Source organism: Micromonospora sp. URMC 105 (assembly GCF_051386295.1).
Lineage (GTDB): Bacteria > Actinomycetota > Actinomycetes > Mycobacteriales > Micromonosporaceae > Micromonospora.
The window spans coordinates 1-54,992 of sequence record NZ_JBPQTL010000031.1 but is presented as its reverse complement, the minus strand read 5'-3'; the positions used below and the strand labels follow the sequence as shown (position 1 = coordinate 54,992).

The window sequence follows — 54,992 nt, the reverse complement described above, 5'->3', positions numbered from 1 at the left end:
CGGATCTGCAGGGTGTGCGCCCCGGGCGTGACCGTGACCGTGGCCGAGCGGGCGGTACCCGCCGTGGTGAGCACCACCTTGCCGTCCACCAGCACCTCGAAGCTCTTGATGAGGTGACTCGCCGTGCCTACCGACCAGGAGGCGGAGAACGTGCCCCGGGTGTGGTAGGTGGTGCCGGGCCTGCGGCCGCTGAGACCGGCGAGCGCCAGCCCGGAGACCTTGGCCGCCCTGGTCCGGATTCCGCTCAGCTGGGCGTAGAGCGAGTCGCCCGGGCACTCCGTCGCCACCGCGTCGCGGTGACCGGAGACGCGGTTCATCACCACGGACTCACCCTGGTCGTACTTGCCGTCGACCGCGGACACCAGGGACACCTTGCCGTACGGGTCGTTTCCGTACTGGCCGAGCTTGTACGCCGCGACGTGCGCGACGGCGTCCTGGACGACGGTGGGCGCGCCGGAGGTGATGTACGTCCCGAGCACGGCGATCGCGGCGGTGTTCGTGTTGAAGCCGTAGGTGTGCGCCCCGATTACCGGCTTGTCGATGCCGCCCTTGCGGCCCTCGAAGACCACGCCGCACTTGTCGACCAGGAAGTTGTAGCCGATGTCGTTCCAGCCGTTGCTCTTGACGTGGTAGACCTCGATGCTGCGGACGATGGCGGCCGAGTCGGCGCAGCTGTAGTTGCTGGTGCCGGCGGTGTGGTGCACGAAGAACGCATTGACCGCGGTGCCGTACGTCGGGGGGCTCAGCACGATCGACTCGTCGGCCTTCCACCCCGCGCGGGTGACCACCTTCGGCGCGTGGATCGGGTTCGGGGGCGTGCTGGGGCTGGGCGACGCGGTGGGTGAGCTGGTGGTGGGCGCCGGTGCGGAGGTGGTGGTCGGCGCGGGCGCGGTGGTGTCGGTCGGCGCGGGGGCGGTGGTTTCGGCCGGCGCCGTCGTGGTGTCGGTGGGGGCGGGCGCGGTCGTCGTGGTGTCGGTCGGCGCCGGCTCGGTCGTCGTGGCGTCGGTCGGTGCCGGGTCGGTGGAGGTGGGCTCCAGCGCCTGCACCTCGGCGACCGGCTGGAGGCGTTCGGGACGGACCTGCGGGGCACCGGCCGCAGTGGCCTTGCGGCGCTTCGGCTGGCCCGGGTCGACAAGCTCCAGGCGCAGTCCGTCGGGCAGCCGGGCGCTGCCCGGGCCGTCAGCGGTGCTGGCGCGCACCTCGACCGCGTCGGAGGGGCCGACCCACAGCGGGTCCGTGCCGCCGCGCGCCTTGCCGGAGGTCGCCTCGGCACCCGGCTCCGGTCCGAAGTGGTTGTCCAGATCCAGCGGCAGCCAGCCCGACCAGCCGCCGCCGATCGCCCGGGTCCGGACGGAGATGGTGCCCTCGAAATCGATCTCCGGGTTCGTCCAGGTCACCCCGACCATGGCGAAGCGGTCGGTCTCTCGCTGCGCGATGGCCACCTCCCGGTCGTCGGCGGCCGGGAAGTCCACGGTGTGCAGTGCGGTGGTGACCGGCCCGTCCGCGACGGCCCACTCGGCCCCGTCCTCGCCGAGGCCGACCGCAACCAGGCCGGCCGTTCCGGCCACGGCGGTGGCCACCAGCGCGGCCCCGATGCCGGCCGTCCGGCGGCTCCAGCGGATCCCCGTCAATCTCACAGCTGAGTCCCTCCGTAAATGATCTTCCGGAGGGCTCAGCGCAACCGATGTCCGGGGCGTTACTCGATCAAGGGCGAGCGACCTCTTCCGCCTTGCCGCGCCAGGGTGCAGGGTGGGGGTCGTCAGGCGAACTCGACCGGCGTCGAGTTCAACCCGTCTGCCGGAAAGAGCGGTGACATGGAGCAGCGGTCCTGGTGGGGATGGGGACGGGCGGACCAGACGCTGTCCGACGCGGAGTGCGCCGCGCTGGCCGCTCAGCTGCCGGGGCTGCCGGCGGAACCGCTGCCCGTTCCGGAGCTGACCCGGCTGACCCTCGCGCTCCCGCGCATCACCCCACCGGCCGCCCTGGCCCACCGCTTCTCCGACGCACCGCTCGACCGTGCCGCGCACACCTACGGCAAGGCCTACCGGGACGTCGTCCGCGCCCTGCACGGCGACCTGACCGGCGCACCCGACCTGGTGGCACATCCGCGCACCGAGGCGGAGATCGTGGACGTGCTCGACTGGGCGGGAAGCTGCGGCGTGGCCGTCGTCCCGTACGGCGCGGGCAGTTCGGTGGTCGGCGGCGTGGAGTACCGCCCCGGCGGTGCCGGTGGCGACCATCGCGGAGTCGTGTCCCTGGACCTGACCGCGATGGACCGCGTCCTGGAGGTGGACCCGGTCAGCCGCGCCGCCCGCATCCAGGCCGGCGCGCGGGGCCCGGTGCTCGAGGACCAACTGCGCCCGCACGGGCTGACGCTGCGGTTCTTCCCGCAGAGCTTCGAGTACTCCACGCTCGGCGGCTGGCTGGCCACCCGGGCCGGCGGGCACTACGCCACGCTGTACACCCACATCGACGACCTGGTGGAGTCGATGCGCGTGGTGACGCCGGTCGGGGTCGGGGAGTCCTGGCGGCTGCCCGGTTCGGGGGCGGGCCCCTCCCCGGACCGCCTCTTCCTCGGCTCCGAGGGCACCCTCGGGGTGATCACCGAGGCGTGGATGCGGCTGCAGGACAAGCCGTGCCACAAGGCGTCGGCCACCGTGGGCTTCGACGACGTCACCGCGGCGATGGAGGCCGTACGGGCGATCGCCCAGTCCGGTCTGCACCCGGCCAACTGCCGGCTCCTCGACCCGGGTGAAGCCTTCCTGTCCGGTGCCGCGCGCACCGGTGAGGCGGTACTCGTGGTGGGCGTGGAGTCCGCGCACCACCCTGTCGACGCGCAGCTCGCCCAGCTGCTCACGCTCGCCCGGGACCACGGCGGCACGCCCCGCGGCTCGGGCGACGCCGGCGACGGGGTGGACCGCGCCGCCGAGGCCTGGCGCTCGTCCTTCCTGCGCATGCCGTACGTCCGCGACGGGCTGGCCCGGATGAGCGCGATCGTCGAGACGTTCGAGACGGCCTGTACCTGGGACCGCGCCGCCGAGCTGTACGAGACCGTGCGGGCGGACGTCGGCGCGGCCGTCGAGAAGGTCACCGGGGCGCCCGGCATCGTCAACTGCCGGTTCTCGCACGTCTACCCGGACGGTCCCGCGCCCTACTTCACGGTCGTGGCCGCCGGCCGGCGCGGGCAGGAGCTGGCCATGTGGGACGACATCAAGGTCGCCGCCATGGAGACCCTCACCCGGCTGCACGCCACGGTCACGCACCATCACGCCGTGGGCCGGGATCACCGGCCCGGTTACGACCGGCAGCGCCCGGAACCGTTCGCGATCGCCTTGCACGCGGCCAAGGCGGCGCTCGATCCGCACCACGTGCTGAACCCCGGCGTCCTCGTCGGCTGAGCACACCGGCAGTGCGTCGCACGGAACCGGGGCGGTCCGTCAGGTGGCGCGCCGGCAGCGGTCCGCGAGGGCGCGGACGGCGGCGACCAGTTCGGGCGGGTCGATCACCGTGAAGTCGACGCCGACCGAGGTGACCATCCAGGCCAGGTCCTCGGGTGAGTCGGCGCCGAGATGCAGCAGGCAGTGGTCGTCGTCGACCGGTTCGACTGCGCCCATCCCCGGCCACACCAGGTCGGCCACCTGCTCGGCGCAGCGGTGCAGGACCACGGTCGCCTGCATCCGCCACGGGCCGGTGGACAGCTGCCGCGCCAGGTACGCGGCCACGTTGCCGTCCGGTGGTTCCCGGGGTGCGAAGCGCGGACCGGTCGGCGTGCGGGTGCGCAGCCGGTCGACGCGGAAGCTGCGCCAGTCGTCCCGGTTGACGTCCCACGCGACGAGGTACCAGTGCCGGCCCCAGTTGACCACGGTGTGCGGCTCGACGTCGCGTACCGTCGCCGTACCGTCGTGGCCGGTGTAGTCGAACCGCAGCCGCTCGTGCCGGCCGATCGCCTCGGAGATCGCGAGCAGGACGTCCGGGGCCACCCGGGGACCGTCGGCGCTGACCCGGACGGTCGCCTGCCCGAGCGCGCGGACCCGGTGCCGCAGCCGCGACGGCAGCACCTGATGGAGCTTGCCCAGCGCGCGCAGCGATGTCTCCTCGATGCCGGCCACCGAGCTGGCCGTGGCGGTGCGCAGCCCGATGGCGACCGCGACGGCCTCGTCGTCGTCGAGCAACAGCGGCGGCAGGACAGCCCCGGCCCCCAGCCGGTAGCCGGGGTTGCCCCGGGTGGCGTGCACCGGGTAGCCCAGCTCACGCAGCCGGTTCACGTCCCGCCGCACGGTGCGTGGGGTCACGCCGAGCCGGTCGGCCAGCTCCGCGCCGGGCCACTGCCGGTGCGTCTGCAGCAGCGACAGCAGCTTCAACAGTCGGGCCGACGTCACCATCGCACCAGACTGCCAGGTCGGTGAGGACAGGTACTGGCCTAACCGGCACCTAGCGTGCCCGGCATGACAGATGTGCAGCCCGAGATCCGCCCCTTCCGCGTCGACGTCCCCCAACCGCAGCTCGATGACCTGGCCACGCGCCTGGCCAACACCCGCTGGCCGGTGCTGCCCGAGCTCGGGTGGGACCGCGGCGTGCCCGTGGCGCGACTGCGCGAGCTGGTCGAGTACTGGCGTACCGGTTTCGACTGGCGAGTCCACGAGGCGGTGCTGAACGCCTTTCCCCAGTACTCGACCGAGATCGACGGGCAGCCGTTCCACTTCCTGCATCTCCGCTCGCCGGAGCCGGACGCGACCCCGCTGATGCTGCTGCACGGGTGGCCGAGTTCCGTGCTGGAGTTCCGCGACGTCATCGCACCGCTGGCCGACCCACGGGCGTACGGTGGCGACCGGGCGGACGCGTTCCACCTGGTCGTGCCCTCCCTGCCGGGGTTCGGGTTCTCCACGCCACTGGTCGGACCGGGCTGGGGCAGCGAGGCGATGGCGGCGGCCCTGGTACGCCTCATGGCCCGGCTCGGCTACCGGCGGTACGGGGTGCACGGCGGGGACACCGGCGCGTACGTCGCCCCGGCGATGGGCCGGCAGCACCCGGACGGCGTGCTCGGTGTCCACGTCAACGCGTTGCTCACCTTTCCTGCCGGCGAGGCCGGCGAGATGGACGGGCTCACCGACGTCGAGCGAGCGCGGCTGGCGGCGATGGACCGCTACAACGACGGCTACCTCCAGATCCAGGCCAAGTCGCCGTACACGCTGGCGTACGGGCTGACCGACTCACCGGCCGCGCAGCTCGCCTGGATCGCGGAGCTGTACCACCGGCTGACCGATCACCCCACCGATGTCGACTTCGGCGTCGACCGGGACACGTTGCTCGCCACCGCGACGCTGTACTGGCTGACCGGCTCCGGTGGATCGTCCGCGCAGGTCTACTACGAGGACATCACCGCTGCGGACTGGAGCACCGCCACCGACGGGTGGCCGTCCGGCGACGGGACTCCGGACGACGCCGGGGCCGGGGACTGGGCGGTGCCCGCGGATCGCACCGTGCCGACCGGTGTCCTCGTCTCGACCACGACCGACGTCACGGTCCGCCGGTTCGCCGAACGCGACCACCAGGTCGTCCACTGGTCGGAGTACGACCGGGGCGGGCACTTCTTCGCCGCCGAACAGCCCACGCTCTTCACCGACGACGTGCGGGACTTCTTCCGGAAGGTCCGCTGAGGTGCCGGCGGGCCGAGCGCTCCCGCCGGAAGCACTCGGCCCGCCGGAGCCGGCCCTTATATCGACACACTTGCATGCGTCGATCGCCTCGTGTATGAAGGTGCAAAGCCACGTCCGGATGCTGGTTCCGGGGGAGGAGCGACGATGAAACTTGCCCTGCGCCGCCTGCGAACGGCGGCGGTCGCGCTCGGCGCCTGCACACTTGGGCTGAGCCTGCTGGCGGTACCCGCCGAGGCGTACTCGGTGCGACCTGTCGCACCACACTCGGAACGGGCACCCGAATCCGATCAGTTCTCGGCCGAGGGCGTCACCACGGTCGGTGAACTCCGCACCGTCGACGGCGCCCTGTCCTACGCCCGGGGCGGCCGCACGCAGGTCATCCGGCACCCCGGCGCGGCGTACGTCAAGGTGCACTTCAGCGCGCTGCGACTGGCCCACGGCGACTACGTCACGGTGTCGAGCCCCGACGGCAAGGAGAGCTACCGGTACGACCGCTACCTGAACAGGGCGACCGGCTCGGACTACACCATCGACGGGCAGCCGGGCTTCTGGGCGATGTCGGTGGAGGGTGACACCGCGGTGGTGACGCTGCACAGCAGCCGCCGCTCCCACGGCAGCGCCGCCACCATCGACCGGTTCTGGCGCGGCTACGACCGGACGGAAATCACCCAGCACAACTTCTCCACGCAGTCCGTCTGCAGCACCGACGCCCGCCGCGACGTGGTCTGCTACCAGAGCAGCCACCCCAGCGAGTACGCCCGCGGCAACGCGGTGGCGCGGCTGCTGATCAGCGGCGGAGGGCTCTGCACCACCTGGCGGGTCGGCAACACCAACCGCATGCTGACCAACAAGCACTGCTTCTCGACGCAGTCCGCCGTCAGCGGCAGCGAGATGCAGTTCAACTACCAGTGCGCCACCTGTGGCGGCGCCAACCCCGGCCCCGGCACCAAGGTCAGCGGCGCCACCCTCTACAAGGTGAGTTCCGGCGGCTCCGGCGAACTGGACTACGCCCTGTACTCGGTGAACAACTTCACCGCCATCCAGGGCTTCGGCACGCTGTACCTGGCGACGACCGCCACCAGCACCGGCACGCGGATGTACATCCCGGGGCACGGCGACGGCAGCCCGAAGCGACTGTCCATCTACGAGAACACCCAGGGTGGCACGACGTGCACCGTGCGGAACGCGAACTACAACACCTGGAACATCAGCTACAGCTGTGACACCTCGGGCGGCAACTCCGGCTCGCCGGTGCTGAACGCCAGCCACCGGGTGATCGCCCTGCACCACCTCGGTGGCTGCCCGTCGAACCAGGGGGCGAAGGCGCACCTGATCTACAACGAGATCGCCGGCCTGATCGCCAACGGTTGACGACTGCTGACACCGACGGGCCGCTGGGGCGTAGCCCCGGCGGCCCGTCGCCGTGCCCGGCACCGCCCGTCGATTGACAGGACATAGACGTACTGGTATCTGTTAATAAGGTTATCTAATTCGTCACGGCGGTAACCGGGACCGTCCGACGCGGCGCAGGCCACCGATCGGAGGGCGGTAGCACCCACCCCCATCCGAGGAGAGCCCATGCTTCGCAAGCGGACAGTCGCCCACCTCTCAGCGGCTCTGCTGGTGTCCACCGCGACGGTGGGCTACGGCCTGTCGTCGGCCAGCGCCGCGTCGGCCGGGCCGATCACCGGCCTCGGGGGGAAGTGCGTCGACGTGGCCGGCGCCAACCCGGCCAACGGCACCCCGGTCCAGCTCTGGGACTGCAACGGCACCGCGGCCCAGGCATGGACGGTCGGCAACGCCGACGGTTCGGTCCGCGCGCTCGGCAAATGCCTGGACGTCACCGCCGCGTCGAGCGCCGACGGCGCCAAGGTGCAGCTGTACGACTGCAACGGCACCGGCGCCCAGAAGTGGGCCGCCGGCAACGGCGCGCTGGTCAACACCGGCTCGGGCAAGTGCCTCGACGCCACCGGGTGGAACACGGCCAACGGCACCCGGCTGCAGATCTGGACCTGCTCCGGCACCGCCAACCAGCGGTGGGTCCTGCCGGGCGGCGGTGCCACGCCCACCCCGTCCGCCCCGGCCGGCGCCCCCCTCGACGACCCGGCGAAGAAGGACGTCGCCATGCAGCTCGTCTCGGCGGCAGAGAACTCCTCGCTCGACTGGCGCGCGCAGTTCTCCTACATCGAGGACATCGGCGACGGGCGGGGCTACACCGCCGGCATCATCGGTTTCTGCTCCGGCACCGGCGACATGCTCGAGTTGGTGGAGGCCTACACGAGGACGAAGCCGGGCAACGTGCTGGCGGGGTACCTGCCGGCCCTGCGCGCCGTCAACGGCACCGACTCGCACGCCGGCCTCGACCCGTACTTCCCCCGCGACTGGCGGACCGCCGCCGCCGACCCGGTGTTCCGGGCCGCGCAGGAGGCCGAGCGGGACCGGGTCTATTTCAACCCGTCGGTACGCGACGGCAAGACCGACGGGGTACGCGCGCTCGGGCAGTTCGCCTACTACGACGCGGCGGTGATGCACGGCTATGAGGGCATGCGGGCGATCCGCAACCGTGCCCTCGCCCGGGCGAAGCCGCCGGCCCAGGGCGGCGACGAGCGGACCTGGCTGCACGCCTTCCTCGACGAGCGGGTCATCGAGATGAAGAAGGAGGCGGCCCACTCGGACACCTCCCGCGTCGACACCGCCCAGCGGGTCTTCCTGAACAACGGCAACTTCAACCTGAACACGCCGCTGGTCTTCGCCGTCTACGGCGACCAGTACCGCATCGGCTGACCCCGGCCCCCGGCCGCGAACCGGAAGCGACGCCGGCTGTGCCGCTCCGACAGGGGGTGGCACAGCCGGTCCGCGTGTGCGTCGGACGACTCAGGGCGCGATACCGAACGGGCCCAGGCTGCCGTACTCCAGCCGGAGGGCTTCGGCCATCGCCCAGGCGTTCGGCAGGGTGAACAGGTCGGCGCCGCCCAGGCGCTCGTTCCACCGCGGCACGAGTTCATCGGCGGCCCGGGCGGCCACCGCGTCGAGGTAGGCCTTGAAGACGGCCCAGACGTTGGTGGCGTCGACCGGGGCCAGGATCTTCGGCACGTCGACCGAGGAGAGCGCTGCCTCGGTGGTGGAGCGCAGGTCCTTCAGGTATTCGATCTGCGTCCTGACGTCGTCCGGAGTTCCGGGTCGGGTGACGTGCCCGCCGACCAGCTTGTCGAAGGGGTATTCGAGGGCCTGTTCGTGAGCGTCCACGAACCCGGGGATGCTCGCGGAGATGGCGAGGTTGGAGAAGGGGACCCAGCCCGGGAAGATCACGTCCACGAGCATCAGCACGCCCTGCGTCGGGGCATGGATGAAGATGTTGCCCTCGGCGTGGTTGGGGCCCTTGTAGTCGAGCCGGAGGCTGTGGTCTCCCGCGTCAATGGTCAGGCTGTCGTCGAACACGTGCGTCGGCAGCGGGCGGTGGGGGTCGCGCAGCCGCGTGAGTCGTTCCGCGGTGATGCGGTGCGCGTAGCGCGGGACGTCCTCGGGGTAGACCGACATCGCTCCGATGTGGTCGGAGTGGTGGTGGCTGTAGACGACCTGGGTGATGGAGCGGCTGGTCACGCTGCGGATCGCGCGGAGGATGTTGTGGCCGAGGGTGGGTGGCGCGTCGACGGCGATGACGCCTTCGTCCGTGACCACGAACATCATCTGGTACATGCCCTCACTGAGCCAGAACACCCCGTCGGCGATCTCGTCCAGGACGTAGCCGGTCTCGGGGATCTCAGGACCCAGGGCAACCTGCGGCACGGGGGCCGTCGGTAGTCCGCGCGCTCGCTCGGCAAGATCCGAAAACGGCGTCCTCGACACGTGTGGCTCCCTGCCTCGCCGGATCGCACTGACCTCGCCGGGCGGCGGACCGCCCGCGTACCGTCGATCGTCCCCGCCGAGGCCCGAGGCGGCAGCCGGATCGCTCGGTGCTCATCCGCAAGGGGACACCGCCGGACGGGCTCGCCCCTGCTTGCCGCAGCCCTGCGGTGGCCAGGCGTCAGGCGGCGTCGGGGGTCGCCGGTGGCCGGGTGAGCAGATCGTCGACGGCCTTGGTCAGGGTCTCGCGGACCTCTGCGGGGTTGCCGAGGGCGCCGCCCGCCAGGGCGCCGTCGCGCAGCAGCGCCAGTGCCCGCGCGGTGTGGTCGGGGTCGGGGTGCCCGGCCTCCGCCGCCTGCTCGCGCAGGGTCTGGAGGAACCAGGCGTGGTGCTCTTCGACGGCCCGGCGTACGGGGTGTGCCGGATCCGGATATTCGGCTGCGGCGTTGAGGAAGGCGCAGCCGCGGAAATCGGCCCGGGACACGTCCTCGCCGATGAAGTTCATGATGCGCAGCAGAGCCTCGCGGCCCCGGATCTCGGTGAGGGTCCGCGCGACGGCGCCGCGGATCTCCGCGCTGCGGCTCCTCAGATAGGCCACGATCAGGTCCTCCTTCGCCGGGAAGTGGCGGTAGAAGGTCGCCCTGGTCACCTTGGCCTCGCTGACCAGCCGATCCACGCCCACCGTGTGCAGGCCGTGGGCATAGAACAGCTCCGAGGCCGTGGCGAGCAGCCGGTCCCTGGGGTGGAGCTCCTGCTTTGGGCGTGACGTCATCCCCCGAGCGTAAGGAGAGACTGTTCGTTCTGCCAGTACTTCACCCCCCGGGGCGCGACATGGTCCACGTCACATTGCCCTCGGGGGTAGAACGACTATTCTCTCCACCAACAGAGAGAACGACCGTTCTCTCGCTCGGAAACGAGGAGTCGTCATGCGTCTTCGCCACCTGCTGGGCCTGTCCGCGCTCGCCGGCGTCGGGATGATCGCCAGTCTCGGCACCGCCTCCCGCCCCTCCACCGCGAAGGCCGACGACGGCCACCGCGCTGCCAAGCCGACCGTGGTCCTCGTGCACGGAGCGTTCGCCGACTCGTCGAGCTGGCACGGCGTGGTGTCGCGGCTGCAGCAGCGCGGCTACCCGGTCGTCGCCCCGGCGAACCCCCTGCGCGGCCTGATCTCCGACTCCGACTACCTGAAGCAGCTGCTCGCCACGGTGTCCGGCCCGGTCGTCCTCGTCGGCCACTCCTACGGCGGAGCGGTGATCACCAACGCCGCGGTGGGCAACCCCGACGTCACGGCGCTGGTGTACGTCGCGGCCTTCGCCCCCGACGCCGGGGAAACCGCGCTCGGCCTGTCCGGCCAGTTCCCCGGCAGCACGCTCGGTGACGCCCTGGCGCCGCCGGTCCCGCTGGGGGACGGCAGCCACGATCTCTACATCCGGCAGGACGCCTTCCACCGCCAGTTCGCCGCCGACCTCGCGCCCGCCGAGGCCGCCCTCGCCGCCGTCACCCAGCGCCCGATCCGCGACGCCGCTCTCGGCGAGGGCTCCGGCGCGCCCGCCTGGAAGTCGATCCCGTCCTGGTTCGCGCTCGCGGGAGCCGACAACAACATCCCCGTCGCCGCCCAGCAGTTCATGGCCGACCGGGCCGGCTCCCGCCACACCGTCCAGGTCGAGAACGCCTCGCACTCCGTCGCCGTCTCGCACCCCGACGTCATCGCCGACCTCGTGATCGAGGCCGCCACGAGCAACTGACGCCGCCGGACCTGCGACGCACCCCCTGCCATACCGTCACCGACGGCGCAGCAGGGGGTGCGTGCGGTCGCGCGTCCCCTCGCCGTGGGCGGTCAGGCCGCCCCCACCACCGACCGGACGGCCTCGACGTAGTCGTAGAAGCGCTGCGTCCGTTGCCCCGACTCCCGGGTCGTCCGAGACAGGTCGCCGCCGGGAAAGAACGACTTGCGGAGGGCTTGGGACAGCTCCAGCTGCACCCCGGCGCCTCGCCTGTTCTTGTTGCAGATGTTGCGGGGGTTGGTGCCGGATATCTCCCTCGAACCCGACGTGACCGTGAACCCGCTGTCGGCCAGCGCGGCCGCAATCGCTCGTTCGAGGTCGCCGTCCAGGCCCCCGACGGCGGTCTCGGCTTCGTCGGCCGGGCCGGTGAAGCCGTGGAAGGAGACGGTGTTGTCCGCTCCTGCGACCACCGCCAGGCACTGCGGATCGTCGAAGTCGATGGAGGTGATGTGCAGATCGGAGTTGTGCCGGGATCTGATGCCGGCGAACACGTAGGTGGCCATCAGCCCGTCGCCCACGGCCAGCGCCAGCTCTCCGCTGCCCTCTTCGATGCCGCCGCCGTGGATCGCGATGGCCGCCCACGACGTCGTCGGCTGGTCGAGCACCGTCCGGGTGTAGTCCACGCCCTCCTCTTCGGCGGCGGCCAGCTCGGCGTAGGAGTCGTACCGGTCGCCCACCATTACCCCCGGTTCAGGATGTCGCCCGAGCCGATGGTGTCGGGCCGGAGCTGCCGACCGTGCCCCCACCAGGGCCCGCTCATTCGCAGCCTAGTCCGAGGCCGGCCCGTCGGGTCTCGAGAACGCACTCGGTCCCGCCCGCGAGACGTCGGGGCGGGCGGCCGCTCAGCGCAGCCGGCGGATGTCGCCGTACGCCCGGTAGAACCCACCTCGGCCGGACTCGCGGACCTCGGTCACCAGGTAGCGGGCGCCCGGCTCGCGGATGCCCTTGGGGAACTGCACCGACCAGTCGCGCCGGTAGCCGTCGGAGACCACCTGGACCCGCAGCCGCCCCCGATCGTCCAGGCACTGCACGACGACGCCCGCCCCGGCGTCGCTGGTCACCTCCAGCACCGTCGGCTCCACGGTCCGCGGTGCCTGGCGGGGCGCCTTGACGTCCCGCACCTGCGGCACGTCGCCGACCTCGGCCGCGCGGATCGCCGGCTCACTGGCGTCGATGCAGGCCAGGTGGCCGCCGGTGGTGACGACGTAGAGCCGGTCGTCGTGGTACTGCATGGAGTACGCCGAGCCGCAGCCGGTGCCGAGCTTCCACAGCCGGGTGCCCGCCGCATCGAAGCAGTAGATCGAGGACTGGCTGTCGCCGGCGAAGACGTACCGGCCGCCCTCGGCCGTCGCGCAGGAGAACACCGGGGCGTCGCAGCGGTAGCTGCGTTCGACCCGGCCGTCCTTGGCCAGCCGCACCACCTCACGGGTGCTCGTCCCGGCGAACACGCTGCCGCGCTCCTGCCACCCGAACAGCACCGAACCGGTCCTGGTGTGCCACAGTTCGCGGCCGGTACGCCAGTCGTAGCCGGTCACCCCCTGGGAATGGCCGTGGTAGAGCGCCTCGGTGTCGCAGCGCACCATCCAGGCGGAGCGGCCCCGACCAGGCCGGCGCCAGAGGAACTCGTCCTCGTGGTCGATCGCCGCGATCCCACCGTCGGCGTCCGAGACGCCCAGGACGCCGTCGTGGATGTCCAGCCAGTAGATGTCGATCTCCGGGGCGATCGCGTACGCCACCCGGGGCACCTTGCCGGAGAGGTCGTAGACGTTGCCGTCGTCGCAGCCGGCGTAGGTCCAGGCGTCGTCGGCGACGATGCACTTCACCCCGTCGGGTAGGCGGACCTGGCTGCGCACCTGGGCGTCGTGGCCGAGGGTGGTGATCACCCCGTGCTCGTTGCCCACCATGCAGTGCTGCCCGTCGACGAAGATGCCGAAGGCGGGGGCGCCGGAGTCGTAGCGCCAGAGCACCGGGGCGGTGCGGGCGGTGGAGCGGGTGCTGACGATCTGCCGCCGGGAGACGCTGCGCTTCTGCCTGACGCCGGGGACCGCCGGGGCGTACCCCTTGCGGATCTTCTCCCCGATCTTCTTCGCCGCGGCCGCCCGGGCCCGCGCGTTGTCCGGATAGGCGTTCGTCTTCACCTGGCCCTGGTCGCCGATCCGGCCGTAGCGCACGGTCAGTGTGGCGTCGGAGACGACGACCTCGTAGAACTTGTGCGCACCGTCCACCTCGGACAGTTCGAGGTAGGTCGTCTCCTGCGACATGGGGGCCTCCGAGGGGTCAGCGACCGGCCCGACGTGGCCGGCGCGGCGACAGTGGGCACACGCTAACCACCGCCCCCGACAAGATCCGGTGCCGCCGGCGGCGCCTGCCGGGGGCGACGGCGGCCTGCCGCCGCCGCGCCACTCGGCCGGGTCGGCCGCCGCAGCGGGGAGCGTGGTAGACATTCGGCGTGGTGGAGGTGAGCCAGCCCGGCGAGCGCGGCGTCGAGGACGCGGTCCTGGACGCTGCCCGGGACTGCGTCCTCGCCTACGGGGTGCGTCGCACGACGCTGACCGACGTGGCGCGCCGTGCCGGGGTCTCGCGGATGACGGTCTACCGGCGCTGGCCGGACGTGCAGTCGCTGATCGGGGACCTGATGAACCGGGAGTGGCATCAGGTGCTGGTGGAGGCCGCGGACGACGGGAGCGCGGGCTCGGCCCGGTCCCGGCTGGTCTCGCGGGTGGTGTCGGCGGCCCGGGTGCTCCGGAGTCACCCGCTGCTCTGCAAGATCCGCGACGTCGATCCCGAGGTGCTGCTGCCGTACCTGCTCGATCGGCGTGGCAACGGCCAGGACGAGATGCTGCGCTTCCTCGTGGCGGCGCTGACCGACGGCCACCAGGACGGCTCGGTCCGCGCCGACGACGCCGAGGTGCTGGCCCGCATGGTCTACCTGGCCACGCAGTCCTTCGTGCTGTCCCTCCGCACGGTCGCCGACGACGTGCCGGTCGCCGAGTTCGACCGGGAACTGGCCCGGCTGGTCGACGGATACCTACGGCCGGACAGCACACCTAGCCGCAGATGATCCGTAGTGCGCGCGGGCGGAGCTCGACGTGCACCCGGTCGCCCCGGCCGACCGGGTCGCCGTCGCCGTACGCGATCACCGGCCGGTCGGCGCGTACCGTGACCGAGCTGCCGCGGTAGGACGTGACCTGCCGGCGTCCGAGGTGCCAGCCGGCGCGCATCTGTCGCAGCACGACCGGGAACAGCAGCTTCGGCGCGTGCCGGACCACGACGACGTCCAGCGCCCCGTCGTCGGGCCGCGCCGTCGGGGCGATGTGCAGCCCGCGGCCGTAGTATCCGCAGTTGGCCACCACCACCGTGTAGGCGTGCAGTTCCTCCGTCCGGCCGTCCACGGTGATCGTGTACCGGGTCCGCTTCCAGCGCAGCAGCGCCCGCAGTCCGGTGGTGGGATACACCAGCGACGCGGGCAGGCGGGACCGGTTGGCCAGTTCGTTGGCGGCCGCGTCGACGCCCGTGTAGACGCTGCCGACGACCGTCTGACCGGCGACGCGGAGCACGTCGAGGTGCCGGGGCTCGCCGTGCAGCAGCAGGTCGGCGACGGCGTCGGGGGAGTGCGGCAAACGCAGCTGGCGGGCGAAGTCGTTGCCGCGCCCGGCCGGGATGACGCCGAGCAGGCCGCCGAGGTCGGCGACCACCCCGGCGAGCAGCCGGATGGTGCCGTCACCGCCGGCGGCGACGACCACCTCGTCGTCCTGCACCGCGGCGGCGGCGCGCTGGCGGGCCTGCTCGGCGGTCTGCGTGTACTCCACCCGGATGCGCGCGCCGGCGGCGCGGAGCTGGTGGGCCACCGGCATCACGCGGGACAGTCCTCGGCGCGCGGCCGGCCCGAGGATCACGGTGAAGGCGCGCACCTCACGGCACCAGGATGCCGGGGTTGAGGATGCCCGCCGGGTCCAGATGCTGCTTGACCGCCCGGAGCAGGTCCACGGCGACGTCGCCGATCTCGGCGGCGTACCAGCTGCGGTGGTCCGCGCCGACTCCGTGGTGGTGGCTGATCGTGGCGCCGGTGGCGGCGATCGCCTCGCTGGCCGCCGCCTTCGCCGCCCGCCAGCGGCCGATCGGGTCCGATCCGGGCGAGCAGATCACCGTGAAGTACAGCGAGGCGCCGGTCTCGTAGACGTGGGAGACGTGACCCAGCACCAGCGCCCCGTCGGGCAGCGCGTCGACGATCGCCTGGCGGACCCGGCCGTGCACCTCCGGCAGCGCCGACCAGTACGCCGCGGTCTCCAGCGTCTCCGCGAACGCCCCGGCGTCCAGCAGCGCGTCCCGCAGGTAGGGGGCGTCGAAGCGGTGCCGTGCCCACTGCTGCCCGGCCTCCTCACCCAGCGGCACCCCGCCGTGCGCGGTCAGCACGTCGGCGGCGGCCTCGACGGTGGGCAGGACCGCCTCGCCCTCGTACCCGGCGACCAGCAGGCAGCCTCCCTCCGAGCGTCCGGAGCCCGCCGCCCCGATCATGGTCTCCATCTCGTCGGAGAGCCGCAGCAGCGTGGGGCGCGGTCCGTCCTGCGCCAGCCGGCGTACCGCGTGCAGGCCGTCGGCGAACGACTCGAACCGCCAGCCCTCGTAGTGTGACCGCGCGGGCAGCGGACGTACCCGCACGGTGACGTCGGTGATGACGCCGAGCGTCCCCTCGCTGCCCAGGAAGAGCTGCCGCAGGTCTGGACCGGCGGCCGAGGCGGGTGCCCGGCCCACTCGGACCGTGCCCCGGGGCGTGGCGACGGTCAACCCCATCACCATGTCGTCGAAGCGGCCGTAGCCGGCCGACGCCTGGCCGGACGAGCGGGTGGCGGCGAATCCGCCGATGGTGGCGTACTCGTACGACTGGGGGACGTGGCCGAGGGTGAACCCGTGCTCGGCCAGCAGTTCGGTGGCCTGCGGGGCGCGCAGCCCCGCCTGCAGGGTGGCGGTCCGGGACACCGGGTCGACGGCGAGGAGCTGGTTCAGCCGGCCCAGGTCGAGGGCGACGTGCCGAGCCGCGGAGGGGGTCAGCCCACCCACCACCGAGGTGCCGCCACCGAAGGGGACCACGGCCACCCCGAGCCGGGAGCAGACGTCGAGGACGGCGACCACCTGGTCGTGGTCGGCCGGGCGGATCACCGCCTGCGGGGCCCGGCGTACGTCACCGTGCCGTTCCCGCAGCAGGTCCGGCGTCGACATTCCCGAGGCGTGGCGTACCCGCGCCTCCTGGGTGGTGATCACGTGCCCGTCGCCGACCACCTGCCGCAGCGCGTCGAGGACCGCGCCGTCCAGCTCGCAGTCCGGCACCGCAACCGCCGCCAGTGCCACGACCGACGGCGGGGGCGTCAGGTCGAGCACCTGCGCCAGCAGTCGCGACGCGGAGTCCGGCAGCTGCACGTCCTTGGCGGTTCCCCAGCGGGCCCAGCCGGTGCTCGACGCTTCCCCTTGTACATCCATGTGTGACAGAGTTACATCGAATGTCACTTGAGCGCAAGGAGGGCGTGTGAACGCATCGCTGACCGGCGCAGGCCGTGAGCGGGACCTGACCGAGCTGGCCGCCGGCAACGTCGTCGACGTCCTCGTCGTCGGGCTGGGCGTCACCGGCGCCGGGGTGGCGCTCGACGCCGCGAGCCGCGGCCTGTCCGTGGTCGCCGTCGACGCCAACGACCTCGCCCACGGCACCTCCCGGTGGAGCTCCAAGCTCGTCCACGGCGGCCTGCGCTACCTCGCCCACGGCCAGGTCGGAATCGCCTACGAGAGCGCCGTCGAACGCCACGTCCTGCTGACCCGGACCGCCCCGCACCTGACGCGCCCGCTGCCGATGCTGCTCGCCGCCACCGGCTACACCACCGGTTGGCAGGACCGCGCCGCGGCCGCCGGCCTGCGGGCCGGAGACCTCTTGCGCACCTGTGCCGGAACCTCCCGCCGGACCCTGCCGGGCACCCGCCGGCTCGGCCCGGCCGAGGCGAGCGCGATGGCACCGGCGCTGCGCCCGGCCGGCCTCCGCGGAGCCCACCTGTCCTGGGACGGCCAGCTCTGCGACGACGCCCGGCTGGTCGTCGGCCTGGCCCGCGCCGCCGCGGCGCGATCCGCCCGCATCCTGCCCCGCTGCCGGGCCACCGAACTGCACCGCGACGGCGCCACCATCGAGGACACCCGCACCGGGGCCCGGCTGCACGTCACCGCGCGCGTCGTGATCAACGCCGCCGGAGTGTGGGCGAGCGACCTGACGCCGCACGTACGCCTGCGCCCCTCCCGCGGCACCCACATCGTCCTGTCCGCCGCCCGCCTGGGCGGGCTCTGGACCGGCCTGACCATCCCGGTGCCCGGGCAGTTCACCCGCTACGTCTTCGCCCTGCCCCAGACCGACGGCCTGGTCTACGCCGGGCTGACCGACGAAGCGCTGGACGGACCGGTGCCGGACGTGCCGGAGCCCGCCGACGCCGACATCGCATTCCTGCTCGACGTGCTCAACAGCGTCCTCGACCAGCCCCTGCGCCCCAGCGACGTGCTCGGCGCCTTCGCGGGACTCCGTCCGCTGCTCGCCGACGCGGACGCCCGCACCGCCGACCTCTCCCGCCGGCACGCCGTCATCGACGACCCGGACGGGATCATCAGCGTGGTCGGCGGCAAGCTGACCACCTACCGGCGGATGGCGCAGGACGCCGTCGACACCGCCGTCCGCCGGCGCCGCCTCGCCGCCGGCGCCTGCCGTACCCGCCGTCTTCCGCTGCCCGGCGCCGCGAGCCGGGCCCAGTTGGCCCGGGTCCCCGCGCCGCGCCGGCTCGTTGCGCGGTACGGCACCGAAGCGGTCGCCGTGCTGGCCGAGGCGCCGGCCGAACTCCGTCGGCCGATCGGCCCCGACATCCCGGTCACCGGCGCCGAACTGCTCTGGGCCGCCCGCCACGAACTCGCCCTCACCGTCGACGACCTGCTCGACCGCCGCACCCGGATCGGACTCGTCGCGGCGCACCGCGAGGCCGCGCTCCCCGTGGCGCGGGAGGTTCTCGCGCTGGCTGCCGACGCGGACCCTGCGTCGGCGGGCGGATGAAATCCCCCGCACACCTGTTGTTCCACGGGTTTTCAGGCGCTCGACGGCGAGGGGAGGTTGGCTGGGGGTGAGGCACGAGAGGGAAGGCGGCGACCAGGTGATGCCGGACGGCGTGCTGCTCCTGATGACCGTTGCCGCGTTGTCGGCGTGCGGCGGTGCCGTGTACGCCTTCGGGACGCATCGGCTGGCCGCCCGTCCCGTGCGCGCGTCGCGGGTCGCCGTGCTCAGCGCCGCCACGGGCGCCCTGCTGCTGCTGGTGCTGGCCGTCGGGGCGGGCGCCCGCCTGTAGGTGGGCGGCGCTGCCCTGCCCGTTCGGGGCCGCCGCGCGGCTGTGGGCCAGTACGTTGGTGATGCGTTCCCAGGGGGCGGCACCGCGCCGCTGCTGTCATGTCATGCCCAGATCGCCACGATCCTCAGGACCGATCATCGTGACCGAGAACAGACGAATCACCACGCCGTTCGACCGTCAGTCGACCGCCGACGACGTCCTCGCCGGCGTCGACCTGACCGGCAAGCGGGCCGTCGTCACCGGCGCCGCTTCCGGCATCGGCACCGAGACGGCCCGCGCCCTGGCCGCGGCAGGGGCTGAGGTCACCCTGGCGGTCCGCGACGTCGCGGCCGGCGAGCGGGCAGCCGCCGAGATCGCCAGGAACACGGGGAACCGGGGGCTTGCCGTCGCGCCGCTCGACCTGTCCGATCGCTCCTCGGTCGCGGCGTTCGCGGCGGCGTGGCGCGGTCCGCTGCACATCCTGGTCAACAACGCCGGAATCATGGCGCTGCCCGAGCCGCAGCGCACGCCGGAGGGCTGGGAGCTGCAGTTCGCCACGAATCACCTGGGGCATTTCGGGCTGGCCTGCGGTCTGCACGACTGGCTGGCCGCGGCCGGCAACGCCCGGATCGTGGCGGTGAGTTCGAACGGGCACCTGCAGTCGCCGGTGGTCTTCGAGGACATCCACTACACGAGCCGGCAGTACGACCCTTGGACGGCGTACGGGCAGTCCAAGACCGCCAACGTCCTCTTCGCGGTCGAGGCGACCCGACGCTGGGCGGCCTCCGGGATCACCGCCAACGCCGTCATGCCCGGCGGCATCCGTACCAATCTCCAGCGTCACCAGACCGATCCCGACCCCGAGATCCAGGCGATCTTCGATCGCTATCCGTGGAAGACCGTCGAGCAGGGCGCCGCCACGTCGGTCCTGGCCGCGGCCTCGCCCCTGCTCGAAGGGGTCGGTGGGCGCTACTTCGAGAACGTCAACGAGGCCGAGCCGTACGATCCCGAGCTCGTCAAGGATCAGATCGAGTGGACCGGCGTGGCCGACTACGCCCTCGACCCCGGCAACGCCGAACGGCTGTGGGACGTCTCGGTGGCCATGCTGAACGAAGGCCGGCCTGCCTGATGCGCTCACAGTGTCGGTGTGCCGCCCGGTAACCGCTGGCCCCAGTCGGCGGGGATGCCCCGCTCCGGCGCCGGGGACAGCGTCGGCTGCCCGGCGTCCAGGTCGGCGAGTCCCACCGCTGCGTTGATGAGGCCGATGTGCGAGAAGGCCTGCGGGAAGTTGCCGAGCGGTTGCCCGGTGAACGGGTCGAGTTGCTCGGCGAAGAGGCCCAGGTCGTTGACCTGGTCGGCGAGCCGCTCGAAGAGCTGGGTGGCGCGCTCCCGTTCGCCGGCCAGCGCCAGGCAGCCCACCAGCCAGAAGGAACAGATGAGGAAGCCGGCGGGATCGCCCTCCCAGCGGCGCAGCAGGCCGTCGTGGGCCAGCCGTTGCTCGACCACCGCGATCGTGGAGCGTATCCGGGGGTCGTCGCCGGGGAGGAACCCGACCAGGGGCATCAGCAGCGCCGAGGCATCCAGGTCGTCGCTGTCGAAGGTGCCGGTGAAGGCCCCGATCCGGTCGTTCCAGCCCCGGGCCAGCACCTCTCGCCGCACCTCGTCCCGGGCCGCCGCCCAGCGGGCGACGTCCTCGCGGGCAGCGAGCCGGGCGCCGAAGCGGACCGCCCGGTCCAGGGCCGTCCAGCACTGCACCTTCGACGACACGTAGTGGTGCTCCGGGCCACGCGCCTCCCACATCCCGGAGTCCGGAAGCCGCCACTCCCGCGCCGCCCGGTCGGCCAGCGCCCGCAGCAGCCGGCGGATCTCCGGCTCCATCGGGTCGAGGTGCTCCCGCATCAGCCAGGCCGCGCAGAGCACCTCCCCGAGCACATCGGTCTGCCGTTGCTGCCATGCGTCGTTGCCGATCAACACCGGCCTGCTGTCGGCGTAGCCCGCCAGGTGCTCAAGGCTGTGTTCGGTGAGATCACGCTCGCCCTCGACGCCGTACATGATGGGCACCGTCGGGTCCTCGGCCACGCCCATCGACCGGGCCATCCACCCGAACTGTCGGTTGACCTCCTCCGAGCAGCCCGTCCGCCAGAGCGCCTCAAGGGTGAAGCTGAAGTCCCGCACCCACACGTAGCGGTAGTCGTAGTTGCGCTGACCGCCCAGCTCCTCCGGCAGGGAGGTGCTCGCCGCCGCCACCACGGCGCCACTGGGCCGGTACGTCATGCCCTGCACCACCAACGCGCTGAGCTGGACCTGCTCGGCATACCGGCCCCGGTAGGGGTGGAGGTCGGTCCAGGACCGCCAGCCGGCGACCGCGTTCGCCACCACATCTTCGGCCCCCAGCACCGCGGGCGGACCGGCGCCGTACGCCGGCGCGTAGCCGAGGGTGAACTCCCGAACCTCGCCGGCGCGCACGGTGAAGGCGCCGCGCGCCTCGCCCGAGGTGGGCGACAGGGGTGTGCCGGAACGCAGGTCGAGACGATCTGCGCCGGCGCTGGCGACCAGGGCGCCGTCCTGCTGCATCAGACGCGGTGTCACCCGGCCGTACTCGAACCGTGGTTGGTAGTGCACGACCATCCGCACCTCACCCGAGAGCCCGCGCACGACGCGCGCCAGCACCCGGGGCGACCCCCACCCGACGTCGTGGCCCCGCGCCCCGGGCGCCAGCGCCAGGGCGTCGGTCACCGCGACGGATCCGGTCGCGGTGGTGAAGACGGTACGGAGCACGAGTGAATTGGCCAGGTAGGCACGATCGACGCTGAAGTCGCCCTCGGGCCGGATCGTCCAGTGCCCTGCGCCCTCGTCGAGCAGTCGTCCGAACACCGACGGGCCGTCGAACCGCGTGGGACACCACCAGTTGACGGAGCCACCACGGTCCACCAGGACGGCGCTGAGGCCATCGGCCAGGAAACCATGGTCACCAATGGATGCGTACGGCACCCGCCCGACTACCCGGACCGGCCAGGAGCATGCCTAGTCGGCGACGTGGATGACGATCTTGCCGCGGCGTTTGCCCGTCTCGAGCGCCTGGTAACCCGAGCGTGTCTCGGCGAGGGGCAGGACGCGGTCCACCACCGGCCGCAACCGGCCGTCGTCGACGAGTTCGGCGATGGAGCGCAACGCGTCCCGGTCGGGCTCGACGATGAAGTACACCCCCCGGACACCGTGCCGAGCCGCCTCCTCCTGGTCCGGAGGCGTGGAGAGGGTGACCAGGATGCCGCCGGGCTTCAGGACCGACCACGATCGCGACTGGGTGGATCCCCCGACCATGTCGACGACGACGTCCACGTCCCGGACGTGATCCTCGAAGCGGTCCTGCGCGTAGTCGATGGCCTGCTCGGCGCCGAGATCCTTCACGAACTCCAGGTCGGCCGCCGCCGCCGTGGCGCTCACGTGCGCACCGAGGCCGGCCGCGAGCTGCACCACGTAGCTCCCCACGCCGCCGGCGCCGCCCTGCACCAGCACGTGCTGGCCGGCCCGCAGGCCGGCGTGGTCGACCAGGGCCTGCCAGGCGCTCAGCGCGGCCAGTGGCAGCGCCGCGGTGTGGTCGTGGTCGATCGTGGCGGGTTTGGCCGCCACGATGTCTGCGGGCAGCACGACGTACTCGGCGGCCGCCCCGTTGCGAGTGAAGGGGATCAAGCCGTAGACGGCCTCTCCCTCCGCGGGGCTCTGCACCCCGGGGCCCGACGCCGCGACGATCCCGGAGAACTCGTGCGACGGGATGATCGGGGTGCGCTCGGGCCCCGTCCCGTCCGAGCGGTACGTCCAGGTTTCCGGCCAGGTGAGTTCGTGGGGTGTCATGGAGGCGGCCTTCACGGCCACCAGCACCTCACCGGGCCCCGGCTCGGGACGTGGCGCCTCCTCGTACACGAGCTGCTCGGGACCGCCCCTGGCGTGAGCTCTCACGGCGTGCATCGTGCTCATCCGACGGCTGCTCCTTCCGGACCGGCGCACAGCCTCACTCCCGCATTATCCGAGGGTTCAGTGGCAGCCTGCGGGACTTCCGCGATCCCCTGCCGGTCACGCGTCGGGCACCCGCCGGACCAGGCGCCGGCGCGGTCGTCCGGCCGGTACCCGTAAGGATGACGCTGCCGTCCGGCGCCCGGTGGGGGCGGTGCCGGCCGTGATACTCGAACCGGCTGAGCAGGCACACCCGCAGAGCGGTGCCGACGTCGGACACCCCCAGGCTGACCAGGAGGAACGGCATGGTGCCCGTGCACCACCGCACCACGCAGATCGACGGCTTGGACGTCTTCTTCCGGGAGGCCGGCCCGCCGCAGGCGCCCGCGCTCGTGCTGCTGCACGGCTTCCCGAGCAGCTCGTTCATGTTCCGTGACCTGATCCCCCTGCTGGGGGACCGCTACCACGTCGTCGCCCCCGACATGATCGGTTACGGCTCTTCCGCGGCACCGCCGCCGGAGTCCTTCCCCTACACCTTCGACGCGCTGGCCGACGTCACGGCGAAGCTCCTCGCCCACCTCAAGATCAAGAAGTTCGCGTTCTACATGCACGACTACGGCGCACCGGTCGGCCTGCGGCTGGCGCTGCGCGATCCGCAGAGCATCAGCGCGATCATCACCCAGAGCGGCAACGCCTACATGGACGGCTTCGGCGAGAAGTTCTGGGCGCCGCTGTTCGCCTACGCGAAGGATCCGGGACCCGAGACGACGCCCGGTCTCGAGAAGGTGCTCACCCCCGAGACCACCCGCTGGCAGTTCTACCACGGGGTGCCCGACCCGACCCTGGTGAGCCCCGACGGCTGGCAGCACGCCCAGAGCATCATCGATCGGCCCGGCAACATCGACATCCAGAAGCAACTGGTAGTCGACTACAAGACGAACCTCGACCTCTACCCCAAGGCACAGCAGTACTTCCGGGACAGCAAGGTTCCGCTGCTCGCGGTCTGGGGCCGCAACGACGAGATCTTCATCGCGCCGGGCGCCACCGCGTACCAGCGGGACCTCCCGGACGCCGAGATCCATCTCATCGACGCCGGGCACTTCGCGCTGGACAGCCACCTGGACGTGATCGCCGGGTACATCCGGGGATTCCTCGGCCGCACCCTGGCCTGAACCCTCGCCGCGATGTCGGTGCCGGCGCGTAACCTCCACCCCTGTGAGGATCCGATCCGGGAGGGACGCCGATGGCTGACGCCGATGACGTCCGTCGCATAGCCCTGGCCCTGCCGCACGTCGTGGAGGTCGACAGCGATGGCTTCGACTTCCGGGTCGCCGACAAGGGATTCGTCTGGTCCTACCCGGAGCGCAGGCCGGGCAGGCCACGGGTGATCCGGACCGACATAGCGGTGCTCTTCGTCGGTGACGAGGCCGAGAAGCAGGCCCTCCTCCTCGGCGAGCCCGACCTCTTCTTCACCACGCCCGGCTACGACGGGTGGCCGCTGGTGATGCTGCGGCTGGCGAAGGTCGATGTCGAGCGCCTGGGGGAGCTGGTCACCGACGCCTGGCGGATGCGGGCCCCGGACGCGCTCGTCAGCGACCGGTGACGGCGGGCTGACCGGCGCTGTCGGGCAGTGGCCTGCCCGGTGACCTCTCGGCGGGCTCGACGGCGACGCGGGCCGGCGCCCGGCGCAGCGCGGTGGCGGCCCAGGCGGGCCGCCGGCCGTCGATCGTGAGGGTGGCCAGGAGTCCCGGGTGGTCGGTCGCCCCGCGCATGCCGATCGACCTGCTGCAGCAGATCGTGACGTCGGTTGTCGCCATGAGCTGTTGCACCGCGCCGTCGTCGATCCGCAGATAGCCCGGCGGCACGCACGACCGGACGTCGGGGGAGCCGCCGTACCGGAGGTTGAGGTCTCCGCCCAGCACGGTGGGCGCGTATCCGGCGCTCCTGCGGATCTCCGGTACGACGGTGCCGAGCAGGTGGGCGCACTGGGCGAGGGCGACCGGGGCGCTGGTGGCCGCCAGGTGTGTGGTGCAGGCGTGCAACGCCCCGGGAACATGGACGCAGAGCCAGGCCCGTTCCTCCGGGTCCGTGACGTCCTGCGTCGGGTGGATCCCGCTGTGCACCGTGTGCCGCGGGTACGGCGACTGAAGACGGGCCAGCAGGCCGATGCCGTACGGCTGGCCGTTACGGCAGCGGGTGACGGCGCCGCTGGGGCGGTCACCAGCCGCCTTGAAGGCGGACACGACTGTGCCGCCGGGATGGACGCCCGCGAACGGGCGCTCCAGCGTGTCCACGTCGTCCTGACAGATCTCGTTGAGGGTGACCAGGTCGGGCACCTCGGCGCTGATCACCTCGGCGGCCTCGGTCACCGATCGGCCGGTGTAGCAGCCGGCGCGGCCGCTGTTGCAGAGGTTCAGCTGGAGCACCCGCAGGGTCGTGGAAGCGGTGGTGTCGGCCACCGACGATCCGGCCGGCACCCCGGCCGCGGCGATCAGGCACACGACGGCCAGGGCTCGGCGCAGGCCTCGGTAAGAACCATCGGCCCGGCGCCGACGAAGGAATCCGACCGGGCCGGGACCGTGCGGCAGGCGATGCCCGCGGGAGCGGGTGACGTCGGCGGCTGGCTGCGCGGACATGCGGACTCCGGGTGGGGGAGGCGACAGTCTTCGCCGGGGTGGCAGCGATCTTACCGCTGCCGATCGATCCCGGGACCGGTGCGAACCGGCGGGTCGGGGACACCGGCCGTCCGCAGCGGTAGCCCGACCGGGTGAACGCCGCTCGGGCCGGAACCCGCGGCGACGGGGGCACGGCATGCTGCGTTCGACGATGCCGGTGCCGGCACGGCAGGCGGGGCGGAGAGGATTCCAGATGGCGGACGGCGACGTGCCGGAGCGGATGCAGGCCGCGGGCTTCGACGAGTTCGGCGGTCCGGAGGTGATCACTCTGCGCTTACTGCCGGTGCCGAAGATCGGCGACGACGAGGTACTGGTCAAGGTGTGGAGCGCCGGCGTGGGGGTGTGGGACGCCTTGCACCGGGAGGGCGCGCTGGTGCCCGAGGGCGCCTCGTTTCCGATGGTGCCGGGCGCCGAGGCCGCCGGCACCGTCGCCGCCGTCGGCGGGCAGGTGAGCAACGTCGCCGTAGGCGACATGATCTACGTGTACGGCTACACCCGGCCGAAGGGCGGCTTCTACGCCGAGTACGCGGCGACCAAGGCGCAGTACGTCGCGAAGCTGCCGGCGGGCCTGTCGGTGGAGCACGCCGGGGCCATGCCGACCGACGCGCTGACCGCCCTGACGGGACTGGACGTGCTCGGACTTCCCGCCGGCGCCTGGCTGCTGATCTTCGGTGCGAGCGGCGGGCAGGGCCACCTGGCCGTGCAGCTGGCCAAGCGGCAGGGGCTCAACGTGGTCGCCGTGGCGTCCGGGGCGGAGGGCGTGGCGCTGGTGACCCGCCTCGGCGCCGATGTGGCCCTCGACGGTCACGGTGACCTCGATGCGGTGCTCGGGCGGATCCGGGAGGTGGCGCCGGACGGCGTCGACGGCCTGCTCGCCATGGTCGGCGGCAGGACGCTGGACAAGCTCGCCGAGGCGCTGCGCGACGGCGGGGTGCTCGGGTACCCCCACGGGGTGCAACCCGAGCCGGGCGAGCGGCCCGGCGTGACGGTCCGGGCGTACGACGGCGAGACCGGCCCCCGCCAGTTGCAGCGCCTCAACGAGCTCATCGAGGCGGCACCGTTCCAGGTGCACGTCGCCGAGAAGTTCCCGCTGGGACAGGCGGCCGAGGCGCACCGTCGGCTGCAGACCTCCTTCGTGGGCCGGCTGCTGCTCACGGTGTCCTGACCCCGGCCGGCGTACCTGCGATCGGCCCGGCGTGGCTGGTCAGGGGGCGAGCAGCTGCTCCAGCGGCCGGGGAATGCGCTGCGGGTCGAGGGCGCGGACGAGGGCGCGGGCGTACCGCGCCTTGCGGCCGCTGGTCGTACCCATGAAGCGGCGCAGTTGCCGCTCGATCGTTCGCCCGCGCTGCGCGGGCTGGTTCTGGAAGACCCGGAACCTCGCCAGGTCCCCTTCGACGGCGAGGACGTGCTCGACACCCGTCGTGCCGAGCGCGCGGATCAGTTCGTCCTCGAGGTCGGCGACGCACACGTAGAAGCCGAGCGCCTCCATTGCGGACCGGGTCAGGCCGGCACCGGCGCCCGCCTGCTCCAGCCCGCGCCGGAACCAGCCCTCCTCGGCCTCGTCGCAGAGCCCCCGCACGTTCACGGTGAGCCCCTGCGCGCCGAAGAGCCGCAGGAACCGGCCGACGCCCATCGCGCCCCCGATCGGCAGGACGCACACGCCCTCGCCGGCCAGGTCCCGGCCGTGCCGAGCAGCCAGCGCCTCCACCGCGCTCTGGTCGCTGACCCCTTCGACGAGGACGACCGTGGTCAGGCCGTCCCCGGCCAGCTCGCGGGCCACGGTGGCGGCCGCCGCGGAGCCGGCGCCGCCGGCCGCCCACCTGCTGACGGCGGCTCGGAAACGGTCCGGCTCTCGCACAGCGGAGAGTCTCGCAACGGCCGCTTTGCAGCGCCACCGGAAATCGTGCCGGCCCGAGCGCTCGACGGCGGCGAGGCCGTCCAGCCGGCGACCGTGACGGGGCCGGCCGCCCACCGAGGGGTGGGCGGCCGGCCGGCGGATCGGGTGGCGTCAGGCCAGCGGCTTGCCGCCGGTGACGCCGAGCACCTCGCCGGTGATGTAGCTGGACTCCTGCGAGGCGAAGAAGACGTACGCCGGGGCGAGTTCGGCCGGCTGGCCGGCGCGGCCCAGCGGGACGTCCTTGCCGAACGACTCGACCTTCTCCTCCGGCATGGTGGCCGGGATCAGCGGGGTCCAGATCGGTCCGGGGGCGACGGCGTTGACCCGGATGCCCTGGGCGGCCAGGTTCTCGCCGAGGCCCTTGGTGAAGGCGATGATGGCGGCCTTCGTGGTGGCGTAGTCGAGCAGGTCGGGGGAGGGCTGGTAGCCCTGGATCGACGCGGTGTTGATGATGGTGGAGCCGGGCCGCAGGTGGGGCACGGCCGCCTTGGAGAGCCAGAACATGGCGTACAGGTTGGTCTTCATGACCCGGTCGAACTGCTCGGTGCTGATGTCGGTGATGCCGCCCGGCTGCGACATCTGGTAGGCCGCGTTGTTGACCAGGATGTCCAGACCGCCGAGTTCGCTGACCGCCCGCGAGATGATCTCCTCGCAGTGCGCCTCGTCGCGGATGTCCCCGGCGACGGTCACCGCCTTGCGGCCGGCCTTCTCGACCAGCTGCGCGGTCTGCCGCGCGTCGTCCTCCTCCTCGGGCAGGTAGGCGATCAGCACGTCGGCGCCCTCGCGGGCGAAGGCGATGGCGACCGCCCGGCCGATGCCGGAATCACCACCGGTGATCACCGCGCGCTTGCCGGTCAGCCGGCCGGTGCCCTGGTAGCTCTCCTCGCCGTGGTCGGGCTCGTCCGGCATCTCCCGGGTGGTACCGGGGGCCGACTGCTGGCCACCGGTCTGCTCGTCGGGCCCGCGGTACTGCTCCTGGGGGTCCTGCTCCTGATACTGGTTGCCGCTCAACGCTCTGTCCTTTCTGGTGAGTTCCGCGGGCCGGCCGGGGTCAGCTGTCGGACGGCTTGCGGACCGCGTCACGGACGCGGTCGATGACCGCCAGCGCGGGGCCGGCGGCCAGGTTGCCCTTGGCGGACTGGGCACTCGGGTGCGGCCGGGTCGGCGCGGTGGCCTCCGCGGCGCGTACGGCGGCGGCCAGGGAGCGCAGCCGGCCGGCGGGCACGTGCTGGCGCAGCTGCGGGAACTCGTAGCGCTCCTCGTAGCGGGCGTGGGTGAGCACGGCGTCGCGCAGCAGGATGATCCCGGTGTCGAAGCCGTCCGCGTCCACGCCGCCGGCGATCAGCGTCTTCAACGTCTCCTTGGCCTGCCGCTCCTCGTCCAGCCGGTCGTCGACCATCGCGTCGCCGCCACCGCCGGGCAGGTTCCGGGCGAGGGGGTGCACGACCTCCTCCTCGGCGGTCTCGTGCGCGGCGAGCAGCTTGACCAGGTCGTCGAAGGCGTCGCGCCGGGTCTCGCCGGTGCTGCCGATGACGAGCAGGAAGAGCTGCTCGATCTGCGCGTGCTGGGCGAGCAGCAGGTCGACCACGTCCTCCTCGGGGCCGGGGGTGGCCGGGGCGTCGGTGTCAGGCACTGCGGCTCCCCTCCCGGGCGCGCAGCCCCTCGACCGGATGCGGTCCCTCGGTCTCGATGCGGTACTCGTCGCCGAACCGCTCCCGGTGCATGTCGACGACCTGCTCGCTGGGCGGCTGCTGGCCGTCGTGCAGCTGCTGCTGCATCCACTCGAACCGCTCGTGCGCCTCCCGGACGTACCCTTCACCGAGCTTGGTCAGGTCGACCTGGGTGGCCAGCAGGTGGCGCAGGTACTCCTTGTTGGGTTCGAAGGTCAGCGGCTCGGGCAGACCGGCGCTGCCGACGATCTCCTCCGGCTCGCGGCCGTCGTGCCGGCGCAGCAGGTCGGCCGCCTGCTGGAGGTGGGCCAGCTCCATCTGCAGGTGCAGCTCCCAGACCGCCTTGATCCGCGGGTCGCTCTCCTGCTGCAGGAAGGAGTAGTAGAGCCAGCACTCGTTGTACTCGTGCGTCAGCAGCCGCTCCCACCAGCTCTCGCCCGGGTCCACCAGCGACTCGTAGTGGGTGACGTGCTCCTGCTCGATGAGGCTGATCTCCTGGTAGAGCTGCCGGGCGATCGGCTCCATGTACTGCGGGCCGACGTTCATGTAGTAGAACATCACCTGCTGCTCGGCCGAGAGGATCGTCAGCGCGTGCAGCTTGGAGCGCGGGTCCACGGAGTTGCGGTCGTACGGGGTGCGGACCTCGTCGAACGGGTGCCGGTGCTCCTGCACGGTCGGCCGCCCCGGCATGACCTCGGTCAGCCCGTTCACAATCTTCTCGGCCTTGCGCCGCTCGACCATCTCGTAGAGGTTGGCGTACCGGTACAGGTGGTCGAAGTCCTCCAGCACGCCGAACTCGTACGCCTGCTTCAGGTACGGATCGGGCTCGTGCCGCGCCACCCACGCCGTGAGGTCGACCGCCACCTGCTCGTAGCCGAGCGTCGTCTCCAGCACGCTCGCCACGCCGGGCAGCAGCCAGTTCACCACCCGCTGCTGCTGGCTCTCCACGTACCGGACGTAGGCCAGCTGCCGGCGCACCTCCTGGTCCGGGCAGTTGCGGGCGAACTGGTGCTGGAAGTTGATCGCCTCCACCTCGATGCCGTTCATCGTGATGATCCGGCATCGGGTGTACGGGTCGACCGCCTCCGGGTCGATCGGCTCGACGTTCAGTTCACGCCAGTTGCGGATCTGGCTCTCCAGCGGGATCCCTTTGTGATCCAACGGATTGAACATGCCTTCTCCATTCATTCGGGGGTGAGTAGGGCCTACCCGGGTGTTTGGGTGGGAAACACCGCCCCGCGATTTCTGTCCGTGTCGAGGAGGTCACGCCGGGGAAAGGCCCGCTACACAGTGGTGCGACGCTCGGGTCGAGCCGAACCTGAGCGGGTGATGCCGAAGGGTCACGTCGGGGCGCGGCGTCCGCGCCGGCTCCGTCGAGAGAGGGGGGAGTGCTGTTGTCGGCATGACGCCTCCGCTGTCGATCGGCACCCGCCTCGACCGAATCGTAGGGGCGTGGACCACGGGAGGGCGCATGTCTTGACCCGACGGACTCCCTACCCTCGGCAACCGGTCCTACACCTCCGCCGCCCCGCCCCCTCGGGTGCGCAGCGGCGGTAATGACCGCGGCGGAGAAGCTCGAGCAGCGGCTGACCGGGCGGCCCGACTCCCATGTGCCGGCTCGCGTACTGGCGCGGCTCACCGGCATGCCGGAGGCCCCGGCGCGGCAGCCGCGGTGGCGGAACCTCACGATGCACTACGGCCAGGGCGCGCTCGTCGGTGTGGTGCGCAGCATGATGGCGCAGGCCGGTCTGCGGGGCGCGTGGGCGTCGGGGATGTTCACCGTGGTGCGGTTGACCAACGACCAGATCCTGGAGAACGCCACCGGGGTGGGGGCGCCGCCGCAGACCTGGCCACGCGCCGAACTCGCCGTCGACGTACTGCACAAGTCCGTCTACGGCTTCGTCACCGGAGCGGTCGCGGACATCCTCGCCGCCCGCGACGGCGCCGGTCCCGGCCAGCGGCACGCGGCGCTGCGCCCGGGCCGCCACGCCGACGTCGGCCCGCTGCCGCGCGGCGCCGCCTACGGCGTGCGGGCGCGGCGGGCCTAGCCGCTCACCGGGCGCTGTCTCGCGGCATGGCGCGCACCATCGTCAGGGGCAGCACCACGGTCAACGGCCATCGCAGGTGGTGGCATCCTCGGGAGCGCCCGTGGTGAGCGCGAAGCTCTGCAGGGCGCCGCTGGTGGCGAGGATGCCGGTGACGCACGGTGCGGGATCGCGCAGGAGCAGCGCGGCTTCGGCCGTGGCGGCGATGTCCAGGGACTGAAGCAGGGCGCTCACGCCGTGTGCGCTGAAGGACCTCACCGCGGAGAGATCCACCACGATCGCCGGCGACGGCGGGCGGCAGACGAACTCCACCAGTTCCGTGAGCAGATGGGCATTGCTCATGTCGACGTCACCCGAGACGGTGATCAGCTTCGTCGCGCCGTCGGTGGTCAAGGCCAACGACATGATCGGCTTACGGAGCCGGGCGCGGTCGCCGGCGGCAGCGGGTCGGCGGATCTGACGGGTGCGAGGTATCCGGTCTATCGACATGGCCCCTCCGGCTTTCCATCGGGATGGCCCGTCGCCACGGTGGGAGCTGCGGCAGGGCGGGCACTGGAGGGCGCATGTCTTGACCCGAGGTGGTCCTACCCGGACCGGCTCGGCCGTACACCTCCGCCGTGTCACGGTCGGCGCAGATTCACTGTCACACCGGTTTCGGGTGCGACGACGAGGGCAACACGGACGCGCATGCCCTTCGATGGAGGTAGACGAGATGGTTAACAGGTCCGGTTCCGGCGCCGCCACCGCCGCCAAGCACCCGGTACGTACGGCCGCCCAGGCCGTCGGCGCGGTCTTCCTGCTGGTCGGGGTGCTCGGCTTCATCCCCGGCATTACCAGCGACTACGACACCATGATGTTCGCCGGGCACGAGTCCGAGGCGAAGCTGCTCGGGCTCTTCCAGGTGTCCATCCTGCACAATCTGGTGCACCTCGCGTTCGGCGTCGCCGGGCTCGCGCTGGCCCGCACCATCTCCGGTGCCCGTGGCTACCTGATCGGCGGCGGCGCGGTCTACCTGGTGCTCTGGCTCTACGGTCTGGTCATCGACCACGAGAGCGGCGCCAACTTCGTGCCGCTCAACGGCGCGGACAACTGGCTGCACCTGTTCCTCGGCCTCGGCATGATCGCCCTCGGCCTGGCCCTGACCCGCCGGCCTGCCGACCGTCGCTGACCCGGGTGCCTCGGCTCACCACCCGGGTCGAGGCACAGCCGGGGTGGCGGCTCTCCCGCCACCCCGGCCCTGCGGGCCGCGAGTCCGTGACCCACGTCCGAGGACGCCCCGGAAGTGGGTCACCCGACAGAAACGGCGGGCAGTACGCACGAGCGCCGGCGTGGCCCGCCATGATGAGCCGGTGAAGATCCTGTCCATCCAGTCCTCGGTCGCCTACGGCCACGTCGGCAACTCGGCGGCCGTCTTCCCCCTTCAGCGGCTCGGGCACGAGGTCTGGCCGGTACTGACCGTGCACTTCTCCAACCACACCGGGTACGGCGCGTGGCGGGGGCCGCTGCTGGCGCCGGCCGACGTGGCCGACGTGATCACCGGCATCGCCGACCGGGGGGTCCTCGGCAGCGCCGACGCCGTGCTCTCCGGCTACCAGGGTGACCCGGCGATGGGCGCGGTGATCCTCGACGCGGTGGAGCAGGTCAAGGCGGCCAACCCGGACGCGGTGTACTGCTGCGACCCGGTGATGGGCGACATCGGCCGTGGCATGTTCGTGCGGCCGGGCATCCCGGAGTACCTGCGCGACACCGTCGTCCCGCGCGCCGACATCATCACCCCGAACCATTTCGAGCTGGACTTCCTCGCCGGCCGTACGACGACCTCCCTGCCCGAGTTGCTGGCGGCGGTCGACGTGGTGCGCGAGACGGGACCGCGGCACGTCCTGGTCACCAGCGTGCTCCACGGCGACGTGCCGACGGGCTCGCTCGAGGTGGTCGCCGTCTCGGACGAGGGCGCCTGGGCGGTGACCACGCCGCTGCTGCCGATCAACCCCAACGGCGGCGGCGACGTCACCGCGGCGCTGTACCTCGCGCACCTGCGGACGACGGGTTCGCCCGCGACGGCGCTGGAACGCACCATCGCCTCCGTCTTCGCCGTCCTGGAGGCGACCCTCGCGGCGGGCACCCGGGAGATCCAGTTGATCGCCGCCCAGGACGCGATCGCCGCGCCGCCGGCCAGGTTCGCCGCCCGGCGGCTGCGCTGACCTGACCTGCTGACCCGCCGGTCCTTGCGTTCTCGATACCGCCCACCTGACGCCGGCCACCCATTGGTGGCCGGCGTTCACATTTGCTTCAATTCGCGGTGTCACGAGCCGGGCCGTGGAGATCACGCGATCGGTCATGTCGAAGCCTTGAACATTTCCCACCGCGGTGACCCGTGACCGGCTGGGGTTTTCCAAAGGCGCGGTTCACCGTGTATCAATCGTCATTGTTCGGTCGGCAGGGCAGAAAGAACTCCCTTTCGTCACCGTGCTTTCGTCCAAGCGGCGGCCGGCGAACTCGCCGCCCGCGTCGCTGTGCGGACCGAGCGGGGGACAGGCCACCCGGGCGGGAACTGGGCTGCCCGAGGAGGCGGTGCGCCCCTCCGGGCAAAGAATATGTGGGCGAAGAGAATTCGCTGCGACAATCGTGAAATGGTGCGGGGCGCTGCCGCAGTGAAGAATGCCACATCCGCCCGTGCTTATTGCCGGGGCCGCCGACGCTGAACAGCGGAATTGTCCCGCCGCGCTCGTCGCGGCGTCTCCCGCGCCCGTCGGCTCCTTGACCGCCTATCGGTGATGCGATCTCATCGTGGCCGGCGCCGACGAATCATCACGCGGCCGGCGCCGTCGGGCTTTCCGTCAATCGTGGTCGTGCCATTCACCCTCGGCGTGTGACCACGGGGAAGCCGCCCATTCACACCCGCCCGATCGGCGGGCCTTTCGAAAGGAGTGCACAATGACGTCACTCGGTATCAGGATGCTCGGTGCGGTCGCCGTCACCGGTGTCGCCCTCGTGGCCGGCGCGTCACCCGCGGCGGCCGCCGGCGACAGCGACTTCGCACTGGAGCGTGCCGGGGTCAGCGCCTACGGCAGCTACGACATGATGATGAGCATCCCGGAGCGGCCGGTGCCGCCGGTGGCGGTCAACGGGACGCTCGCGGTCAACGCCCCCGGTCGGTGCGGTGTGGTCCAGATCGCCACCAACGGTCCGGCCGACGAGCTCGTCTGGCGGACCTTCGCCTCGCTGTGCGCCCCCGGTAAGACGACCGCCCAGACCCGGGCCAATCTGATGTTCGGTGGGTCCAAGCCGCAGCTGCGGCTCTGCGTCGGCACCACGGTGGCCCGGGCCGAGCGGGGCCGGGCCTGCGACACGTACGTCCCGCCGGTCGACTGACCCGGATCTCGGGCCGCGCCGCCGGCGCGGCCCGGGCACCGGCGGCCCCCGGGTGACCGCGGCCGGGCCGGTTGTGACCTCGGATACCTCTGCCCCCACGGGGAATCAGATCGACGATTCCGGGTTTGCAGCCAGGTGTGACTGCTGAACTGCTCCCGGCCCGGCTGCGCGACGGCCGGACGGAGACGATCCGATGACCGCCACCGTCGACGCCCCGGACGCTGCGTCCGTCCCGCCGACGGCGGGTGACCTGCTCAGCCCGCGGCAACGGCTGCAGCTCGTCCTCGTCCTCGGGTCGCTGATCGCGGTGGGCCCGCTGACCATCGACATGTACCTGCCCGCGCTGCCCGCGATCGCCGCCGATTTCCACACCACGGCGGCGGCGGTCCAACTGACCCTCACCGGCACGCTGGCGGGCCTCGCGGTCGGTCAGTTGCTGATCGGCCCGCTCTCCGACGCCGTCGGTCGGCGCGCGCCGCTGATCGCCGGCATCGCGCTGCACGTCGTGGCGTCGGTGCTCTGCGTCGTCGCACCGAACATCGCGGTTCTCGGTGCCCTGCGGGTGGTGCAGGGACTCGGCGTGGCGGCGGCCTCCGTGGTCGCGATGGCCGTGGTCCGCGACCTCTTCGACGGCGCGGCCTTCGCCAAGCTGCTCTCCCGGCTGCTGCTCGTCATGGGGGCGGCGCCGATCCTCGCGCCGACCCTCGGTGGCGCGCTGCTGCGCTGGACGGACTGGCGCGGGGTGTTCGTGGCCCTCGCCGCCATGGGTGTGCTGCTCGTCGTGGTCGCGATGGTCGGCCTCCGCGAGACGCTGCCGGCCGAGCGGCGCCGCCGCGGCGGGGTGGTGGCGACGCTGACCGTGTACGGCTCGCTGCTGCGGGACCGTACCTTCGTGGGCCTGGTGCTGGTCGCCGGCCTGGCCATGGCGGCGCTCTTCGCCTACGTCGCCGGGTCGTCGTTCGTCCTGCAGGAGCAGTACGGGCTGGACGAGCAGCAGTTCGGGCTGGCCTTCGGCGCGGGCGCGGTCGGGCTGATCGCGGCGACCCAGTTCAACGTACGGCTGCTGCGACGCTACTCGCCGCAGGGGATCCTCGTCGCCGCCCTCAGCGTGGGGACGCTGGCCGGGCTGGCGCTGCTCGCCTTCGCCGCCACCGGCCTCGGCGGGCTGCCCAGCCTGCTGGTGTCGCTGTGGGTGGTGCTCGCGGCGGCCGGCCTCGCGATCCCGAACGCGCCCGCCCTGGCGCTGTCCCGGCACGGCGAGGCGGCCGGTACGGCGTCCGCCCTGCTCGGTGCGGTGCAGTTCGGTGTCGGCGCGCTGGCCGCACCCCTGGTGGGCGTGCTCGGCACCGGCGCGGTGGCCATGTCCCTCGTCGTCGCCGGTGGCATGGTGGCAGCGATGGTGGTCCTGCTCGTCGTGGTGCGGCCGGCCCGGCTCGTCGCCCTCCAGCCGGAAGCGGTGGTCGTGGCGGCGCACTGACGGCTGCGGCAGGGTCCGCCCCGGGCACCGGGTCCGGGAGCGGACGCCTCGGCGTTGCGGGCATCACACGCAGCGCCGACGGCCGTCGTGCTTCGATGGTCGGGTGGAGTTCACGGTTACTGACGCGCCCGCGCGGGAGCGATTCGAGGCGCGGGACGAGTCGGGCGCGGTGGCCGGGGTGGTGACCTACCAGCTGACCGGCAACATCATCGCCTACACGCACACCAAGGTCGATCCGGAGTTCGAAGGCAGGGGCGTCGGATCGCTGCTCGCCCGTGCGGTGATGGACGACGCGCGGGACCGGGGCCGGACGGTGGTGCCGATCTGCCCGTTCCTCAGCAAATGGCTGGGCACGCACCCCGAGTACGAGAGCATCGTGGTGCGGTCGACCCGCAAGGTCAAGTAGGCGCCGAGGTCAGCGACGCAGGGTCGTCGAGGGCGACTCCCCGAAACGGGTCCGGTACTCGGTGGCGAAGCGGCCGAGGTGGGCGAACCCGTGCTGCAGCGCAATGGTCGTCACCGACGCCCCGGGGCCGGCCGCGCGCAGCGCCTGGTGCACCGCGTCGAGCCGGCACGCGCGCAGGTACGCCGTCGGCGTGGTCTGCAACTCCCGGCGGAAGCAGTCCTGCAGCGTCCGTACGCTCACTCCGAGCGCCTCCGCGACGTCGCCGACCGTCAGTGCCTCGCCGTGGTGGTCCTTGATCAGGGCGCAGGCGCGCCGGACCAGCCGCCCGGGGGCCGGGTGGTGGGCCGGCTCGGCCAGCAGGTCGGTGTAGGTGTGCCGGTGGGCCAGCAACAGCTTGCCGATGAGTGCCTGCTCGAAGCGGCCGGCGACCTGAGGGTGGTCGAGGAGGGACGCGTCCGCCGGCTGCGACAGTTCCTCGGCGAGGAAGTCCACCCCGCGGGTCCACGCCTGCGCGGTGGCGGTGCTCATGGTCATGCCGACGTCGAAGCGGACCGGGCCGTCCACCGGGCGGCCCAGCAGCCGGGCGAGTTCCCGGTGCACGGCCTGCCGGTCGGCGTAGAAGATCCGGTGCGGTGACGCCTCGGACCAGTGCATGTCCGAGGCGTCGTAGGGCGAGAGGACGGAGGCGACGTCGGGCGTCGAGGTCACGGTGTGGCCGGCGTGACGGACCAGCGTGCTGCCCTCGCGGGGGATCTGCACCAGGTAGAAGTTCTCCAGCGGCGCGGGCTGGATCCGCACGGCCCGCCCGTAGTCCAGGTCGACGATGCCCACGCCGCCCACCCGGCGAGCCTCCATCCGCAGCCGGACGTCGCGAACACCGGACTGCGGGATCAGCCGGTGCGGACAGAAGACGCGCCCCACCTCCGCGCGGGCGTGCTCGACGTCGTCGGTCCGGACCGTCGCGGCATCCATCTGGCACCTCCCGCCCGGTTTGTCGCCAACCCTAGAACGTGGCCGTGGCGCGCCGCGCGGGAGAGCCGCAGATCCGACAGGAAGCACTCCGGTGGGCGGGAACCGGGCGTCGTCGCCGGCCGGTTGCGCCGCCCGGACAAGCCTCGCGTCCATCGGATAGCGGCCGCTGTGCCGGGCTCGTTAGCGTCCGATCGCCGCCGCATTCCTGTCGCCGCGGCCCCGTCACCGGGTCACGTCTCTTGGGGAGGCTGTCATGAGGATCGCCATCGTCGGCGCGGGTTTTGCCGGACTGAGCGCCGCCAAGGTGCTGCGCCAGAGCGGCTTCGAGGTCACCGTGTTCGAGAAGGCACCCGACGTCGGCGGAGTGTGGAGCCGTACCCGGCGATACCCCGGGCTGCGCACGCAGAACAACAAGGGCACCTACCACCTCTCCGACCTGCCCATGCCCGCGCACTATCCGGAGTGGCCGACCGGCGAGCAGGTCCAGCAGTACCTGGAGAGCTACGCGGAGACGTTCGGGCTCCACGCCGTCCTGCGGCTGTCCACGGAGGTCGTTTCCGCCGAGCTCGTGGACGACGAGACCGCGTGGCTGATCGCGTCCCGACCGACGGGCCCGCAGGACGCCGTGACCGTGGAGCGGTACGACCACCTCGTCGTCGCCAACGGCATCTTCTCCGACCCCCTCGTCCCGTCCTTCGCCGGCCTGGCGGACTTCACCGCCGCCGGGGGACGGGTCCTGGCGTCGGGGGAGTTCCACGACCTCGAGGCCGCCCGGGGACGGAACGTCCTCGTCGTCGGGTACGGGAAGTCGTCGTGTGACGTGGCGATCCCGCTGAGCGACGTCGCCGCCCGGACCCATCTCGTGGCGCGCGAGCTGCTCTGGAAGATGCCCAAGAAGCTCGGCGGCGCGCTCAACTACAAGTACCTGCTGCTCACCCGGATGGGTGAGGCGCTGTTCCGGTACATCAGCCCGAAGGGCTTCGAGCGGTTCCTGCACGGTCCCGGCAACGGCCTGCGCCGCAGGATGCTCGACAGTGTCGGGTCGGTGGCCACCCGGCAGCTCAAGCTGCGCGAGCTGGGCCTCGTACCGGACGGGACCTTCGAGGACATCGCCCGCAGCACCGTCAGCCTGGCGACGGACGGCTTCTTCGAGCGCGTCGCCGACGGCAGGATCGTCGTGCACCGCGACCGGGTGATCAGGGAGCTCCTGGTCGACGATGGACGACCGGCCGCCCGCCTCGTCGACGGCACGGTGCTCCCCGCGGACCTGGTGATCTGTGGCACCGGCTTCCGGCAGCACGTCCCCTTCTTCGGCGAGGCGCTGCACGCCCGGCTCCAGGACGACGCCGGCAACTTCATGCTGTACCGCCAGATCCTGCCGACGGACGTGCCCCGCCTGACCTTCGCCGGCTACAACTCCTCGTTCTTCAGCCCGCTCAGCGCGGAGATGGCCGCGGTCTGGACGGCCGCCTACCTCCGGGGCGGGATCACGCTGCCGTCACCGGACCGGATGCGCGAGGAGGTGCGCACGCGGCTGGCCTGGATGACGGCGCGGACCAGCGGCAAGCACGCCCGCGGCACGAACGTCATCCCGTTCTCGATGCACAACATCGACGAGGTGCTCGACGAGCTCGGGCTCAACCTCGGCCGTGCCGCCCGGGCCCGGCAGTGGCTGCTCCCGGTGAATCCGCGCTCCTACCGCACGGTGACGGCGCGGATGATCCGGCGTACCGCCGCGACGGCGGACCGGTCGGCCGCCGGACGGTCGCAGGAGAGGGCCGTATCGATTGACAATCGATAGGATACGACTGATACTCGATGGGTGCTCACAGAACATCGGGTCGTAACCCCGCTCAGAGTCTTCCTCGTGGTGTTGTTCGGGATCCTGGTCATGTTGCAGACCTTCTCCCTGCCCGGACAGTTCGCGCACATGGCCGAGGAGTCCCCGGACCACGCCTACCTCAGGTGGCCGCTGACTGCCGTCGCGGTCTTCTGGGTGCTGTGCGTCCAGGTGGTGATCGTGTCCACCTGGAAGCTGCTCACCCTGGTCAAGAAGGACCGCATCTTCAGTGACGCCTCGCTGGCGTGGGTGGACGTGATCGTGTGGGCGATCGCCGCAGCCTGGGTGGTGCTGCTGGGCGTGTTCCTCTATGTCGGTTTCAACGCGTCCGACCCCGGCCTGCCGCTCCTGCTGTTCCTGATGCTGGTGGGCGTCGCCGTGCTGGGGCTGCTGATGGTGGTCATGCGCGCGCTGCTGCGGCAGGCCACCACGCTGCGGACCGACATGGAAGCGGTGATCTGATGCCCATCGTCGTGCGCATCGACGTCGAGCTGGCCAAACGCAAGATGAGCGTGGGGGAGTTCGCCGAGCGGGTCGGGCTCACCCCGGCGAACGTCGCGGTGCTGAAGAACGGCCGCGCGAAGGCGGTTCGCTTCAGCACCCTGGAGGCCATGTGCCGGGTGCTCGGCTGCCAGCCCGGTGACCTGCTCGAGTGGGTCGAGGAATGAACCGCCCCGGCGCCTGGCGCGCCACGCCCTGACCACGTCGACCCCGCCCACCGCCGGCCTCGGCGGTGGGTCCGCCCTCCGACAGGAGACCCCATGAAGTACCTACTCGCCCTGGTCGCCGTCCTCGTCGTCGCGCTCGGCGTCGCCGGCGTCGTCCTGGGGGAGGCCGACGACTCGCCGGGCCTCCAGCTGCTGGGCGTCGTGCTGGTCGTCGGCGCGGTGGTGTTCGGCGTGCGGCTCGTCCGACGCAGCAGGTAGCGTCCTCGCCCGCCGGGTGTCAGCTTCCGGGCCGGCCCGCCTCGTCGGGCGTCGCCGCTCGGGCGAGGGCGACGGTCCGCCCACGCTCGGACTCGGGGAAGCGGTCGAGCATGGCGCGTACCTCGTCGGCGCTCACGTTGGCGCCGAACAACTCGCTGCCCGGCTCCAGCCGTACGCCCTCGGCGAGGGGGCCGGCGACGACCGGATCGAAGCCCAGCCGGTCGACGAGGTCGGCGACGGCGGCGAGGTCAGCGGGGTCGTCGCCGGCGATGGCGATGGCCTTGCGGTCGGCGGCGCCGCGCGGCCGCGCCCCGTCCTCGAGATCGTGGTACCCCATGTGGTTGAACGCCTTGATCACCCGGGAGTCGGACAGGAACGCCTGGACGGTCTCGCTCGACGAGGTACGCGGGTTGGTGAGGTCGTCGCGGATGCCGTCGATCTCCCACCAGTAGTTCATGGCGTCGACGACGAGCTTGCCGCGCAACCCCTCGGCGGGGATGGTCCGGTACTTCCCCAGCGGAAGGGCGAGGACGACGATGTCGGCGCCGGCCACGGCGTCGGCCGCGGTGGTGGCGACCGCACCCGGCGCGAGCACCTCGACGGTGAGGGCGATCTTCGCCGGGTCGCCGGAGCCGGCGACGAGCACCCGGTAGCCGGCGGCGATAGCCAGCCGGGCGAGCACGGTGCCCACCTTGCCGGCACCGAGGATGCCGAGGGTCTGCGGCCCGCTCGGGGCGCTGTCGTTCATGTCGTCCTTCCGGTTGCCGATCGGGCGTCCGTGGGCCTGCTCAGTCGGCCAGGATGTCACGGACCAGGGGAATCACCTTGGTGCCGTACAGTTCGACGGCGCGCATCCGGGCGCTCACCGGCTGCGCCCCGGCGGTGTAGATGAGGTCGAACCGGCCGACGCCCAGGCTGCGGACCGCCCGCGCCACGCGCCGGGCCACGGTCTCCGGCGAGCCGATGTAGAGCGAACCGTGCTCCACCTCGGCGTCGAACTCCGCTCGGCGGACCGGCGGCCAGCCTCGCAGCGCGCCGATCCGGTCTCGCATGACCCGGTAGTACGGCCAGTAGATCTCCTTTGCCTCCTCGTCGGTGTCGGCGATGAAACCGGGCGAGTGCATCCCGACCGGGTGGGCGGTGGTGCCGAGCTGGTCGGCCGCCCGCCGGTAGAGGTCGATGTAGGGGGCGAAGCGCTCGGGGGCGCCGCCGATGATGGCGAGCATCAGCGGCAGGCCGTACTGGGCGGTACGCACCACCGACTGCGGCGAGCCGCCGACGCCCACCCAGGTGGTGAGGCGTCCCGACTCCGTCTTCGGGAAGACGTCGGCCTGCTCGAGCGGGGCACGCACGGTGCCGCTCCAGGTGACCGGCTTCTCGTCCAGCAGCTTCACGAAGAGTTCGATCTTCTCCTCGAACAGCACGTCGTAGTCGCGCAGGTCGTAGCCGAACAGCGGGAAGGACTCGGTGAACGAGCCGCGCCCGAGGATGACCTCGGCCCGGCCGTTCGACAACGCATCCACCGTGGCGAAGCGCTGGAACACCCGGACCGGGTCGTCGGAACTCAGCACGGTCACCCCGGAGGCGAGCCGGATCCGCGAGGTGCGGCCGGCGATGCCCGCCAGCACGGTCTCCGGCGTGGACACCGAGTACTCCGGCCGGTGGTGCTCGCCGAGGGCGATGACGTCGACGCCCAGCTCGTCGGCGAGCACCGCCTCGTCGACGACCTGGCGGATCGCCGCGGCGTAGGAGACGAGCTTGCCCGAGTCGTCCTCCGGCACGTCGCCGAAGGTGTCGAGGCCGAACTCGAGATCAGACATGGAGGGGCTCCTTCGCCAGCAGCTCCCGGACCCGCGGCGCGACCTCACTGCCCAGCAGTTCGATGGTGCGCGCGCGTGCCTCGCGAGGCAGGTGCATGATGTCGTACTTCAGGTCGAAGCGGCTCAGCCGCAGGTCGCGGGCCATCGTGGCGATCTTCTGCGCGACCGTCTCCGGCGAACCGACGAAGAGCGCGCCCTGGTTGAGCTCGGCCTCGTAGCGCTTGCGGTCCGGCTTGTAGAAGCCGCGTTCCTCGGCGAGCGCCGCCACGACCGGCTGCCAATACCGCCACCAGGTCTCCACGGCCTCCTCGTCGGTGTCCGCGACGAGGCCGAGCGAGTGCTGCCCGATCGGCTGCACGGGATGCCCGAACTGTTCCAGCGCCCGGTGGTAGAGGTCGACGTGGCCGGCGAACCGCTGCGGACGCCCGCCGATGATCGCCATCATGAGGGGGAGTCCGTAACGGGCGGCGCGGATCACCGAGTTCGGGCTCCCGCCGACGCCGATCCACGTCGGGATGCCGCCCGGCCGCATTCGCGGGTGCAGCCGCTGTGCGACCAGCGGGCTGCGTACCGTACCCGACCAGGTGACGGTTTCCTCCCGCTGCAGCCGGACGAAGAGGTCGAGCTTCTCCTCGAACAGGCGCTCGTAGTCCGCGAGGTCGTAGCCGAACAGCGGAAACGACTCGGTCGCCGACGCGCGCCCCAGAACGAGTTGGGCCCGGCCGTTCGACACGGCGTCGAGGGTGGAGAACTCGTGGTAGAGCCGGACCGGGTCGTTCGTGCTGAGCACGGTGACCGAGGTGCCGAGGCGGATCCGGTCGGTCGCCGTCGCCATCGCCGCGAGCAGCACCGGGGTGGCCGAGTCGGTGTGGCCCTCCCGGTAGTGCTCACCCACGCTGAACACGTCGAGCCCGACCGACTCCGCGAGCCGCGCCTCGTCGACGAGCAGCCGTACGGTCTCGGCGTCGCTCAGGACCCGGCCGTGATCGGTGGCCACCTCCCCGAACGAGTTGAGCCCCAGTTCGAAGCCTTTTGCTGTCATCGTCTCCTCCTCACCCTCGCTCCCGGCCGACGACCGCCGTCGGGAGCCCGGACGATTGACGCGTCAACCATGCTAGCCTTCGGATTGACATGTCAACCAGGAGCGGTAGATGACGAAAGCCACACCCGACCGGCGAAAGGGTCGCCAACTTCCGACCGCGGAGGAGCTGCGGGCCTGGCGCGAGTACATCGAGACGGCGGAGGCGCTCAGGTCCCGCCTCGCGTCCCGCCTCCAGGTCGAGTCTTCCCTCTCGCCGGGGGACTACTCCGTACTGCTCGCCCTCACCGAGGCGCCGGAGCGGCAGTTGCGGTCCTCCGCGCTCGCGGCGCACATCGGCTGGGAGCGCAGCCGGCTCTCCCACCACCTCGGGCGGATGGAGCGGCGCGGACTCATCCGCCGCCAGGAGTGCGCCACCGAACGCGGCGGGGCGGAGGTCCTGCTCACGCCGGCCGGAGCCGAGGCGTTCCGGCGGTCCACGGTTCCGCATCTGCGCGCCGTTCGCGAACTCTTCGTCGACGCGCTGACCCCGGAGCAACTTCGCGCGGCGGGCGAGATCGCCGCAGCGCTGCGGGTGCACCTCGACCCGCGCCACGCCGGTCAGACGCCGCCGGACGTCCCGTGACCGGAGACCGACCGGGCGGGCGCGCCTCAGCGGCGGGCGTGCCGGCGTCGCTCCCGGCGGACGCTCACCACGCTCCACCCGATCGCGACCGACAGGGTGAGCACCACCACCAGCAGGGTGAGCCAGATCGGCAGCTTGCCCACCGGCGTGTCGGCCAGGATCAGCTTGACCCCGGCGAACCCCAGCAGCACCGCCAGCCCGTACCGCAGGTGGCCGAAGTGGCGCAGCAGCCCGGCCAGGCAGAAGTACAGGCTGCGCAGCCCCAGCACCGCGAACGCCGTCGCCGTCCAGACGAGGAACGTGTTGGTGGTGATGGCCAGGATCGCCGCCACGGAGTCGATCGCGAAGATCACGTCCGTCGCCTCGATCGCCACCAGCGCCACCAGTAGCAGCGTCGCCCGGCGCCGGCCGTCGACCCGGACGGTGAACCGGCCGCCGTGGTAGTCCGGATCGGTCGGGACCAGCCTGCGGAAGAGCCGGACCACGACGTTGCGGTCGGGGTCCACGTCCGGCTCGCCGCGCACCGCCAGGCGCCACCCGGTCCAGATCAGGAAGGCCCCGAGCACGAATCCGGCGAAGGCCAGCCGGTCCAGCAGCTCCGCCCCGGCGAAGATGAACAGCAGCCGGAACGCGAGCGCGCCGACGACGCCCCAGAACAGCACCTTGTGCTGGTATTCGGAGGGCACCCGGAAGTAGCCGAAGAGCAGCGCGAAGACGAAGACGTTGTCGATGGAGAGCGCCTTCTCCAGCAGGTAGCCCGAGTAGTACGCGACCGCCGGTTCGCCGCCCCACCCCACCCAGACGACCAGGCCGAAGGCCAGTCCGGCGGCGATCCAGACGCCGGTCCAGATCAGCGCCTCGCGCAGCTCGATCACGTGGTTGTCGCGATGGGAGAGCACGTCCACCGCGAGCATCACCGCGATGACCGCCCCGACCGCGGCCCAGGCCCAGAGCGGAGCGTTGAACGTCCCCTGGTCCAACTGGCGCCCTCCGCATCCACCCGAGGCCTGGCCGATGGCTGTCGTGCCGCGGCGGGCTGTTCGGGCAGCGGCTACCGGCCGACGCCCACGCCGGCGGCGAGTTCCCGGTGGGGCAGTGCGGCGTCACCGACGGCCGAACCTGCCCGGCGCCGAATGGGGACAGTGACCCGGCGGCGCCTCGGCCGGTCACTGCTCGTCGTCGACGACCTCGGTCCGGTCGTCGTGCGTGACGGTCACCGGCGGGTGCTCGTCGGGTTGGGGCGCCTGCGCCATGGTGTGGTGAGGATCCCCGTCGGGGGAGTACAGCACCCGGTCGGTCTTGCCGGTCTTCTCCCGGTTTTCCTCCGGCTCCGTCACGTCACCCTCCTGCTGCCGCTCGTGTCGCCCACGCTACGCGGCCGGCCGGCCGGTCGGTCCCGTTTCCGCCCGGTACGTGCCGGTCGAGGGAGCCGGGTGGCAGCACGACCAGCCGGTACGGGCGGCGCGACCGCGGCGACGGTGCGCGGTCAGCCGGGCAGTCGAGCGGTACGGCGCCGCTCGCTGCCCAGCAGGGCGTACGAGGCCAGCGCGCCGGCGAGGACCGCGTCCACGGAGATGACGAAGCCCCGGTCCATCCCGCTCGGGGCGAGCGCCGCGCCGGTCAGCACGGCGGCGACGGCCACCAGCACCATCGCCCCCCGGACGAGCCGGTGGGGGCGGCGTCCGGGGTGCCGGGACGCGCCGCCCGTCACCGTCAGCAGGGCGCCGGCAGCACCGGCGGCCCCGATCATCAGCGAGGGCACGGCGAGCCCGTCCACCCCCTGGCGGAGCATGCCGGCCCCGGACCAGGCGAGCAGTCCGAAGATCACCATCGCCAGCAGGTGCGGGACCGCGGTGCGGTCCACCCGGTGCCGCGGCCGGTTCGTCGTCGGGTCGTCTCGGTCTGCCACGACAGTCCTCCGTCCGGCCAGGGTGCCGTTGCTGTCATCGTCGCACCCCGGCGCAGGTACGGCAGCAGTCGACGACGGGCGATCCGGCTGCGTGCCGGCCCGGTCGGCGGTGGGCCGGGGCGACGGCGCGCCCCGGCCCGGTGCCGGTGGGTCAGGGCAGGGTCCAGTGCTGCGCGCCGGTGCCGTTGCAGTCGTGGATCTGCAACTGGGTGCCGTCGGTGGTGTTGGAGGCCGGGATGTCGAGGCAGCGGCCCGACTGCGGGTTCTTCAGGCTGCCGTCGGGTTGCGCCGCCCACTGCTGGGCGCCGGTGCCGTTGCACGTCCAGAGCTGGACCGGGGTGCCGTTAGTGGTGCCGCTGCTCTTGACGTCCAGGCACTTGTCCAGGCCGCGGACGGTGCCGTCGCCGGGCAGCGTCCACCGCTGGGCGGCGGTGCCGTTGCACGTCCACACCTGCACCCTGGTGCCGTCGGCGGTCTGGCTGGAGCTGATGTCGACGCACTTGCCCAGCCCCTTGATCTCGCCGGTGCGGGCCCCGCCGGTGCCCACGCCGGGGCCGGTGAAGGTGTAGCTGTCGACGTCGAGCAGCGCGCCGGCGCCGCCGGTGAACACCAGGTACAGGTCGTGGGTGCCGTCGTCCGGCCTGGTCACCGTGGTGCTCAGTTCGGTGTAGTTGTCCCAGCCGCCGGTGTTGGGCACCGCGAGCCGGGCGACCTCGGTGCCGGTGGGGGAGTCGTACCGGAAGGAGACCGTGCCCCCGGCGCCGCCGGAGGAGACCCGGGCCTTGACCCCGGTGATGCCCTTCAGGCTGACCGCGTGGTGCCGGACGTTCTCCCCGTTCTGGATGTCACCGAGTCGCTTGCCGCCCTGGGCCGCGCTCTGGTCGATCACCTTCGGCCCGTTGAGCGTGACGTAGTGCTCGGCCTGCCACTGCTTGGGGTAGAGGCTGATCTCCCGCTCGCCGGTCAGTGGCGCGGAACCCGTCGCGCCCTTGTCGGTGTAGCTGCCGCGCAGCACGAAGAAGAGCACCGAGTCCGGGCCCGCGTGCACCGGGCCGGTGTTGAAGGTCGCCCCGCAACCGGTGCCCTCACCCTCCTCGTGGGCGTGTTCCTGGTGCCCGAGCGCGGCCCGGACCACCACCGCCGAGCAGGCCGGGGTGCCGTCCTGCGGGTCACTGGCCGAGGCGGAGACGGTCAGGTCCTGACCCCAGTCGAAGAGGCCACCCGCGGGCAGGCCGTTCAGGGTCACCGTCGGCCGGTTGTTGCCGACCACGATCGGCACCGTGGTGGTGCCGCTGCGTCCGGTGCCGTCGCTCACCGTCAGCCGGGCGTTGAAGCTCCCGTTCGAGGGGTACGTGAACGACGGGTTGGCCGCCGTCGAGTCGACGCTGCCGTTGTCGGTGAAGTCCCAGGCGTACGTCAGCGGGTCGCCGTCGGGGTCGGAGCTGCCGGCGCTGGAGAAGGTCACCGCCAGCGGCGCGAGACCGTTGTCCTTGTTCACCGCCGCCTTGGCCACCGGCGACCGGCCACCCTGGACGTAGTTGATTTTGTAGAGCCCGGCGTCGGTGGCGCCGGAGAACCAGCCGCTGCCGTACTCCAGCAGGTAGAGCGAGCCGTCCGGGCCGAACTCCGCGTCGATCGGGTGCACGAACGTCATGCCGGCGAGCACCGGCTCGATCACCGTCGGCGCGCCGGTGGCCGGGTTGCCGTTGTCGAACTGGACCTCCTTGATCCAGTTGCGGCAGTACTCGGAGATCAGCCACTTGTTGTCGTAGTACGCCGGCCACTTGACGTCGGAGTTCAGGTTCGGGTCGTAGTGGTAGACCTCGGTGTGGGCCGGCGAGCCGCAGCCGCCCGGGTTGTCCAGCGCCGGCCAGTCCTCGCTGCCGCCGTGCTGCTCCCAGACCAGCGCCGGCTTGGTCGGCGGAAGCTGGTTCAGGCCGGTGTTGCGGGGCGAGTCGTTGACCGGACCGGTCGAGCCACCACAGGGGAACCAGCCACGCGGCGCGTTCGCGGCGAAGTCCCAGTCGTTGTAGGCCACGTTCGGGCCCCCGCAGTAGGGCCAGCCGTAGTTGCCGGGCCCGGTGGCCCGGTTGAATTCGTCGTAGGCGGCCGGTCCCCGGTTCGCCAGGTCGGCGCCGGCGTCCGGACCGACCTCGCCCCAGTAGAGGGTGTTGTCCGCCTCGCGGTCGACCCAGATCCGGTACGGGTTGCGTACCCCCATCACGTAGATCTCGGGGCGGGTCTTGGCGGTGCCGACGGGGAAGAGGTTGCCCGACGGGATGGTGTAGCTGCCGTCGTTCTCCGGGTGGATGCGGTTGATCTTGCCCCGCAGGTCGTTGGTGTTGCCGGAGGTGCGCTGGGCGTCGTACTGCGGGTTGCGGCTGGTCCGTTCGTCGATCGGGGCCATCCCGGCGGAGTCGCCGCCGGAATTGGTGTTGTCGCCGACGGCGAAGTAGAGGTTGCCGCCGCTGTCCCAGCTCATCGAGCCGGCGGAGTGGCAGCAGAGGTCGCGTTCGGTGGGCCATTCGATGAGCATGTCCTCGCTGGCCGGGTCGAGCACCAGGGTGGACGGATTGAACGTGAACCGGGAGATCCGGTTGACCAGCGGGGTGACCTTGGGCGAGTAGAAGAGGTAGACCCAGCGGTTGGTGGCGAAGTTCGGGTGCACGGTGATGCCGATCAGGCCGTCCTCGAACCGGGCGTCGAGGGCGAGGGTGAGCGCGACCGTGGTCGCCTTCGTGGCGGGGTTGAAGAGCCGGACCTGGCCGCCGCCGGCGCTGGTGCCCCGGTTGATGTAGAGCACCTTGCCGTCGGGCAGCACGGCCAGTTCGATCGGCTCACCCATGCTGAGTCCGCTGTCGAGGGTGATCTTCTCGAATCCGCTGGTCGGCGGGACGGCCGCCGCCACGGCCGCCGCCTGCGGCGGGGCCGGCTCGGCGGCGGGGTGCGGGTGGCCGGGATGGGCGAGCGCCCCCGAGGGTACGGCGGCGGCGAGTGCGGTGAGCAGGGCGGTGGCGGCGACGAGCAGGCATCGTTGCGGGACGCGAGACACGGGACCTCCGAGCATGGTGGCGAGCTCGGTGCTACTTCCGCCGCCGCCTCGAGGAGCACCGTGGGGGTGGCCAAGACATTAACGTCTTTCGTTAAAAGTGAACAGAAGTAGGCCGCACGAAATCGAAAGTTTTCGAAATTCTTCGGAATGTCGGACGGCAGCTCGCGAAGGAGTGCGCGCCGACGGGGATGCCGCGGGCGGGGTGGCGGTCAGGCCCCCAGCCCGGTCACCTCGCGGACCGCGGCGGCGAACGCCTCCGGGGCCTCCTGGGGGAGGTTGTGCCCGGCGTCGGGCACCTGGTGGTGGCGGCGGGGGCCGGCGAAGTACCGGGCGGTGGGGCTGCCGTCGGTGGCCGGGAAGTTGCCGTCGGCGGTGCCGTCCAGGGTCACCGCCGGCACCCGGACCGGGGGCAGCCCGGCCAGCCGCGACTCGATGTCGGCGTAGCGGGGGTCGCCGTCGGCCAGGCCGAGGCGGTGCCGGTAGCCGTGCACCACCACGTCGACGTAGTCGGGGTTGTCGAAGGACTCGGCGCTCCGGTCCAGGACGGCGTCGTCGAAGCGCCACCGGGGCGAGTTCCGGGTCCAGATGACCCGGGCGATGTCGCGGCGGTGGGCGGCCAGACCGGCTCGGCCCCGGTCGGTGGTGAAGTAGAAGAAGTACCAGAAGCCGGCCTCCAGCTCGGGGCGCAGCGGCTTCCCGGCGGCGGCGATGTCGAGGATCTGGTAGCTGTTGACGGACACCAGTCCCGCACAGCGCTCGGGCCACAGGGCGGCGACGACGCAGGCGGCCCGGCCGCCCCAGTCGTAGCCGGCCAGGACCGCCCGGGGCAGGTCCAGCGCGTCCAGCAGCGCCACGACGTCCGCGCCGAGCGCCGCCTGCTGACCGGAACGGGGCGTGGCGGGATCAAGGAACCGGGTCGGCCCGTGTCCGCGCAGCCAGGGTACGACCACCCGGTGCCCCTCGGCCGCGAGCCGCGGGGCCACCTCGGCGTAGGCGTGCACGTCGTACGGGAAGCCGTGCAGCAGCAGCACCGGATCACCCTCGGCCGGTCCCAGCTCCAGGTAGCCGACGTCGAGCACGTCGGTGCGTACGTGCCGGACCGGGCCGAGCCCGGGCAGTGCGTCGGACATGTCACCACCTCGGATCTGCGGTGGCGGACCGGTCGACCCCCGGCCGACCGGTCCGCCGCCTCGCGGGCCGTCCGGGCGCGCGCCGGCGGGCTGCCGCCGTCTCCCACGCTAGTGACCGGGGCGGGGCCGGATCGGGCGATCGGCGCAACCGGCCGGGGCCGGGCGGGTCAGCGGGCGGCGGTCGGCGACGCCACCCCCGCCGCCGCGGCGAAACCGGCCAGCGCGATCTCGGCGGACTGCTGGAGGTCGGCGCGGGAGACCCCGGCCGCGGCGTGCACGGCGTGCCCCTCGGTGACCACCGCGACGAACCGGGCCAGCGCCGCCGGGTCCGCGTCCGCGGGCAGGTCGCCCTCGGCCACGGCGCGGGCGAGGCGCTCGGCGAGGGCGCGCTCACCGGTCAGCCGGCTGGCGGCGAGGAACTCGGCGACCGGGGCGCTGTCGGTGCCACCGGCGGTGCCGCCCTGGATCGACAGGCAGCCGGCCGGGCAGTCGGAGCGGGTCAGGGCGAGCACGTTCTCGCGCAGCAGGGTCGCCACCACCTCGTACGCGGTCGGCTGGGCGAGCGCGCCGCGCGCGTACGCCATGTCCCGCTCGGCGTACCGGGTCACGACCTTGCGGAAGAGCTCCTCCTTGCTGCCGTAGGCCGCGTAGAGGCTGGGCTTGTTGATGCCCATCGCGGCGGTCAGGTCGGCCAGGGAGGCGCCCTCGTAACCCTGGCGCCAGAACACGTCCTTCGCGCGGTCCAACGCCTCCTCGGCGTCGAAGCCTCGCGGCCGGCCCCGTTGCGGCATGGCGCCACCCCCTCCCGGGCACCATGGTAGCTCCGGCGCGACCGATCGGTACAGAACCGCACCTGGTCAGGTCGTGGGCCGGGTGGCGCCGAGCGCTCCGCTACGGCGCCACCGACACCCGGGACCGACGGGCCGGCGGCGTGCTCAGCCCTTGACGCCGTCGAGCGCCTGCATGATCACGTCCGTGACGGCCTGAGGCTGGCTGACCATGATCACGTGGGAGCCCTCGACCTCGGTGATGGTCGCCCCGGCCCGCTGCGCCATGGTCCGCAGGACGTCGCTGCCGGCGGCTCTGTCGCTGGCGGGGATCGCGGCCCAGGACGGCAGGTTGCGCCAGGCCGGCGTCCCGGTGGGCTGGCCGAACGCCAGCGCCGAGACGGGCCGCTGGGTGGCCGCCATGACGGCGGCGTCCTTCTTCGACACGTCGGCGGCGAACGCGTGGTGGAACTTCGCCGGGTCGATGAGGAACTCCGTCTCGGTGCCCTGCGCGGTCGGGTACTTCACCTCCAGCAACGCGGAGGTGAGCACGCTGTCCTTCGAGTCGCCCTCGATCGCCAGCAGGGTCTCGCCCTCGTCGGGGGCGAAGGCGGCGACGTAGACCAGGCCGACCACGTTGTCGACCTGGGAGGCGGCGTTGGTGATGACTGCACCGCCGTACGAGTGGCCCACGGCCAGCACCGGGCCCTCGGTCTGCTTCAGCGCGCTCGCGACGTACGCGGCGTCCTCGTTGATCCCGCGCAGCGGGTTCGGCACGGCCTTGACCGTGATGCCCGCGGCCTGGAGACGCTCGACCACGCCGTTCCACCCCGAGCTGTCGGCGAAGGCGCCGTGGACCAGGACGACGGTCGGTGCGCCGCTCGATGCTGTGGCCATCTGGTTCCCCCCATGGCAGTCGTGCGGCGCGGACGAGGATCCACGCCGACACCGGTCAACTACCGAGGGTAGCCAGCGCGGTACGGGAAGACGGGCCTTTCCGCACCGCCGCCGACCAGCTTCCCGCGCTCGCCCGAGTGTGCCCGGGAGGCCTGCCCGGCTCCGTAGAATCCCCGCTGTGCCGCGCATCGTCCAGCTGCTGGCCTCGCCGGTACACCGCTACCAGGGCCGGCCCGCCGACGGCCCGTCACCGGCCCCGCCCGGCGAGCTGGTGACCGAGGTCCAGCTCCGGGCCGAGCTGGGCATCGTCGGCGACCGGTACTTCGGTCGGCCGGCGCACCGCGCGGCGAGCGTGACCGTGATCGCCCAGGAGTCGTTGCCACCGGGCGTCGACCTGGTGCAGGTCCGGCGCAACATCCTGACCACCGGCATCGCGGTGGACGAGCTGATCGGCTCGGTGCTCGTCCTCGACTCGGGGGACGGCCCGGTCCGGCTGCGGGTCAACCGGCCGGCCAACCCGTGCGCCTGGATGGACGTGACGATCGGCCCCGGCGCCTGGCAGGCCCTGCGCCGTCGGGGCGGTGTGCGCTGCACGCCGCTGAACGACGGCACCCTGCGGATCGGCCCGGTGGACGTCCTCGTCGAGAGCTAGGGGACACCGCGGCCGGGGCGAGCCAGATGGCTCGCCCCGGCCGGGTCACCCGACGGGTCCCACGGTCCCGGTGTGGGTCGGGTAGCGGTCGGGCGGCGTCTGGGACCAACGCTCGGAAAGGTCCCGGTAAGCGAGATCAGTCGTCGTCCGGCCGGAGCGGAAACCTACGCGGACGACGTCGGCGGGTAGCATCGTGATCGAGACCCGCCGGTTCAGGAAGCGGACGCCAGGACGTCAACGCGGAACGTCTGATCGCCCTCGCCTGTGCACGGCTCCTGCACGAGTTCGGCACCACTGACCGTCTCGTCGCCACGAATGCCGAGGCAGAGCTCGCTATGCACGGGGCGGAGCCGGTAGCCCTCCAGCGGAGCGGCGACCGGCTCGACCCGGAACACTTGCTTTGGCCCACCTGCGCAGTCATTCCGGGGTTCGAGCATGCCCGCCGCCGAGCCGCTGGTCAGCACAGTCAGGCAACCCACTCCATGCTGCGGGTGGCTCCACTTGATCTGGAAGCGGTCTCCGTCGACCGGCACGAGCAGCGTCCTGGGCGGCTCGGCGTCCTCGCACGATCGTTGCACCGCGACGGCCGCGTCGTAGCGTCCGGTGTGCTCCCGCCCCTCGGTCACGCAGAGCGCCGGTGTCCGCGCGGGGTAAATGCGCACGACACTGCCACCGGGGGGCAGCGCCAGCCGGCTCTTGGGCGCCGGGCCAACTTCCCGGGTGACCAGCGACTCTTCGGTGTCGCGGACCAACAGCCAACCGCCCACTGCGAGCAGCGCCGCCACCGCCGCACCTGCGGCGGCCCTGACCAACGTACGCCAGAGGACCGCGCGGGGCCGCTGGGGAGCACCCTGACCGGTGGCATGATCCGAGTGCCCGGGCGGTGACTCCTTCCCGTCCGCCGCGGTTTCGTTGGCCAACCGATTGAGGGTGGCCAACCAGGCGGCGACCTGGTTGTCGTCCCCCGTGCACGCACGAACGAAGGCCGCCAGCAATTCCGCGCGAGGCAGGCCCGGCCGACTCAGCATGTCCGCTACGGTGCTGCGGGCCAGAACCTCGCCGTGGCTCGCCGCCCGGTGCTCGAGCTGCCGGAACGTGTACCCGGACTGGTCTTTCATCAGCCGCAGGAGCCGCACGAACTCAGCCTTATCGCGAGCTACGTCCGGCCGAACACTTTTCGCATCCATCAGCCTCCATACTGCCGGAGGTGACCACCGAGTTCAAACTGCGTTAGCGGCATCGCCCGGACCGGCAGGCCGGACAAGCTCCTGGCCAGCCCGGACAGTGCTACGCCTGTCCGGGACTGGAGCGACCCATTGCCGGACGTGATCGGCTAGGTAAGCCTCGACCGGACAAACAACCTTCCGGAAAGGGCACTGATGAAAGCGACGCAGCGAAGACTTTGGACGGCCCTGGCGGGGGAGTGGCACGGCTACCACAAGACCGGCGTCTACCTCAAGGTCTGCACCAGCGATGCCAACACCAACCGCACATGCGGCTACTGGCTCTGAACCGGCCACCATCCCCCGTTGGACACTTCACACAGGAGACATCCATGAGAAAAGCAATTCGTGCGGCGCTGGTTGCCGCAGTCGCGGCGGCGTCCGTCACGTTCATCGGCACGGGCACGGCTCACGCCGCCGGTGACACCCAGCTCGGCATCGACGTGGGCAACATCGCCTGGGAGCAGTACACCTCCACCAGCACAACGGTTTCGGTCCGCCGATCGGAGGCCGGCAACGAAGACTGCAACTACTACACCGGGTTCTGGACCGACCCGGACAACGACCGCAGGACCAGCCACTTTTCGGCCGCCTGCAGCCCCGCCAAAACCACCTCGGGCACCATGTACAGCGGTGGCGTCAAGCAATCAAAGCCGGTGAGCTGGCGTTCCCGGGCCTGGTGCGCGGACTTCGCGAAGTACGCCTTCTACTGGGGCACGGCCGAATACTCGGGGCTCACGCCGCACTCATCAAGTTTCATCACCTATGGCAACAACAATGGCACCTGGCACTCCAGGAGCAGCGGCTATACCCCCCGCAAGGGCGACGCTGTGGTTTTCAACTATAACGGCGGCGAGACGGATCACGTTGCCATCGTTACCTCGTATTACGCAGACACAGTGGCAAAAGGCTATTTCTACGTTGTCGGCGGGAACCAATCCGATGGCGTCACCCACGTGAAGTGGTACCCGTCGAACACTTCCATTGTCGGCTACGCCTCGCCGGCGGCGAAGTAGGCAGCAGGTTAGCCGGGGGCGGGCCGTTCGGCTCGCCCCCGGCAGACTCGCACCGCACCACCCCGGCGCGGCCGAAGCCGCCGCGGCGTGGCTCGCCGCCGGGCTGCACGTCTCCTAATTGGCCCCTGGTGTCGCGGTTCTTACCAACGCCCCGTGTGCGGTCGAGGCGGAGCATCCGGCGGGCGGGCAGCGTCTGGCCGGCGTACTCCGGGGCGAGCCGGCGGGGCTCGTGGGCGCGCCGGTAGGTCAGGGGATCGATGGCGTGACTGCACGCGGTGATCCCGATGGCCCAGGCCAGCAGCGGGCGGTGGGTGGTCGGGGTGGCGGTGGCGGTGGCGGTGCGGGCCTCAGCGTCATGTTGCCCAGGGGAGCGAATTCGCCGCCGCCGGCGTTGGCGAAGAGCACGTCCAGGCCGGTGCCGTGGGCGGTGATCGCGTCGATGACGCGGTCGAGGTCGTCGAGGTTGCTCACGTCGCTGCGGATGCCGGTGGCGGCTGCGCCGATGGCCGCGACGGCCTCGTCCAGCTGCTGCTGGCGGCGTCCGGTGATGAAGACGTGTGCGCCTTCGGCGGCGAAGCGGCGGGCTGCCGCCAGCCCGATACCGGTGGTGCCACCGGTGACCAGCGCGGTCTTGCCGTTGAGCTGTCCCACTGTGGTGCTCCTTGTATGAGGTCGTGCGACGGAATGGGGTTGATCAGTTGGTGTGGCAGCCGAGCTGCGGTGGCAGCGCGGCGAGTTCCCGCCCCGGCCAGCGTGGCTCGACTTATGTAACAGCTGGTACACAACAAGCTGGCAGGCGACCGGGCGATTCCAAATTTCTGTACCGATCGGTTGGAGCGAGGACCGGGCGCCGGCACGGTGGGGGTGGACGATGCGAGGAATGGGCGCAGGCGTCACGCCCGCGAGGGTTGTCCCGGCGCAGCACGGCGGAAGCACGGCGGAAGCACGGCGGGGGGGGGGGGGGGGGGGGGGGGGGGGGGGGGGGGGGGGGGGGGGGGGGGGGGGGGGGG

General features: G+C 72.0%; 55 protein-coding genes (1 of these 55 running past the window's edge). 26 read left to right on the top strand and 29 right to left on the bottom strand.

The features are described 5' to 3' along the window. On the bottom strand, window positions 1-1,637 hold the 5' portion of the coding sequence (locus ACSNN7_RS13195; RefSeq protein ID WP_436681033.1) for a peptidoglycan recognition protein family protein. The gene continues 97 nt to the left of window position 1, outside the view; the window shows 1,637 of its 1,734 coding nt (coding positions 1-1,637); the start codon lies at window positions 1,635-1,637; its stop codon lies off the left edge, out of view. Window positions 1,638-1,814: 177 nt separating this feature from the next. On the opposite strand from ACSNN7_RS13195, the gene ACSNN7_RS13190 reads away from it, so the two are divergent. Beyond that, window positions 1,815-3,398 carry an FAD-binding oxidoreductase gene (locus tag ACSNN7_RS13190; RefSeq protein ID WP_436681032.1) on the top strand — a complete coding sequence of 528 codons (1,584 nt, stop codon included), beginning with the start codon at window positions 1,815-1,817 and terminating at the stop codon, window positions 3,396-3,398. Window positions 3,399-3,437: 39 nt separating this feature from the next. Here ACSNN7_RS13190 and ACSNN7_RS13185 read toward each other — a convergent pair whose 3' ends face one another. Beyond that, a complete protein-coding gene (locus ACSNN7_RS13185; protein WP_436681031.1) occupies window positions 3,438-4,382 on the bottom strand; it encodes a helix-turn-helix transcriptional regulator in 945 nt (314 codons plus the stop codon). Window positions 4,383-4,445: 63 nt separating this feature from the next. Here ACSNN7_RS13185 and ACSNN7_RS13180 point away from each other — a divergent pair, with 63 nt between their 5' ends. From ACSNN7_RS13180 to ACSNN7_RS13170, 3 genes are all read left to right on the top strand, one after another. Further along, window positions 4,446-5,657 carry an epoxide hydrolase family protein gene (locus tag ACSNN7_RS13180; protein ID WP_436681030.1) on the top strand — a complete coding sequence of 404 codons (1,212 nt, stop codon included), beginning with the start codon at window positions 4,446-4,448 and terminating at the stop codon, window positions 5,655-5,657. Window positions 5,658-5,801: 144 nt separating this feature from the next. Beyond that, window positions 5,802-7,028, top strand: coding sequence for a trypsin-like serine peptidase (locus tag ACSNN7_RS13175; protein ID WP_436681029.1), 1,227 nt, complete (start codon window positions 5,802-5,804; stop codon window positions 7,026-7,028). A 207-nt stretch (window positions 7,029-7,235) separates the two neighbouring features. After that, window positions 7,236-8,441, top strand: a complete 1,206-nt coding sequence (locus ACSNN7_RS13170; protein WP_436681028.1) for a chitosanase — start codon at window positions 7,236-7,238, stop codon at window positions 8,439-8,441. Between the two features lie 90 nt (window positions 8,442-8,531). Here the strand turns inward: ACSNN7_RS13170 and ACSNN7_RS13165 are convergent, their stop codons facing one another. Together ACSNN7_RS13165 and ACSNN7_RS13160 are read right to left on the bottom strand one after the other, a co-directional pair. Beyond that, window positions 8,532-9,443, bottom strand: coding sequence for an MBL fold metallo-hydrolase (locus ACSNN7_RS13165; RefSeq protein WP_436681027.1), 912 nt, complete (start codon window positions 9,441-9,443; stop codon window positions 8,532-8,534). Window positions 9,444-9,681: 238 nt separating this feature from the next. Next, window positions 9,682-10,272, bottom strand: a complete 591-nt coding sequence (locus ACSNN7_RS13160) for a TetR/AcrR family transcriptional regulator (RefSeq protein ID WP_436681026.1) — start codon at window positions 10,270-10,272, stop codon at window positions 9,682-9,684. Window positions 10,273-10,426: 154 nt separating this feature from the next. Between ACSNN7_RS13160 and ACSNN7_RS13155 the strand changes: the two genes are divergently transcribed. Next, window positions 10,427-11,245, top strand: coding sequence for an alpha/beta fold hydrolase (locus ACSNN7_RS13155; protein ID WP_436681025.1), 819 nt, complete (start codon window positions 10,427-10,429; stop codon window positions 11,243-11,245). A gap of 92 nt (window positions 11,246-11,337) precedes the next feature. On the opposite strand, the gene ACSNN7_RS13150 is transcribed toward ACSNN7_RS13155, so the two are convergent. Continuing rightward, the gene (locus tag ACSNN7_RS13150; protein ID WP_436681024.1) at window positions 11,338-11,964 is read right to left on the bottom strand and encodes a poly-gamma-glutamate hydrolase family protein; all 627 of its coding nucleotides are present in this window, start codon (window positions 11,962-11,964) and stop codon (window positions 11,338-11,340) included. 162 nt (window positions 11,965-12,126) lie between these two features. Beyond that, window positions 12,127-13,545 carry a WGR domain-containing protein gene (locus ACSNN7_RS13145; RefSeq protein WP_436681023.1) on the bottom strand — a complete coding sequence of 473 codons (1,419 nt, stop codon included), beginning with the start codon at window positions 13,543-13,545 and terminating at the stop codon, window positions 12,127-12,129. Between the two features lie 188 nt (window positions 13,546-13,733). On the opposite strand from ACSNN7_RS13145, the gene ACSNN7_RS13140 reads away from it, so the two are divergent. Further along, the gene (locus tag ACSNN7_RS13140; RefSeq protein WP_436681022.1) at window positions 13,734-14,345 is read left to right on the top strand and encodes a TetR/AcrR family transcriptional regulator; all 612 of its coding nucleotides are present in this window, start codon (window positions 13,734-13,736) and stop codon (window positions 14,343-14,345) included. Here the strand turns inward: ACSNN7_RS13140 and ACSNN7_RS13135 are convergent. Together ACSNN7_RS13135 and ACSNN7_RS13130 are read right to left on the bottom strand one after the other, a co-directional pair. Continuing rightward, window positions 14,332-15,195, bottom strand: coding sequence for a diacylglycerol/lipid kinase family protein (locus tag ACSNN7_RS13135; protein WP_436681021.1), 864 nt, complete (start codon window positions 15,193-15,195; stop codon window positions 14,332-14,334). The two genes, ACSNN7_RS13140 and ACSNN7_RS13135, sit on opposite strands and share 14 nt — an antisense overlap. 1 nt (window position 15,196) lies before the next feature. Next, on the bottom strand, window positions 15,197-16,759 hold the full coding sequence (locus ACSNN7_RS13130) for an FAD-binding oxidoreductase (RefSeq protein WP_436681020.1): 1,563 nt from the start codon (window positions 16,757-16,759) through the stop codon (window positions 15,197-15,199). Window positions 16,760-16,805: 46 nt separating this feature from the next. Here ACSNN7_RS13130 and ACSNN7_RS13125 point away from each other — a divergent pair, with 46 nt between their 5' ends. The 3 genes from ACSNN7_RS13125 (at window position 16,806) to ACSNN7_RS13115 (ending at window position 19,750) form a co-directional block, all read left to right on the top strand. Further along, a complete protein-coding gene (locus ACSNN7_RS13125; protein WP_436681019.1) occupies window positions 16,806-18,353 on the top strand; it encodes a glycerol-3-phosphate dehydrogenase/oxidase in 1,548 nt (515 codons plus the stop codon). A 67-nt stretch (window positions 18,354-18,420) separates the two neighbouring features. Further along, on the top strand, window positions 18,421-18,642 hold the full coding sequence (locus ACSNN7_RS13120; protein ID WP_436681018.1) for a hypothetical protein: 222 nt from the start codon (window positions 18,421-18,423) through the stop codon (window positions 18,640-18,642). 139 nt (window positions 18,643-18,781) lie between these two features. Next, the gene (locus ACSNN7_RS13115) at window positions 18,782-19,750 is read left to right on the top strand and encodes an SDR family NAD(P)-dependent oxidoreductase (RefSeq protein WP_436681017.1); all 969 of its coding nucleotides are present in this window, start codon (window positions 18,782-18,784) and stop codon (window positions 19,748-19,750) included. A gap of 5 nt (window positions 19,751-19,755) precedes the next feature. Here the strand turns inward: ACSNN7_RS13115 and ACSNN7_RS13110 are convergent, their stop codons facing one another. Both ACSNN7_RS13110 and ACSNN7_RS13105 read right to left on the bottom strand, forming a co-directional pair. Beyond that, on the bottom strand, window positions 19,756-21,612 hold the full coding sequence (locus ACSNN7_RS13110) for a glycoside hydrolase family 15 protein (protein WP_436681016.1): 1,857 nt from the start codon (window positions 21,610-21,612) through the stop codon (window positions 19,756-19,758). Window positions 21,613-21,645: 33 nt separating this feature from the next. Continuing rightward, a complete protein-coding gene (locus tag ACSNN7_RS13105; protein WP_436681015.1) occupies window positions 21,646-22,596 on the bottom strand; it encodes an NADP-dependent oxidoreductase in 951 nt (316 codons plus the stop codon). A gap of 281 nt (window positions 22,597-22,877) precedes the next feature. Here ACSNN7_RS13105 and ACSNN7_RS13100 point away from each other — a divergent pair, with 281 nt between their 5' ends. Next, window positions 22,878-23,744, top strand: a complete 867-nt coding sequence (locus ACSNN7_RS13100) for an alpha/beta fold hydrolase (protein ID WP_436681014.1) — start codon at window positions 22,878-22,880, stop codon at window positions 23,742-23,744. Window positions 23,745-23,815: 71 nt separating this feature from the next. Further along, window positions 23,816-24,175, top strand: coding sequence for an MmcQ/YjbR family DNA-binding protein (locus ACSNN7_RS13095; RefSeq protein ID WP_436681013.1), 360 nt, complete (start codon window positions 23,816-23,818; stop codon window positions 24,173-24,175). On the opposite strand, the gene ACSNN7_RS13090 is transcribed toward ACSNN7_RS13095, so the two are convergent. After that, complete coding sequence (locus ACSNN7_RS13090) at window positions 24,162-25,073, bottom strand: endonuclease/exonuclease/phosphatase family protein (RefSeq protein WP_436681012.1); 912 nt, start codon at window positions 25,071-25,073, stop codon at window positions 24,162-24,164. The two genes, ACSNN7_RS13095 and ACSNN7_RS13090, sit on opposite strands and share 14 nt — an antisense overlap. Window positions 25,074-25,440: 367 nt before the next feature. On the opposite strand from ACSNN7_RS13090, the gene ACSNN7_RS13085 reads away from it, so the two are divergent. Then, window positions 25,441-26,412: a quinone oxidoreductase family protein gene (locus ACSNN7_RS13085; RefSeq protein ID WP_436681011.1), complete on the top strand. Its 972-nt coding sequence runs from the start codon at window positions 25,441-25,443 to the stop codon at window positions 26,410-26,412. Between the two features lie 39 nt (window positions 26,413-26,451). On the opposite strand, the gene ACSNN7_RS13080 is transcribed toward ACSNN7_RS13085, so the two are convergent. The 4 genes from ACSNN7_RS13080 to ACSNN7_RS13065 all read right to left on the bottom strand — a co-directional run bounded on the left by ACSNN7_RS13080 (window position 26,452) and on the right by ACSNN7_RS13065 (window position 29,987). Next, window positions 26,452-27,105 (bottom strand): ATP-dependent endonuclease, encoded by a 654-nt coding sequence (locus tag ACSNN7_RS13080; RefSeq protein ID WP_436681010.1) that lies wholly within the window; start codon window positions 27,103-27,105, stop codon window positions 26,452-26,454. Window positions 27,106-27,255: 150 nt separating this feature from the next. Then, window positions 27,256-28,155: an SDR family oxidoreductase gene (locus ACSNN7_RS13075; RefSeq protein WP_436681009.1), complete on the bottom strand. Its 900-nt coding sequence runs from the start codon at window positions 28,153-28,155 to the stop codon at window positions 27,256-27,258. Between the two features lie 40 nt (window positions 28,156-28,195). Further along, entirely contained in the window at window positions 28,196-28,777 is a 582-nt protein-coding gene (locus ACSNN7_RS13070) for a hemerythrin domain-containing protein (RefSeq protein ID WP_436681008.1), read from the bottom strand. Continuing rightward, complete coding sequence (locus ACSNN7_RS13065; protein WP_436681007.1) at window positions 28,770-29,987, bottom strand: hypothetical protein; 1,218 nt, start codon at window positions 29,985-29,987, stop codon at window positions 28,770-28,772. The genes ACSNN7_RS13070 and ACSNN7_RS13065 overlap by 8 nt, the downstream gene beginning before the upstream one ends. Before the next feature lie 383 nt (window positions 29,988-30,370). On the opposite strand from ACSNN7_RS13065, the gene ACSNN7_RS13060 reads away from it, so the two are divergent. Then, complete coding sequence (locus ACSNN7_RS13060) at window positions 30,371-30,862, top strand: hypothetical protein (protein WP_436681006.1); 492 nt, start codon at window positions 30,371-30,373, stop codon at window positions 30,860-30,862. A gap of 60 nt (window positions 30,863-30,922) precedes the next feature. Here the strand turns inward: ACSNN7_RS13060 and ACSNN7_RS13055 are convergent, their stop codons facing one another. Next, a complete protein-coding gene (locus ACSNN7_RS13055) occupies window positions 30,923-31,252 on the bottom strand; it encodes an STAS domain-containing protein (RefSeq protein WP_436681005.1) in 330 nt (109 codons plus the stop codon). Window positions 31,253-31,571: 319 nt separating this feature from the next. Here ACSNN7_RS13055 and ACSNN7_RS13050 point away from each other — a divergent pair, with 319 nt between their 5' ends. The 5 genes from ACSNN7_RS13050 (at window position 31,572) to ACSNN7_RS13030 (ending at window position 36,114) form a co-directional block, all read left to right on the top strand. Continuing rightward, entirely contained in the window at window positions 31,572-32,027 is a 456-nt protein-coding gene (locus ACSNN7_RS13050) for a DUF4383 domain-containing protein (RefSeq protein WP_436681004.1), read from the top strand. Between the two features lie 181 nt (window positions 32,028-32,208). Beyond that, a complete protein-coding gene (gene pdxY / locus ACSNN7_RS13045; protein ID WP_436681003.1) occupies window positions 32,209-33,060 on the top strand; it encodes a pyridoxal kinase PdxY in 852 nt (283 codons plus the stop codon). 733 nt (window positions 33,061-33,793) lie between these two features. Further along, on the top strand, window positions 33,794-34,231 hold the full coding sequence (locus tag ACSNN7_RS13040) for a hypothetical protein (protein WP_436681002.1): 438 nt from the start codon (window positions 33,794-33,796) through the stop codon (window positions 34,229-34,231). Between the two features lie 193 nt (window positions 34,232-34,424). Further along, entirely contained in the window at window positions 34,425-35,708 is a 1,284-nt protein-coding gene (locus ACSNN7_RS13035; RefSeq protein ID WP_436681001.1) for a multidrug effflux MFS transporter, read from the top strand. A gap of 103 nt (window positions 35,709-35,811) precedes the next feature. Further along, entirely contained in the window at window positions 35,812-36,114 is a 303-nt protein-coding gene (locus ACSNN7_RS13030) for a GNAT family N-acetyltransferase (protein ID WP_436681000.1), read from the top strand. 9 nt (window positions 36,115-36,123) lie between these two features. Here ACSNN7_RS13030 and ACSNN7_RS13025 read toward each other — a convergent pair whose 3' ends face one another. Then, on the bottom strand, window positions 36,124-37,086 hold the full coding sequence (locus tag ACSNN7_RS13025; RefSeq protein WP_436680999.1) for an AraC family transcriptional regulator: 963 nt from the start codon (window positions 37,084-37,086) through the stop codon (window positions 36,124-36,126). A 253-nt stretch (window positions 37,087-37,339) separates the two neighbouring features. On the opposite strand from ACSNN7_RS13025, the gene ACSNN7_RS13020 reads away from it, so the two are divergent. The 4 genes from ACSNN7_RS13020 (at window position 37,340) to ACSNN7_RS13005 (ending at window position 39,852) form a co-directional block, all read left to right on the top strand. Then, the gene (locus tag ACSNN7_RS13020; RefSeq protein WP_436680998.1) at window positions 37,340-38,887 is read left to right on the top strand and encodes a flavin-containing monooxygenase; all 1,548 of its coding nucleotides are present in this window, start codon (window positions 37,340-37,342) and stop codon (window positions 38,885-38,887) included. Between the two features lie 66 nt (window positions 38,888-38,953). Next, complete coding sequence (locus tag ACSNN7_RS13015) at window positions 38,954-39,388, top strand: DUF2975 domain-containing protein (protein WP_436680997.1); 435 nt, start codon at window positions 38,954-38,956, stop codon at window positions 39,386-39,388. After that, window positions 39,388-39,594 carry a helix-turn-helix domain-containing protein gene (locus ACSNN7_RS13010; RefSeq protein ID WP_107256509.1) on the top strand — a complete coding sequence of 69 codons (207 nt, stop codon included), beginning with the start codon at window positions 39,388-39,390 and terminating at the stop codon, window positions 39,592-39,594. The genes ACSNN7_RS13015 and ACSNN7_RS13010 overlap by 1 nt, the downstream gene beginning before the upstream one ends. Window positions 39,595-39,687: 93 nt before the next feature. Further along, complete coding sequence (locus tag ACSNN7_RS13005; RefSeq protein WP_436680996.1) at window positions 39,688-39,852, top strand: hypothetical protein; 165 nt, start codon at window positions 39,688-39,690, stop codon at window positions 39,850-39,852. Between the two features lie 19 nt (window positions 39,853-39,871). Here ACSNN7_RS13005 and ACSNN7_RS13000 read toward each other — a convergent pair whose 3' ends face one another. From ACSNN7_RS13000 to ACSNN7_RS12990, 3 genes are read right to left on the bottom strand one after another with little or no spacing between them, the layout of a single operon-like run. After that, window positions 39,872-40,600: an NADPH-dependent F420 reductase gene (locus tag ACSNN7_RS13000; RefSeq protein ID WP_436680995.1), complete on the bottom strand. Its 729-nt coding sequence runs from the start codon at window positions 40,598-40,600 to the stop codon at window positions 39,872-39,874. 40 nt (window positions 40,601-40,640) lie between these two features. After that, window positions 40,641-41,672, bottom strand: a complete 1,032-nt coding sequence (locus ACSNN7_RS12995) for an LLM class flavin-dependent oxidoreductase (RefSeq protein WP_436680994.1) — start codon at window positions 41,670-41,672, stop codon at window positions 40,641-40,643. Then, a complete protein-coding gene (locus tag ACSNN7_RS12990) occupies window positions 41,665-42,714 on the bottom strand; it encodes an LLM class flavin-dependent oxidoreductase (protein ID WP_436680993.1) in 1,050 nt (349 codons plus the stop codon). The genes ACSNN7_RS12995 and ACSNN7_RS12990 overlap by 8 nt, the downstream gene beginning before the upstream one ends. Window positions 42,715-42,823: 109 nt before the next feature. Between ACSNN7_RS12990 and ACSNN7_RS12985 the strand changes: the two genes are divergently transcribed. Next, entirely contained in the window at window positions 42,824-43,336 is a 513-nt protein-coding gene (locus ACSNN7_RS12985) for a MarR family winged helix-turn-helix transcriptional regulator (RefSeq protein WP_436680992.1), read from the top strand. Window positions 43,337-43,362: 26 nt separating this feature from the next. Here the strand turns inward: ACSNN7_RS12985 and ACSNN7_RS12980 are convergent, their stop codons facing one another. The 7 genes from ACSNN7_RS12980 to ACSNN7_RS12950 all read right to left on the bottom strand — a co-directional run bounded on the left by ACSNN7_RS12980 (window position 43,363) and on the right by ACSNN7_RS12950 (window position 51,091). After that, a complete protein-coding gene (locus ACSNN7_RS12980; RefSeq protein WP_436680991.1) occupies window positions 43,363-44,316 on the bottom strand; it encodes a TerC family protein in 954 nt (317 codons plus the stop codon). A gap of 186 nt (window positions 44,317-44,502) precedes the next feature. Next, entirely contained in the window at window positions 44,503-44,673 is a 171-nt protein-coding gene (locus tag ACSNN7_RS12975) for a hypothetical protein (protein ID WP_436680990.1), read from the bottom strand. A 149-nt stretch (window positions 44,674-44,822) separates the two neighbouring features. After that, window positions 44,823-45,245 (bottom strand): hypothetical protein, encoded by a 423-nt coding sequence (locus tag ACSNN7_RS12970; protein ID WP_436680989.1) that lies wholly within the window; start codon window positions 45,243-45,245, stop codon window positions 44,823-44,825. A gap of 151 nt (window positions 45,246-45,396) precedes the next feature. Further along, window positions 45,397-48,297 carry a ricin-type beta-trefoil lectin domain protein gene (locus ACSNN7_RS12965; protein ID WP_436680988.1) on the bottom strand — a complete coding sequence of 967 codons (2,901 nt, stop codon included), beginning with the start codon at window positions 48,295-48,297 and terminating at the stop codon, window positions 45,397-45,399. A 209-nt stretch (window positions 48,298-48,506) separates the two neighbouring features. Next, entirely contained in the window at window positions 48,507-49,427 is a 921-nt protein-coding gene (locus ACSNN7_RS12960; protein WP_436680987.1) for an alpha/beta fold hydrolase, read from the bottom strand. A gap of 167 nt (window positions 49,428-49,594) precedes the next feature. Continuing rightward, a complete protein-coding gene (locus ACSNN7_RS12955) occupies window positions 49,595-50,218 on the bottom strand; it encodes a TetR/AcrR family transcriptional regulator (RefSeq protein WP_436680986.1) in 624 nt (207 codons plus the stop codon). 144 nt (window positions 50,219-50,362) lie between these two features. Beyond that, window positions 50,363-51,091, bottom strand: a complete 729-nt coding sequence (locus ACSNN7_RS12950) for an alpha/beta fold hydrolase (RefSeq protein ID WP_436680985.1) — start codon at window positions 51,089-51,091, stop codon at window positions 50,363-50,365. A gap of 178 nt (window positions 51,092-51,269) precedes the next feature. Between ACSNN7_RS12950 and ACSNN7_RS12945 the strand changes: the two genes are divergently transcribed. Further along, window positions 51,270-51,743 carry a molybdenum cofactor biosysynthesis protein gene (locus tag ACSNN7_RS12945; RefSeq protein WP_436680984.1) on the top strand — a complete coding sequence of 158 codons (474 nt, stop codon included), beginning with the start codon at window positions 51,270-51,272 and terminating at the stop codon, window positions 51,741-51,743. Window positions 51,744-51,955: 212 nt separating this feature from the next. Here ACSNN7_RS12945 and ACSNN7_RS12940 read toward each other — a convergent pair whose 3' ends face one another. Further along, window positions 51,956-52,879 (bottom strand): RICIN domain-containing protein, encoded by a 924-nt coding sequence (locus tag ACSNN7_RS12940; protein WP_436680983.1) that lies wholly within the window; start codon window positions 52,877-52,879, stop codon window positions 51,956-51,958. A 243-nt stretch (window positions 52,880-53,122) separates the two neighbouring features. Between ACSNN7_RS12940 and ACSNN7_RS12935 the strand changes: the two genes are divergently transcribed. Both ACSNN7_RS12935 and ACSNN7_RS12930 read left to right on the top strand, forming a co-directional pair. Beyond that, entirely contained in the window at window positions 53,123-53,254 is a 132-nt protein-coding gene (locus ACSNN7_RS12935; RefSeq protein ID WP_436680982.1) for a hypothetical protein, read from the top strand. Window positions 53,255-53,298: 44 nt separating this feature from the next. Beyond that, complete coding sequence (locus tag ACSNN7_RS12930; RefSeq protein ID WP_436680981.1) at window positions 53,299-53,982, top strand: CHAP domain-containing protein; 684 nt, start codon at window positions 53,299-53,301, stop codon at window positions 53,980-53,982. Window positions 53,983-54,228: 246 nt separating this feature from the next. Here the strand turns inward: ACSNN7_RS12930 and ACSNN7_RS12925 are convergent, their stop codons facing one another. After that, on the bottom strand, window positions 54,229-54,633 hold the full coding sequence (locus ACSNN7_RS12925) for an SDR family NAD(P)-dependent oxidoreductase (protein ID WP_436680980.1): 405 nt from the start codon (window positions 54,631-54,633) through the stop codon (window positions 54,229-54,231). Window positions 54,634-54,992: the final 359 nt, after the last annotated feature.

Bases quoted from the DNA above. Each gene is read 5' to 3' on its own strand.
- ACSNN7_RS13170 (WP_436681028.1), top strand. From the start codon at position 7,236: ATGCTTCGCAAGCGGACAGTCGCCCACCTCTCAGCGGCTCTGCTGGTG.
- ACSNN7_RS13050 (WP_436681004.1), top strand. From the start codon at position 31,572: ATGGTTAACAGGTCCGGTTCCGGCGCCGCCACCGCCGCCAAGCACCCG.
- ACSNN7_RS13190 (WP_436681032.1), top strand. From the start codon at position 1,815: ATGGAGCAGCGGTCCTGGTGGGGATGGGGACGGGCGGACCAGACGCTG.
- ACSNN7_RS13180 (WP_436681030.1), top strand. From the start codon at position 4,446: ATGACAGATGTGCAGCCCGAGATCCGCCCCTTCCGCGTCGACGTCCCC.
- ACSNN7_RS13105 (WP_436681015.1), bottom strand. From the start codon at position 22,596: ATGAGCACGATGCACGCCGTGAGAGCTCACGCCAGGGGCGGTCCCGAG.
- ACSNN7_RS12995 (WP_436680994.1), bottom strand. From the start codon at position 41,672: ATGTCTGATCTCGAGTTCGGCCTCGACACCTTCGGCGACGTGCCGGAG.
- ACSNN7_RS12960 (WP_436680987.1), bottom strand. From the start codon at position 49,427: ATGTCCGACGCACTGCCCGGGCTCGGCCCGGTCCGGCACGTACGCACC.
- ACSNN7_RS13185 (WP_436681031.1), bottom strand. From the start codon at position 4,382: ATGGTGACGTCGGCCCGACTGTTGAAGCTGCTGTCGCTGCTGCAGACG.
- ACSNN7_RS13025 (WP_436680999.1), bottom strand. From the start codon at position 37,086: ATGGATGCCGCGACGGTCCGGACCGACGACGTCGAGCACGCCCGCGCG.
- ACSNN7_RS13065 (WP_436681007.1), bottom strand. From the start codon at position 29,987: ATGTTCAATCCGTTGGATCACAAAGGGATCCCGCTGGAGAGCCAGATC.
- ACSNN7_RS13130 (WP_436681020.1), bottom strand. From the start codon at position 16,759: ATGGATGTACAAGGGGAAGCGTCGAGCACCGGCTGGGCCCGCTGGGGA.
- ACSNN7_RS12990 (WP_436680993.1), bottom strand. From the start codon at position 42,714: ATGACAGCAAAAGGCTTCGAACTGGGGCTCAACTCGTTCGGGGAGGTG.
- ACSNN7_RS13150 (WP_436681024.1), bottom strand. From the start codon at position 11,964: ATGGTGGGCGACCGGTACGACTCCTACGCCGAGCTGGCCGCCGCCGAA.
- ACSNN7_RS12955 (WP_436680986.1), bottom strand. From the start codon at position 50,218: ATGCCGCAACGGGGCCGGCCGCGAGGCTTCGACGCCGAGGAGGCGTTG.
- ACSNN7_RS13000 (WP_436680995.1), bottom strand. From the start codon at position 40,600: ATGAACGACAGCGCCCCGAGCGGGCCGCAGACCCTCGGCATCCTCGGT.
- ACSNN7_RS13160 (WP_436681026.1), bottom strand. From the start codon at position 10,272: ATGACGTCACGCCCAAAGCAGGAGCTCCACCCCAGGGACCGGCTGCTC.
- ACSNN7_RS13010 (WP_107256509.1), top strand. From the start codon at position 39,388: ATGCCCATCGTCGTGCGCATCGACGTCGAGCTGGCCAAACGCAAGATG.
- ACSNN7_RS13040 (WP_436681002.1), top strand. From the start codon at position 33,794: ATGACGTCACTCGGTATCAGGATGCTCGGTGCGGTCGCCGTCACCGGT.
- ACSNN7_RS13035 (WP_436681001.1), top strand. From the start codon at position 34,425: ATGACCGCCACCGTCGACGCCCCGGACGCTGCGTCCGTCCCGCCGACG.
- ACSNN7_RS12950 (WP_436680985.1), bottom strand. From the start codon at position 51,091: ATGGCCACAGCATCGAGCGGCGCACCGACCGTCGTCCTGGTCCACGGC.
- ACSNN7_RS13100 (WP_436681014.1), top strand. From the start codon at position 22,878: ATGGTGCCCGTGCACCACCGCACCACGCAGATCGACGGCTTGGACGTC.
- ACSNN7_RS12985 (WP_436680992.1), top strand. From the start codon at position 42,824: ATGACGAAAGCCACACCCGACCGGCGAAAGGGTCGCCAACTTCCGACC.
- ACSNN7_RS13095 (WP_436681013.1), top strand. From the start codon at position 23,816: ATGGCTGACGCCGATGACGTCCGTCGCATAGCCCTGGCCCTGCCGCAC.
- ACSNN7_RS12935 (WP_436680982.1), top strand. From the start codon at position 53,123: ATGAAAGCGACGCAGCGAAGACTTTGGACGGCCCTGGCGGGGGAGTGG.
- ACSNN7_RS13155 (WP_436681025.1), top strand. From the start codon at position 10,427: ATGCGTCTTCGCCACCTGCTGGGCCTGTCCGCGCTCGCCGGCGTCGGG.
- ACSNN7_RS13060 (WP_436681006.1), top strand. From the start codon at position 30,371: ATGACCGCGGCGGAGAAGCTCGAGCAGCGGCTGACCGGGCGGCCCGAC.
- ACSNN7_RS13175 (WP_436681029.1), top strand. From the start codon at position 5,802: ATGAAACTTGCCCTGCGCCGCCTGCGAACGGCGGCGGTCGCGCTCGGC.
- ACSNN7_RS13085 (WP_436681011.1), top strand. From the start codon at position 25,441: ATGGCGGACGGCGACGTGCCGGAGCGGATGCAGGCCGCGGGCTTCGAC.
- ACSNN7_RS13145 (WP_436681023.1), bottom strand. From the start codon at position 13,545: ATGTCGCAGGAGACGACCTACCTCGAACTGTCCGAGGTGGACGGTGCG.
- ACSNN7_RS12930 (WP_436680981.1), top strand. From the start codon at position 53,299: ATGAGAAAAGCAATTCGTGCGGCGCTGGTTGCCGCAGTCGCGGCGGCG.
- ACSNN7_RS13020 (WP_436680998.1), top strand. From the start codon at position 37,340: ATGAGGATCGCCATCGTCGGCGCGGGTTTTGCCGGACTGAGCGCCGCC.
- ACSNN7_RS13005 (WP_436680996.1), top strand. From the start codon at position 39,688: ATGAAGTACCTACTCGCCCTGGTCGCCGTCCTCGTCGTCGCGCTCGGC.